Here is a 57,671-nt window from a genome sequence, read left to right on the forward strand (position 1 = left end):
AACAGTTAAATAAATTGACTGATGATGATCAGTTAAGCTAATTTAAAAACGGCTCTACAAAATGATAAATCAAGTGATCAAAGCTGATGAGAATCGGTGATCAAAGTCATGAGAATGCGCACCAACATTATACTTTTCAAGGAACACCTTATGGCGAGGTTCAATAAAGGCAAAGCTTTCAGTGACTAAATTGTGGTAAACGTTATCGTCTTGAATCCAATTTTTGTCACGAATTTCCTCATAACAATGCTCACACATAACCTTTATATCAGCAAAGGCTTCTGATTTGTCATTCCACTCGCCTTCAGTATCTAAGACTTCTTCGCATTTATTGCACCAAGCGTCCGGGCATAACTCATCTGGATTATCTGGGTCATAACCCAAGTTAAAACCTAAGCCTTCTCCGCTGGCTAAGTGCTGGCAAATAAAAGTTGCGTTAGAATTGCCGTGAGTATCGCAATTTACATTTCCATCAAAGTCACTCATGAATTCATCTCACTTTTTTGTCTTTTTCCCAATCGTCTATTAATCCAATCGGCAGATTATTTACTCCATTAGAACGATAGTGAGCTATTTCAAATCCACTGTGTTTTTTAGCTACTTCTGGTGGTAAATCATTATCAACCAATATTATCTGACAAAGTTTTCCGTTCTCTTCAAACCGCTCAGCTAAATCTAAAAGTGATTCAAACAAATTTTTATATTTATCAGGGTCAGATACACCCTCATTTTCATCTGCTTTAAGATCCGTATCTAAAGTTCCGTCTTCAGGTGTTTTTCCTAAGAACTTTCCGACAGTATCAATCATCATCAAACTAGGTAGGTTTGTGTTCGTATTTAATTTAGCTCTCATAATAGAAGCTAGATAACCAATTGAAGTAATAGTTCTTAAACCACCAGAGTTAATGTTCCTGTATTCAATATTCCTAACTATTGGTAAAAAGCTCTTTTCACTAATAGATACACCAAATTGATTATTAATTTTTACATTTTGTAAAAATAAATCTAGAGAACTTGCCAAATCAGATAAAACAGAAGACATGGAAGGAGAACTTTTTAGCATTTCCTCCAATCGTTCTTTTAATTGGGTGATATTGGATTCGATACGACCAATATGTTCAGCTATACTTCGTTGTCTATTTCTCACTTTCAAGGCGTTTACAAATTTATCCCTTCGCTCGACAAGCTTTGCACTTTCCTTTATCAATACATCTCTCTCAGCCAAAAACGGTGTAACAGCATTAGCTAGCTCTTCATCTATGTATTCTTTCGCTTTTGACTTTTCTTTGTAAAGTTCGTTTAGAGTTTGCGTAGTTTCTTCAAGTTCCTTTCTATTTTCTGCAATTAAAACAGCTAAATCTTTAGACCGTCTTACTATAGAATTTAACTCATGCTTGAGTTTATTTTCTTCTGAAATATCAAACTCTTCAGAGACATCACTCAGATTTATTGTATTATCACAAATTGGGCAGCTTGAAGTAGTATATTCTTGTTTTCCAATTGCATTTCTTGCTTGTGACGCAGCTTTGAGCTTTTGAATATCGTTTTGATAATCGTTACTTAAGCGCGAAAACCTTTCAATGTTTCTCTCTGCATGACTCTTAACATCTTCCAATCTCTTGATATCAAGATTAATAGTATCTAAGGCTTCTTTGAGTCCACCATAAAGTTCATTATTGGATACCATTTTGTTGTTAAGTTCTTTTAGCTGCCTATCTAAGTCTTCTTTTAACTCATCGATCAGCGTAATTTCTTCATCTATTGCTGATGTTTGCTCAAATTCTATTTCAGACAAGAATTTTGAAATAACCCTATACTGACTCTCCAAGTCCGATTTTTCCTTTGTCCTTGTCGATATATCAACCTCAAGATCTGAAATATTTGTGTCTAACACGTTAAATATGTACTTCAATACTTCTCTATTTTTCACTTCAACAACAGGATTGCCAATGTTAAGCATATGAGTGCTACCGACATCATCTTGGTTTAAGTACATATATTTGAATAAGTCTAAAAAGCTTAATCTAGCAGTGTCTGAATTGTCTTTTGTAGGTGCTTGTTTTAATTTAACTATTGGAAAATTAAGCTCTTCTAACAGAAAATCCGACAAGCTTTTCTTTTCATTTGTACTTCTAGAAACTGACGATACATATTTTTCCGGAAAGTTTTCTTCTAATTTGGCGTACCGACATGAATACACCTCTACATCTTTAGTCGAATTGTATAGATCTCGAATAATACAATATGGCGCTCCATTAATTTCGACTTCCAATACAGCATATTTTACAGATGAAGAAATCTCATGATCTAACTTGCTCTGTTTCCCACCTAGTAAATAATAAACAATTCTGAGAATACTGGATTTACCTGTATCAGCATCCCCATAAATTATGTTAACTCCCGGATAAAACGGAACTGTATAATTTTTTCTATGGCCAACTAACACTAGCTGCTTAAGTAATAATCCTTGCTGAGTAGTCATTTCTATCCTTGCTTCAAAACTGAATTAATATAAGTACTTATCTTGGATGAGTTTTCTGATTGCAATTTAGCTAAACTATCAATAAAACCATTAATTTTTTTGTAATATCCATCAGTAAACTCTTCCAATATCGAGAGTCCACTGTCATTTAATTCAAACAAAAACCCTTCTTTTTCATTAAATGAAGCTTGAATATACCCTTTAACCGACAAAGCTTTTAACAACTTAGTAACTTTATCTCGATTAAATAATTCATCTAGATTTGGTGCTATGGTATCAACAGTAAAATAGTCAGTTTGCTCAATTAGAAACTGTTTTTTTCCTGCTTTCGATAACACCTTATTTAGGAAAACAGGTCGAGTGACCAAAAAATAAAATGTCTGGATTTTATCAATTGTTAAAACAGCCTTTCCGCGCTTGGTTCGAGCTAATTTACCAATAATTAGCATCAGAATACCCGCATTGTAATAAAAGTCTCGTTCAGGCTGTAAAAAAGGCAGGCTACTCATAGCCTTTTTCCTTCAAGCTCTCTTTCATTGACGCAAAATTAGCATTTTTGTCCCACCAAATAGCTTCAGTTTCACTGTTAGCTAATTGGTGCAGCATTCCTTGCTTATGAATTGCATTTAAAAATGGAATTAAAGTTTTCAAAAACTCTTTATCTTCTTTCATTATTTGCTCATGAACATCAGCTAATAACAACCCTGAATTAGGAATTCCATCATGAACATATTTGGTATAACTATTTTGATAAATTTTCTTAATTTTCTTGTACAATTCAGCCAATCGTTTCTGATCTGAAGCGCTACTGAATATTTTTCGAATGTACTCAGCATTTAAGAATACTTCTTTAGCATCGCGTATTGATGTTTTATGGACGTCAGCAGCCAATAGTTTCAATACGAATAGTTCATCACTATACTCATCGTCATTGCTTAGAGACTGAATTTCAAAGTTACTTATCGCAGGATCACCATCTCGATAATCTAAAATCAGTTTTTTAACAGCCACTAAAATAGTAGAGTTTTCGTTCTCAGGTTTAGTAATACTAGAGTGATTTTCATCTACACTGATAACATCTGATACTTCTTTATCTGCGGGAACGGCACTAGTTTTGTCCACTATTTTATCGCTTGTACCATAGAAATACTTTGTTGTTGGTCTTAGAGAAGTTTTTAACCAGTAGTCATTTAATCTATGTATAAAGCCATTTAAAGGTTCCAAACCCTCTATTTGTAGATTATTACTTATTAAATTCCCGTATGTGGCTAGCTTAGCTCCTTGATGGGGGACAGCCAATGATAAGAACATTTTAACCTTTGAAATTGATTTTTCTTCCAAATCTTTAATAATTAAACTTTTAGTTACAAGCCCCCCCATACTGTGGGCAATAACAAACACGGAGTCATATTTTTCTAACCTAAATCGAAACTCAGTGCGCAGTAAATTTGAAATTTCTTCTATGCTTGAGTTACTTCTTAATTTTCCATGTGATGTGCCAAAAAGCTTTTTCAAAAGCTTGGAAGTATTGCTAACTTTAGCGAAAAGGTTTGTTAATTTGGTGAAATAGGTGAACTGTGCAATATCAAAGTTATCAGATATTTCTTTATCTTGAAGTAATAACGAAGGAAAAGAAACTTTACCGTCAAAACTCCATGTGTCAGAGCCTCCAGTGAAGCCATGTACAAACAATATAAGGTTGGAACCATTACTCTTTTCGGAAATGAACTCGATCATTTTCACTTTCCTTAGTATTTAAGTTGGTACTCCGATTCCCAACCACATAATTTTATTAAACTTATTCATAACATTATCAACTTTTTACAAGAATTGATACTGCATACCTTTGCCTAGAACAAAAAAGGTGAGCACTAAGCTCACCTTTTCAATTCATTATGAGTCACAGACTATATTCGACTCACAAACTACCGAAATAAAGTCACAGACTTTATTAGAGTACGACACCCAAAACCTTACTCTGCGTAAGTCTCTACCGCTGGGCATGAACAAATTAGGTTACGGTCGCCGTATACATCATCAATACGGGTCACTGTAGGCCAGAATTTATCTTTGGCTACGCTTGCCACTGGGAACGCAGCGTAAAAGCGGTCGTAGGCTCTGTCCCACTCGCTACCAAGTACATCAGCTTGCGTGTGTGGTGCAAATACTAATGGGTTATTTTCGATAGACCACTCACCTGAGATGATTTTGTCGATTTCGCCTTTGATTGACACCATCGCTTCAATAAAGCGGTCAATTTCTACTTTAGACTCAGATTCAGTTGGTTCAATCATCAAAGTGCCCGCTACAGGGAACGACATTGTTGGTGAGTGGAAACCGTAGTCTTGTAGACGCTTAGCCACGTCCATTTCAGTGATGCCTGACGCGTCTTTTAACGGACGCAGGTCAACAATACACTCATGTGCTACACGATTGTTTTGACCGCGATACAGAATGGGGAAGTGCTCGCTTAACTTTTCAGTTAAGTAGTTTGCACTGACAATGGCCATTTCAGTCGCTTGCTTTAAGCCTTCGCTGCCCATCATGGCAATGTAAGCCCATGAGATAGGCAAGATTGCCGCTGAGCCATAAGGCGCTGCTGAAACCGCGCCATTACCTTCGGTCGTACCTGCAACGTTAATAATACTGTGGTTAGGCATAAATGGCGCTAGGTGCGATTTAACACCGATAGGGCCAACACCTGGGCCACCGCCACCGTGTGGAATACAGAATGTTTTGTGTAAGTTAAGGTGCGATACGTCAGAGCCGATAGAGCCTGGGCTTGTTACACCAACTTGTGCGTTCATGTTTGCGCCGTCCATGTATACTTGACCACCGTGTTGATGAACAATGTCACACACTTCTTTAATACTTTGCTCATAAACACCGTGCGTTGACGGGTAAGTAACCATGATGCAAGATAGGTTTTCTGCTACGTCAGCCGCTTTAGCGCGCAAGTCTTCCATATCAATATTACCGTGCTTATCGCAGCCAACTACCACTACTTTCATGCTTGCCATTTGTGCCGACGCGGGGTTAGTACCGTGTGCAGAACTTGGGATCAAACAAATATTACGATGGCCTTCACCACGTGACTCGTGGTATTTACGAATTGCAATAAGACCCGCGTATTCACCTTGCGCACCTGAGTTAGGCTGTAGTGATACCGCGTCATAACCGGTAATATCAACTAACCAATCGTGTAGCTCGTTGATCATCACTTGATAACCTTGCGCTTGCTCAAGTGGGCAAAACGGATGTAGCTCTGCAAATTCAGGCCAAGTCACGGGGATCATCTCTGCTGTCGCGTTTAGCTTCATGGTGCATGAGCCTAACGAGATCATAGAGTGATTAAGCGCTAAATCTTTATTTTCTAAACGCTTGATGTAACGCAGCATTTCAGTCTCACTTTGGTACGAGTTGAAATTAGGGTGCGTTAAAATCTCATCATCGCGTACTAGAGCTGCTGGAATACCAGTTACACCATCGTTGCTTATTTGTACATCGAGCGCATCAACGTCTAGACCATGACCTTCGCCTAGGATGATATCAAACAACTGGGTTACATCTGCACGGGTGGTTGTTTCGTTAACTGAAATTGAGTATTCACCAGCATGGTTAGTCGCAAAGTTAACCTCTGCTGCAATCGCGCGTGCTATAACATCATCTTTATTATCAGCAACCACGGTTAAGGTATCGAACCAAGTATCATGCTTAAGGGCAACGCCTTTAGACTTAAGACCCGAGGCCAAAATACTGGCAAAGCGGTTAATACGCTGAGCAATGGTTTTTAACCCGTCTGGACCATGGTATACCGCGTAGAACGCTGCCATGTTGGCAAGTAAAACCTGCGCGGTACAAATGTTTGAGTTAGCTTTTTCACGGCGAATATGTTGCTCACGGGTTTGCATAGCCATACGTAGTGCATCATTACCTAAGCGGTCTTTTGATACACCAATAATACGTCCCGGTAATGAGCGCTTATACGCATCACGCGTAGCAAAAAATGCCGCATGAGGACCACCGTAACCCATAGGCACACCAAAACGCTGTGCAGAGCCTAGTACCACGTCAGCACCGAGTTTACCCGGCGCTTTAAGTAGCATTAAGCTCATAATATCAGCTGCCACACAGGCAATGGCTTTTTTACTTTGTACTTGGGCAATTAAATCTTGTACGTCTACTACTTCACCTGTGGTGCTTGGGTATTGAAACAATGCACCAAAAATATCGTGATTTGCAGCCTCAGCAGCAGGGCCAACCACAACGTCAAAACCAAACTGTTCAGCACGTGTTGCCACCACATCAATTGTTTGTGTGTGCACATCTTGGGCAATAAAGAAAGTGTTGGCTTTTTTCGCTTTTGATACGCGCTTTGCTAATGCCATTGCTTCAGCTGCCGCCGTTGCTTCATCAAGCAACGACGCGCTTGCTAAATCAAGGCCAGTAACATCAATAGTGAGTGTCTGGAAATTTAATAATGACTCTAAACGACCTTGCGCAATCTCTGGTTGGTAAGGAGTGTAAGCCGTGTACCAGCCTGGGTTTTCAAGTACGTTACGTAAAATAACATTAGGCACATGTGTTGGGTGGTAGCCTTGACCAATGTACGACTTGAATACTTTGTTTTTGCTAGCAACTGATTTTAGGTAGCTTAGGGTTTCAACTTCTGTACGGCTTTCGCCGATACTTAACCCTTGCTCTAAACGGATAGCCGCAGGTACAGTTTGACCGATCAGCTCTTCAACACTCGATACTCCAAGAGCGCTTAGCATATCAGTTACTTGCGCCGGGCTTGGCCCTATATGGCGACGAATAAAATCTTGCTTTTGCTCTAATTGTTCAAGAGATTTGGCGTTTGACATTAGTCCAGATTCCTATGATCCAAATTAAAAAGTGTGTTTGTCACAGCCTTGGTAGCAGCAGAGTAACAAATCAATATCACCCTATGTGGTAAGGCACACAGGGAAAAATTTTGTGCGAAACAATAAAAGCCCCATAAATGGGGCCTTTAATTAAACGTAAACTGCTTAGTCTTCGTCAATAGTATTCGCGTAACCTTCTGCATCTAGCAGGTTCTCAAGCTCTGACACGTCAGATGCTTTAACGCGGAATAACCAACCATCGCCATAAGCGTCGTTGTTTACAGTCTCAGGCGCGTCTTCTAGATCTTCGTTGACTGCAACGATAGTACCTGTGATTGGTGCATAAATATCAGATGCTGCTTTAACCGACTCAGCAACTGCACAGTCTTCACCTGCATCCACTTCATCATCAACGTCAGGTAATTCAACGAATACCATGTCGCCTAGAAGTTCTTGAGCGTGCTCAGTGATACCTACAGTGTAAGTGCCATCGCCTTCAGCGCGAACCCATTCGTGTGAAGGTGCGTACTTTAACTCGCTAGGAATGTTGCTCATCTTTTTGTTCCTTTGGTTCGGTGTTTTGAGTGCTTAATGCACCCTATTTTAATATTAAATTATTGCTTTGCCGTTACGTACGAAGCAAGGCTTCACTACTTTTACGTCAACTAACTTTTTGCGCATTTCAACTTGTGCTGTATCGCCCGTTGAGCGAGGCACTCGTGCCAATGCCACACTAAAGCCTAAAGTTGGTGAGAATGTACCAGAAGTGATCACCCCTTCGCCACCTTCTACGATAACTTTAGATCCACCGCGAAGTACACCCTTAGTTTCTAAGACTAAGCCAACCAGCTTGTCAGTGCTTTTATCAGCGCGTTGTTGCACAAGCACGTCACGACCAATAAAGTCACGATCCGCAGGCTCCCATGCAATAGTCCAAGCCATGTTTGCAGCCAGTGGCGATACAGACTCATCCATATCTAAACCATACAGATTCATGCCCGCTTCTAAACGTAGCGTATCACGTGCGCCTAGGCCAGCCGGAGCCACCCCTGCGTCTAATAATTTTTGCCAAAGGTCTGCGGCACCATCATTGTGTACCACAATTTCATAGCCGTCTTCACCTGTATAGCCCGTTGTGGCAATAAATAAATCGCCGGCTTGTACACCAAAAAATGGCTTCATACCTTCAACTTCTGCATTTTGCGCATCATCAAGAATACTTGCTGTTTTAGCTTTAGCATTTGGGCCTTGCACAGCAATCATCGCATATTCAGGGCGCTCTGTTACTTCAACCGCAAAACCTGCAGAAACATTTGCAATGTGTGCTAAATCTTTTTCACGCGTTGCTGAATTAACAACTAGGCGATAGTTTGTTTCAGTGAAGAAGTAGATGATCAAGTCGTCAATCACACCACCTTGCTCGTTAAGCATACCGGTGTAAAGTGCTTTACCCGGCTTTGTTAACTTAGCAACATCATTGGCTACAAGCTTACGCAAAAACGCTTTTGCATCGTCGCCTATAACATCAACAATGGTCATATGAGAAACATCAAACATACCAGCATCGGTGCGCACCGCGTTGTGCTCTTCAATTTGTGAACCATAATTGATTGGCATTTCCCAACCATGAAAGTCCACCATTTTCGCGCCAGCTTCAAGGTGCTTAGCATGTAACACTGTTTTAGAAGTCATATCAGTCCTTCACTTTAAAATTATCAACAAGCAACCTTGCTGAACTTTGCCTCAAACGAGGTGGGGTTAATTCAATAGCAACAAGGGCGCTCAAAAAATGAGTGCCCTTGTTGGTTTGTTCTAGTTTAGGTTAAAGCCTTGTGCTTGCAATGTCGTTTGCCATTTATTAAGCGTTGGCAATTGTGCAATTAGTTGGTAACGCTGCTCACCTTGCTCTAATACAGAGGTTACGAATACTTCACCACTTTGCCTGCCATAGCAAACAAGTTCGTCAGAGAGCCTTAAGCCCGGTGTAAGCTCAAAACTAGAAACAATCGTATCAAATGCTTGTTGGCCCGATAAAGTGGTAATGGCTAAATCATCTCGCACCACCAACTCAATGTCATAATCATCAACATGCTTGGCTACAAACTGCTTTAAAATTGCCACCGCACCACTATCTACTACAAAACGGTAAGCGGTTTCACTAAAATAATACACGCTGTAGAGTTGGCCGTCATCAAGCTTACCTTGAATGCCAAGGCCCGGTGCCATTAACTTATTAAGGTTTAAACCCATTTGTTGACTTAAAAAAGGGGTTGCTTCAAAACCGCTAAAATCTAACACGGTCAGATTGTGTGTCGCCGCCATGCTATTAATAGCAGGTGTAATGCCTTGGCGATGTTTTGCAAACATGGTCGGAGCAAATGTCATAATGACACCTTAATTAAAACTTGATTGGTGAGCAGTATATTAACCATAAAAGCCAACAACAAATTGTAATTATTTATCCATTGATAAATAATACTTATGTAATTAGCTTTGTTAAATAGTATTTATTAATATGAAGAACTTATCGATTGATGGTTTACGCACCCTAGTCACTGTAGTCGACGTAGGTGGCTTTGCAAAAGCGGGGGAGCTGCTTGGCTTGTCACAGCCTGCCGTATCGCTACAAATAAAACGCTTGGAAGAAATGCTCAATTGCAAACTGTTTAAAAAGCAGGGTCAACGGCAAGTACTAAACCAATATGGTGAATTGTTATTGCCCCTCGCTAAACAAATGCTGCAACAAAACGATGCCATAATTCAGCAGTTCACCTCTGAAAGCGTAACAGGAAAAGTACGCTTAGGTATACCCAGCGAGTTTGCGGCACGCATATTGCCATCAATTATTGGCGACTTTGTGTCTTTATATCCAGATGTATCGCTGGAGGTAAAGTCTCGACTGAGTAAACACTTGCTGTCAAGTTCAAGACAAGACCAATTTGACTTAGTACTGGCACTCAATGAGCAGTTGGACTCTGCCCATTATCCCATATTTATGCAAGATCAACTGGTATGGGTGGGCGACTTGTCAAAAGCAAGTACACAACAAGTAACACTTGTTACCGCACCTGAGGGATGCATTTATCGTCGCCGAGCAATTGAAGCACTGCAACAAGCCGGTATAAAACACCGTATTATTTATAGTAATGCCGACTTAACCGGTTTAATTGCTGCTCTCAAGGAAGGGTTGGGGATCACTGTATTAGCAAAAAGCACAGTACCCAGTGAGCTAAATTATCAAAGCCACACAGCACATTTACCCGAGCTTGGGCAAATAGGCATTTGTTTAATTAAAAACTCAGCTGAGTCAGTGCATGCAGTAGATAAATTAGCAGAGTTTATTGCTTTGCGGCTAGGCTGAATACTCGGGCTCATCATTGTTTTTCACCTTCACCAAAGTTAGACGCTTATATCACCTAGGCCCTGAAACAAGTTCAGGGTGACAAGGTATGTAGTAGTTCAGGGTGACAGTTAATGTAGTTAATGTAGTTAATGTAATTCATGTAGTTCTGGGTAACGGTAAATCTACAACAACTCGAAGCCCAAGTCTTTTCGCTGTCATCCTGACGCAGCTCAAGATCTGCTCCAAATAACTGCCTACTTGCCAACAGCCTCTTTGACGAAAAGGTGCTTAATTGGTCCAAGATTATCAACCAAACTCAAGCCAACCCCGCGTACCAACTTTTTCAAAGGATGGGCACCTTCAAACAGCTCTTTGAGGCCTTGCATCATAGCAATATGCTTTTGTGCATCAAGCTTACGAGTGCGTTCGTACTCTCTTAATACTCTATGACTAGCAAACTCTTTATTTTGTTTATCACTTAGTAAGTCAATCAAAAGGGCCGCATCTTTTAGCCCTAAGTTCATACCAAGGCCCGCAAGTGGATGAATAGTATGCGCGGCATCGCCCATTAGCACTACCTTGTTATTTAACCACTGCTTTGCATAACGCATTCTAAGTGGAAATACAGCTCTATCATCTGCCACTTCACACAATCCGCATTGACCATCAATTGCAACGTTAAGCGCTTTATTAAATTCGTTTTTTGATAACGCCATCAGCCGCGCGGCTTCATTTGGTGACGTAGACCAAACAATTGAGTGGTGATGCTCATCTGACAGCGGTAAAAACGCCAGAGGTCCTGTCGGCAAAAAAACCTGTCTCGCTGTAAACTCATGAAATAATTGCGTTTTCACAGTAGCCACAATAGCATGATGATCATAATCCCAAAAAGTCAGAGGCATTTTAAACTGCTGACGAATAGCTGAATTTGCCCCATCTGCAGCTACCAATAATTTAGCCATAATCGGCTCACCCGACTCAAGTGTTACCAGTACATCTGTATCCGTTTGGTGAATACTTTGATAACTCGTATTAAACGCCATGGTCACATTGCTAAATTGAGAAAGCTTATTAAAAAGCGCAAAGCGGATAGCGTCATTTTCAATAATATGGCCTAACTCAGGCAAGTCGAGCTCTTGGCTATTAAACGCTATTTTGCCAAAGCTATCTTGGTCTCGTACATCCATATGTGTATAAGGTGCTACACGCATCTCAATAATATCTTGCCACACAGCTAAGCGCTCAAACAAAGTTTGACTGGCTAAACTAATTGCACTGACTCGATTTGCATAAGTTTCTGCCAGTGCTCTAGGTTGTGAATTACTATCTATAACTTGCACACTGATATTAGCTTTAGCAAGGCCTAAAGCAAGTGTTAAGCCTACCGCCCCACCACCTACAATACAAACTTGAACTTGCTTCATTTAATAGTCCCTTTGAGTACATGACCCATTAACTGTTTAGCTAACGGCGCTTTTAAACGAGTAGATAGTGCCATAGCAAATAAACCACAGCTTCGCCCTAATGCGACTAAGCGCGAAGAGTTAGAAAATAAACGCACCAATGAGTCTGTAAGAGTCATTACCATATTAATATCTTGTTCACGAGATAGCTCATAGCTGCGCGTAAAATGGTAGTTACCCAATTCTTGCTTGTCTGTATTGGCTAACACCGTCACCAAGCATTGAATATCACGCAACCCCAAATTAAAACCTTGTCCTGCAATGGGGTGAATGGCATGTGCAGCATTACCAATTAGCAAGCAACGATGACTTACGACTTTATCAACACGCCCAAACATCAAAGGGTAGCTACTTCTCATTCCAACATGTGTAAATAAGCCAGCTCGATAGCCAAATGCTTGCTGTAACTGGGCTACAAATTGCTCAGGAGCCATTTGCAGGTACGGCTCTAACTGTGTGTTATTCATACACCAAACCAGCGAATATCTATCATCACTCATTGGTAATAAAGCCATAGGACCGTGCTCAGTAAAACGCTCAAACGCTTTGCCATTATGCCCACCTTGAACTTGAATATTGGCAATGAGCGCACCTTGCTCATATACAACACTGCTAAAGTCAAATTTAAGTAAAGTGCGAGTAGGAGACTGCGCCCCATCGGCTATTATCAACAATTTAGCGCTCAGCTGTTGAGCATCGCTAAGTGTTATCTCAACCTGAGCATCACACTGCTTTAGCTCAGTCACGCTAGCTGGACAAAATAAGGTAACGCCTGCGCTATTAAGCTGCTGATGTAAAAAAGCACCATACGGATTCACTTCAACCACATAACCTAATGCATCACACTGGTAGTCATCATGGTTTATTTGGGTTTTACCAAAGTGGCCCCTGTCAGACACATTGACTTGTTTTATTGCCTGCGCGTATGTCCAGCTTGACTTAAACAGCCCTAAACTTTGTAAATAAACAACCGACTGTTGGGCAAATGCTATGCTCCTATCATCAAAACTTGGATGAACGTTGTCTTTGGGCGCGAAAGCTTCAACAACCCCAACTTTGTAATCTGCATTAAGCTTGCTTATTGCCAGTGCAGCAGTAGCACCAGCCATGCCACCACCCACAATTAGGATATCGAATTGTTGCAACCTTTTCTCCTAGCGTTGCATGAGCGCTTCTATGTCTGCGATTGATTTAGGCACCGAAGCGGTAAGGTTTTCAAAGCCATCTTCAGTAATGAGTAAGTCATCTTCAATGCGAATACCTATACCTTTGAATTGTTCTGGTATTTGAGCATCTTCATCAAAATATAAACCGGGCTCAATGGTTAACACCATACCGGGTTCAAACGGCCTGTCTGCTTCGTCAAGTTTGTACTCACCCACATCATGTACATCAAGACCTAGCCAATGCCCAAGACCATGCATATAAAATGCTTTGCATGCTTGGTTATCTAGAAGTGTATCAACATCACCGGCTAAAATACCGAGTTGGATCAAACCAGTCGTCATTACCTTCATAGCTGCGTAATTTGCTTTGACCAAAGTACTACCCGGCTTTACTTGTGCAAAAGCTGCCTGCTGCGCTTTTAATACCAGTTCATACACTTGCTTTTGAGGTTCGGTGTATTTTCCTGAAACCGGAAATGTGCGGGTAATATCAGCTGCATACCCTTCTAACTCACAGCCCGAATCAATTAGTATCAAGTCGCCGTTTTTAAGCACATCACTATTTTCGGTGTAATGCAAAATATTGGCGTTATTGCCCGAACCTACAATTGTGCCATAAGCTGGGTGGCGTGCACCATTCATAGCATAATGATGATGTAATTCAGCCTCTAGTTGATACTCAGTTACTCCTGCTTTGGCAAAGCGCATTGCTCTTTTATGCCCTTCGCAACTGATTTGCGCTGCTTTGCGCATCACTGCAACTTCCGGCTCAGATTTAAATAACCTCATTTCATGAATCAACGGGCGGATATCTTTGATTATTTCTGGCGCGCGAAAACCTCTTTTAGGTGCACTACGTAGCGTATTTAGTAAACTCCATACTTTATCGTCAAAGGCACTATAAGTTCCCTGCCCAAAATACAGAACACGCTTACGATTAACTAACTCCAGCAACTTCTCATCAAGTTCGCTAAGTGGGTAAGTATTGTCAAACAAATATTGCTTTTTCGCTTGCTCATAACCCACGCGGCGACCATGCCAAATTTCCGCAATTTTGTCTTTGCTTCGACAAAATAAATGTGAGACCAGTTGCTCACTTTTGTCTTTGCAAAGTACTAGTATTGCGTCTGGTTCGTTAAAACCCGTTAAATAAAAAAAGTCACTGTCTTGGCGAAATGGAAACTCAGTATCTCGGCTACGAGTTAGCTCCACAGCAGCGGGAATGACTGCCACTGAGTTTTTATCTAGCTGTGATAAAAGGTGTGTTCTGCGCTTTAAAAACTCTTTTTGTTCAATCATTAGTGTATCGTCTTAGAAGTTGTTGCAGGGTCTTTGCCCATTTCAGCAAAACACAACATGGCCGATACACGAATATATTCAATGATCTCATGCAAGGCTTGCTGGTCCTCTTCAGTTTCATCAAAGTGACTATCAAGCTTCGTGATTTCAGTAAAGTCGCCTATCACTTCTTTAACATCATTTGATAACTTGCCATAGTCTTTTTGCTTGAGCCCAAAACCAAGCAAAAAGCCTGATACCCAAGCCACTAATGCATTAGCTTGATCAAGTAATGACTCATCTTCAGAGGGTAAAAATAGTTCAAAGTGAAATTCAGAGTCGCTAAAATGCTCAACCACATGCTTGTACATACGAGCAAAGAACTGTTTTAGCGCTTCGCTAAAGTTCTGACCTTCGTTGAATACATCGCTCAGTAACCCTAAATATTCTTTTTCTTCAATATTTAAACCACATGCCAACAAACCACTGATGGCACCATGTACTTCAGCTGGGGCAACAAAAATATCGTGTTTTTCAAGCAACAATTGTGCTTGCGTGTAGTCGTTTAATTCGCTCATCTGATCAACTTTTTTTCGCGTACAGTCACTTAATGCTAACACTGCAAGTATAGCAACTCCAAGCAATTGTATCCTATGGACTAAAATTCAAGCACTCTGATTATTAAAATAGCAGCAAAGCATAAAAACTCAGCAAACACACAACTATTTGCGTTTTATGGTTTCGACTTGCCTCGATGTTTTATATACTAAAGGAGTTCCCTAGCTCGTAGGACAGTAGATTAAGTCCCTGAGCCGATAAACTTTATTTAGGAATGTAGTTTACTTGCTACTGAGCATGCTTGGCATGTACCGAGAAGCCTACGGTGAGTTGTTGCGTTCCGCCTTGAACCTTAGGGTTCAAGGGCTGACATCCGCATCCGCGCCGCTGGGGAACATCTCTTCTTTTGATATACCTTTTAGCCACACCTATTTAACCTAAAGTTAGGATAAGAGTTTTAAAATAATAAACTCTAATTTTATTAAAACATTACTCATTATAACGAGCTAAATTACTCACTCTTTGCGTAAAAAAGTACGCCATGCAGAATAAACAGGCACAAAAAAACCCCACTTAAGTGAGGCTTTTCTTAGTCGTCTAATTAGTTGCACACAACTAGACGTTAATTCTTTAAATTATTAAAGACCTGCTCTGTCTTTAATTACAGCGATAAGAGGCGAACCACTGTGGCCATTACCTTCTGCCCACGCTATTTCAGCGCCATCAGCTAGAGTACTTTTTGGTAAGTTTTTAACGATATACTCGCCCGCATCAGCTGCGTTACTTACAATTGCATGGCGAAGCATATTGTTGCCGTTACACAAAACAGCATCAAAAATATTACGGATTTTAACACGTGAACTTTTCAGCTTTTTACGTAAGCTACTTTTGTCATCTGCTGCAATATATTCACACAGTGATATTGCTAATTGCTCGTTCGCATTTGCCTGATGGCTAAATGATAAAGAAGCCACACACAAAGAAACTGACACAAGCACAGTCGATAATTTCATTTCAAACACCCTCTAATACTTTATTCGTACCCCAAAACGAGTGTAATTGTAACAAGTTGCACAAAATTTAGCAATAAACTCATACTTTTTTGTTCAAAGTTACGAACTTATAGCTATGTGGGTTTTTTTCATCGGCATCACAAAGCTGCTCTTCCGTTACCTGCCAATGTGCAGATTTTGTGTAATCAGGAAAGCAAGTATCCCCTACAACTTCTAGGTCTATAAACGTCAGATATAAGCGGTCGCACAAAGGTAGGCACTGTTCATAGATATGCCCACCACCAATAATCATAACCTCTTGCACCTCGCTAAGAAGCGCCAATGCTGCATCTGGAGAATTTACCACTTCAATTCCCTGTGCTTGATAGTTAGCATTTCGAGTGATCACGACATTGCGTCTGCCCGGCAAAGGGCGTCCTATTGATTCAAATGTCTTTCTTCCCATAACAACAGGCTTGTGCAAAGTCACTCTTTTAAAATGCTGTAAATCTGCTGGTAAATGCCATGGCATTTGGTTATCTTGACCAATAACACGGTTGTTTGCCATCGCCGCTATCATGGAAACTATCACATCAAACCTCATTAATAATTTAGTATTAAAAAAAGGGCCAAACAGCCCTTATTTATAAACGTAAGTATACTTATCTCTCGTAGATAACTTCAACATCATAATCGTCGTCATCCCAATCTTCGTCCCAGTCATCATCACTGGCATCTTTAGTTGCTTTACGGTGGTAAGTATCCCACTTAAACTCAACTTCTTCTTGTTCGGCTTCTGCTTCAAACTTATCTTTTGGCATACTTTCAAGTAATGTCATAATGTCGTAACACAGCGCTTGCGTATTGAGTTTATTAATAGCCGAAATACGATACACCTGCTGCGCATCTAATTCATTAGCAATACGCTCACAAATTGAATCTGCTTCCTCTTGTGGCAATAGATCAATCTTATTTAAGATCAACCAGCGCGGCTTTTCTGCTAGTTTTGGACTATATTGGTGAAGTTCGTTGATAATAGAGAATGCATTATCAACTGGATCAGTTCCATCCACAGGCATAACGTCAATAATGTGTAACAATACTCTACAGCGCTCTAAATGCTTTAAGAAGCGAATACCTAATCCGGCACCTTCTGATGCGCCTTCAATCAAACCTGGAATATCAGCAATAACAAAAGACTTACTTGCTTCAGGTCTTACTACACCTAAATTTGGAATAAGCGTTGTAAACGGATAATCAGCAACTTTTGGTTTAGCAGCTGACACACTACGAATAAAAGTAGACTTACCCGCATTTGGTAGCCCTAACAAACCAACATCAGCTAACAGCATTAGTTCTAGTTTTAAGTTGCGTACTTCGCCAGGTGTACCCAATGTTTTTTGGCGTGGCGCTCGGTTTACACTTGATTTAAAACGCGCATTGCCCAGACCATGAAAGCCACCTTTAGCAACCAAGAGCTTTTGCCCATTTTGCGTTAAGTCCCCCAAAGACTCTTCGGTATCAACATCGCTTACACGTGTGCCCACTGGCACCTTCATGTATAAATCATTACCTTTTTTACCCGTACAATTTCTTGACTGGCCATTAGTACCACGTTCTGCACGGTGAAAACGCTCAAATTGATAATCAATTAGCGTATTCCAATTTTCATCAGCAATTAAATATACACTACCACCATCCCCACCATCGCCGCCATCAGGGCCACCATCAGGGACATATTTCTCACGACGAAATGACACAATGCCACTCCCGCCATCGCCCGCTTCTGCGCGAATTTCAACTTCATCGACAAACTTCATGGTTACTCTCTTTTGACTGGGGGGTTCTAATACCGAAGTATAATACCTTTACCAATAAAACATGAGTCATTATTACATCAAGTAATAAAAACCTGTTTAAGCTGATAAATTTTACTTTAGACAAACAAAAAACCCCGCCGTAGCGGGGTTTTTTAAATCTTTTACCGATTACTCAGCAACGATGCTAACGTATTTACGGTTTAAAGGACCTTTTTGCTCAAAAACAACTTTACCGTCTGATTTTGCAAAAATTGTATGGTCTTTACCGATACCTGCGTTAGTGCCAGCGTGGAACTTAGTACCACGTTGACGAACGATGATGTTACCCGCTAACACTGATTCGCCACCAAAACGTTTAACACCTAAGCGTTTACTTTCTGAATCGCGACCGTTACGAGTACTACCAGCTGCCTTCTTATGTGCCATCTTTCTGTACCTCTAAATTAAGCGCTAATGCCAGTGATTTTAACTTCAGTGAACCATTGACGATGGCCCATCTGCTTACGAGAATGCTTACGACGTCTAAACTTAACGACCTTAATCTTCTCACCGCGACCATGTGAAACAACCTCAGCTGTTATCTTGCCACCGTTTACGAACGGTGCACCGATCTCGATTTTCTCACCATCAGCAACTAGAAGTACTGAATCAAATTCAACTGCTGCACCAGTTTCAACGTCTAATTTCTCTAGACGAATTGTTTGACCTTCAGTCACACGGTGCTGTTTACCACCACTTTGGAAAACCGCGTACATAATTAACTCCGTCTGTGCGCCCTCAAATCGACGCAACTTAATATTCTTCAATAGGGCGCGAAGTTTACGCTAATGCTTAAATACAAGCAACCTTATTTTTGTAGAAAATGAATAAAAAGTGACAGCTTTGAGGGCGAATCATTATTTTTTGTTAGTCTATCCAAAAACACCACCAAACCAAAGCGCTTTTTTACACTTTTAAGACCACTTGCAAAAGCATATGAACCAATAAACATGCAGCCTAAATAATCAACAACATATCGGGTATAAGTTATTTTTTCGGCCAGATCAGGACAAAATATCGAGCTAGTTAGAATTTTGTAGTACACTCGCGCTGTATATCGTAAATTTATTTTTGGCTTGGAGCACAATGGATATCAAAACTATCCAGACGTTAATCGAACCTGACATGCTTAACGTCAATCAACTTATTCATGCGCAAATGCAATCTGAAGTTGCTTTAATTAATCAACTTGGCCTGTATATTGTTAATAGCGGCGGTAAGCGCATTCGCCCAATGCTCACTCTACTAACTGCTAAAGCGCTAGCGTGCTCTGATGACCAACATATCACTTTGGCGACCATTGTAGAATTTATCCACACAGCAACATTGCTACATGATGACGTGGTAGATGAATCTGCACTTCGTCGTGGTGAGCCAACTGCTAATGCCGAATTTGGCAACGCAGCAAGCGTATTGGTTGGCGACTTTATTTATACTCGCTCATTCCAGTTAATGGTTGGCCTTAACAATATGCAAGTTATGCAAATTCTTGCTGACGCCACTAATGTGATAGCAGAAGGTGAAGTGTTGCAATTGATGAACTGCAATGACCCTGACACGACAGAGCAAAGTTATATGCAAGTTATCTACAGCAAAACCGCCAAGCTCTTTGAAGCGGCAACAATGTTACCTGCTGTGGTGCTTAAGCAATCAGAAGCAGTACAAGAGGCTCTAAAACTTTACGGAATGCACCTAGGTACAGCGTTTCAACTGGTAGATGATGTCTTAGATTACAGTGCTAATGCGCAACAAATGGGTAAAAATTTAGGTGATGACTTAGCCGAAGGTAAACCTACATTACCACTGATATATGCAATGCAACATGGCAGCAAACAGCAAGTTGAGCAAATACGTGAAGCTATAGAAACAGGTAATGGTATGGCTTACCTTAACGATATTCTAGCTACTTTAGAACAAACTAATGCGCTGGAATTTACAATGGCAAAGGCGAAAAATGAAGCACAAAAAGCCATCGATTACTTGACTGTTTTGGCTGACTCGCCATACAAAACCGCACTCGTTACGCTCGCCGAATTATCAGTTGCACGAGATCATTAAACACTCGTGTTTGTATTAAAAACTAAAAAACCGCATTTGCGGCTTTTTAGTTTTTAACTTACTTTTTATCTGGTGGGCGATAGCCTTCAATTTCAACTTCTTTGCCTTCAAACAAAAAGCCCACCATTTGTTCTTCTAACAATGTCCGGTGCTCAGGATCCATCATATTGAGGTGCTTTTCATTAATTAGCATAGTTTGTTTGTGCTGCCACTGCTGCCAAGCTTCTTTTGAAATATTGTTGAAAATCTTCTCACCCACCTCACCAGGGTATAATTGAAAGTCCAAACCGGGTGCTTCTTTTTGTAGCTTTTGACAAAATACAGTACGTGCCATAACGTTTTCCAAATTAAATTGAAGAAGAATATAATTAACCTCAGGTTTGGATTAGAGTTTTGAAATAGTAAATATGTAATAACTCACATTACTTATCATCCAATGATGATATTTTGTTCAATATCAAGGCGCTTTTATGTAGCAATAGCTGGCTATTAAAAATAAAAGCAACGCAGATAGTGGGCAAAATAGCTTTATTGGGCAAATTCGCTTATCCAATACTGAGGTTAACTAGTCTAACTCATTGTGCTGAGGACTTTAACCAACTTTTTGGTTGGTGCAGCAAGCCCTACCTCAGGGTGCTGCTCTACATCATACCAAATAATAGGCTGTTCATGAGCAAAATCAGGAATATTGTCTAGCTTGAGTACTTGCGGGTGAATCGTTAACTCAAAATGAGTAAATATATGAACAAACGACTCTAATGACTTTATCTGGCCTTTAAATCCTTGCTGAGCAACAAACTGCTCTACGTCTTCAAATGATTGAAACTCAAAAAAACCAAACAGCCCGCCCCAAATGCCAGAGTTAGGCCTTTTTTCCATAAGTACTTTGTTATGCGTATTTACAATTAAATGATACGCCTGCTTCTTAGGCTTTTCTTTTTTTGGTTTAGAGTTAGGATAGGCTTTAACCTGCTCATGTTTAAACGCCAAGCACTGACTCATCAATGGACAAGCTTCGCAGTCAAAATTGCTACGAGAGCAAGTGCTTGAACCTAAATCCATCATCGCTTGGTTAAACTCTGTAACATTACTTGTTGGTGTAATTGCATCACTGAGTGCCCAAAGCTGGTTTTCAACTTTTTTCACACCGTACCACCCTTGCACCATAAAAAAGCGAGCTAGCACACGCTTTACATTGCCGTCTAAAATGGGGTGATGCTGACCAAGCGCCAAGGATAATATAGCACCTGCGGTAGAGCGTCCTATCCCGGGTAATGCCATCATTTGCTCAAGTGACTGTGGAAATTCTCCTTTATATTCATTGCTCACGATTTTTGCTGTTTTATGAAGATTTCGAGCCCTAGCGTAATATCCTAACCCCGTCCAATGGTGAAGTACTTCGTCCTCTGGAGCCTTAGATAACGCATCGACAGTGGGAAAGCGCGCCATAAAACGCTCAAAATATGGGATCACAGTAATTACCTGAGTCTGCTGTAGCATGACCTCAGAGACCCACACTTTATAAGGCGTTTTCTCTAATTGCCAAGGTAACGTTTTTCGACCATGTAGGTGATACCAATTAACGACCTGCTCGGCAAACCACTTTGCTTGTTCACTAGATACCTGCATTAAACACACTATTTTTAAACATTTTTATAGCTCGCCAGTGTATGGTGCTTTTAAAAACAGTCAAGCTATTGTACTTATGTCCTCGAATAGGGATAATATGCGCCCGTTTTTTACACCGAAGAATTGATTATGAATGAATCGAGTAAAACCACGCTAGCGCAAGCTGAGCAAGAAGGTAAATATATTCGTAAAGTGCGTAGCTTTGTTAAGCGTGAAGGTCGTTTAACCAAAGGTCAACAAGCTGCTATTGATAAATGCTGGCCTGCTATGGGGTTAGAGCACAGCCAAGGTATGCTCGATTTTTCTCAAATTTTTGGAAATGACAACGGTGTGGTGCTAGAGATTGGCTTTGGCATGGGGAAATCTTTAGTTGAAATGGCAAAAAATGCACCAGAGCTTAATTTTATCGGTATTGAAGTTCATCGTCCAGGTGTAGGTGCCTGCTTAATGGAAGCGGATGAACAACAAGTCACTAATCTGCGTGTATTTGAGCATGATGCCGTAGAAGTACTGGCTGATTGCATTGCCGATGGCAGCCTAACAACAATGCAGTTGTTTTTCCCTGATCCATGGCATAAAAAACGTCATCATAAGCGTCGAATCGTACAACTTGAGTTTGTAGAAAGCTTGCGTAGCAAACTAAAAATTGGTGGTGTTTTCCATATGGCTACTGATTGGGAAAACTACGCGGAGCATATGCTTGAAGTGATGCAAGCAGCGCCTGGCTATAAAAACATCTCTGAAGCTAACAATTTTGTACCGCGACCCGATAACCGCCCACTCACGAAATTTGAGCAACGCGGCCACCGTCTTGGTCATGGCGTTTGGGATCTAATGTTTAAGCGCACTCAGTAGGCCTAAACACAAATAAAACCAATTTTCTTAATACATTGATCATTCTAGTGGACTAAATAGCTCATTAACGGCGTTAAAAATTATTCATGTAGAATAATGCATATCGAAATTTTTGCCTTGTTACTAAGCCAGTTATCTGCCGCAATAGTTGACAATTTATTAAATGCAATTGGTATAAAACTGTTCAAGGGTCTTTAAAGGCTCTTAATAATGAGTAATTATGAGTAAGTTATCTAATCCAAGCCTATTACTACTTCGTAATGAAGAAGAACTCAGTGGCAGCAATATTTTAGTCATCAATACCAACCGTGATGGCTTTTTGTCACAATTAAGTCAGCTTAACCCTAATGCAACCATTAATGCATTTAGCTATAATGTTGCTGATCATAACGACTCAAGCAAATACCCAGATGTACACAGTTTTGTCGACTGCAAACTCCCCTCTTTTGAATCACTTGATTTAATTATTTACTACTATCCAAAGTCTAAGCCTGAAGCATTAATGATGCTTGATAACATCCGCTCAATCGCAAACAACAATACACGGCTATTGGTTGTGGGGGATAATAAAGGTGGTGTTAAATCAGTAGAAAAACAATTAAAACCGTTTGCGGAACAATTTTACAAATTAGACAGCGCAAAGCATTGTGTATTATATGAGTTTTCTGAACTTGAGCCGTTTGAAAGTTTCGATATAAAACGCTACCAAAACCTGTTTACAGTCAAAGTAGCTGAGCAAGAGTTTACAGCTGTAAGCTTACCGGGTGTATTCAACCATGGTAAACTTGATGTTGGCACACGACTATTACTTGAAAATATACCAGTGCCTTACAAGGGTAAAGTCTTAGATTTCGGTTGTGGTGCAGGTATCATCGCCACATTTGTTGGTACACAACAGTCAGAACTAAAACTATCTTGTTTAGATGTTAATGCACTCGCTCTTTATGCAACACAACAAACACTTACATTGAACAACTTAACAGCTGAATGTATTTTAAGTGATGGTATGAATGAAGTTAGCGGTCAGTATCACCTCATTATAAGTAATCCACCATTTCACACCGGCATTGCTACTGACTACGGTATCGCTGAGCGGTTCTTAGAGCAAGCAAAAGGCTTTTTAAAGCCCAACGCCCAAATACAAATTGTTGCTAATAACTTTTTAAAGTACCCACCTATTTTGGAACAACAATTCGGCAAGTTTACTGTCCTAGCAAAAAACACCAAATTTACTGTCTATCAAGCAAGCAAGTAATCAGTTCAGCGCCGTGAAATCGTTTTTTTAGGCGCTTGTTGGATAAAATAACATGCAAAATCAGGGATTTTTTTGTTATTTTATCTAATCTGTTTGCTACACTAGAATATAGTTCATAATATTCAACTCTTTTTAGCGCCAAATAAAGTAAATTGAGTAACTTGCGCGCCTTCGGTTGCTTCTTAAGTTACCATAAGTAGAGCAGATAAAGTATTTGGTCACTGGCTGAATAAAGGCTAATAATGACAAAACAGGCTTCAAAAACCAGTATACGGAAAGTGTTAATTAGCGCAGTAATGCTAGTTACAGCCCTATGCCTGTCGCTGTCAATTTCGATCTCAACCTATTTAGACATAAAAGAGCAGCGCCTACTGATTATCAATAAACTTGATATGATCGCTGAAATTGTTTCTTTTAATGCACAAATAACATTAATTTTTGAGGATAGAAAAACAGAAGAAAAACGCCTGAAATCATTTAAAGCCGTTGATTTAGTTAAAAATATACATATTTATGACATTGATGATGTTACCAACAAACCCGTATTTTTCACCAGTTACAATGCCTCCAAAACACCGCCAGTTCCGTTAAAAGTCAATAGCATTGAAGAGCTAAAGGTGCCTAGAATCACAGCTGACTACATAGAGCTAATTAAACCTGTTATCTATGAGGACAAAGTGGAAGGGTATGTATATATTCGTGGCGGATTAGAGCGTTTAAACGAATACATCAATACCAAAATACTTGTCGATATTTCATTAACCCTCATTGTTTTACTACTTGTTTTACTCGTTGCTAGAGGCATTCAACGTAGAATAGCTCGACCTATAGAAGAACTATCAATCTTATTACAAGATGTTTCTAAAAATCACAATTACAGCACGCGAGCATCTGGTAGTCACATAGAAGAAATTAATATTTTGGCGAGCAGCTTAAACGTCATGCTTACTCGTACGCAAAACCAAATTGAGCGGCACCAAGCCGATAAATTAGAAATTAAAAAGCTCAACCAAAGCTTAGAGGAAAAGGTTAACCAACGCACCATCGCCCTGCGTGAAGCCAATCAAGAGTTACTCAATACACTTGAGCGAATGCATCAATATCAAAATCAAATTGTCGAAAATGAAAAGATGGCCTCTTTGGGGCAGATGGTTGCAGGCGTTGCCCATGAAGTTAATACACCCATTGGCTTAGGTGTTACAGGCTCTACGCTGCTGCGAGACAAACTAGCAGATATAAAAAGCGCCTTTGAGCAAAAAAGCTTAACATCTAAGCAATTAGAGCGTTTTATTAGTGATGGGATTGAAAACTTAGACCTAATCTATCGCAATTTAAATCGTGCCGCAGACTTAATATCGAGCTTTAAGCGTGTTGCTGTAAGTCAAGATTTAGAACTCAGTTCAGATGTAAATTTAGCGGTGCTTTTAGACAATATCATTAAAGCTATGAAGCCAGAGTTGGCTATTAAAATCCCTAAAATCAATATTGATTGTGCGGACGACTTGGTGATCAGCAGTAAAGCTGGACCACTACAGCAAATTTTTGAGCAACTAATATCTAACTCTTTATTGCATGGTTTTAATGACCCACAAGGCAATGAAATATATATAAAAATCAAACAAGAAAATAACCAGTTAAATATAAATTACAGTGATAATGGCTGTGGCGTATCCAGTGTAATAAAAAAACGTATTTTTGACCCGTTTGTCACCACTCGGCGCGGAGAAGGTGGCAGTGGTTTAGGCATGCACTTAGTTTATAACCTAATAACACAAGCATTGCACGGTAACATTTCCCTTGATGAAACCTATAAAGATGGTGCTCGATTTATTTTAACTTTACCACTAGGTGAGGTTAACTAATGAGGCTGTTATTATTAATATTGTTTGCTTTTCCGATACTGTGCAACGCAAAGTCACCCGACCAAGTACGCTCTGCTTTTTTATACCAAATGGCAAAGTTTATTGAATTCCCTAATCAACAAACAAAAACATCAACTAAGTTTTGTTTTTTGAATATTGATAATGGTCCAGGTTTAATATTAACGGGTAACCGCAATTTAAAAATTAGAAGTTTACCCATAGAAATATTATTAATAGAAAAACCTCAAAATTTAAAGGAACTTTCAGGGCAATGTGATATCACATACATTGATGAAAGTAATGAAGATGATATACTTGGTGTTTGGATTAAAGCAGACCCTTTAGATACAGTGTTTGTAGGGGAAAGTATAAATTTCCTTGAAAGTGGTGGGATTGCCTCATTAGTCCAAGAGGGGAGTAAAATTCGACTGTATATAAATAAGCAACAAGTTTCTCAACATAACTTTAAAGTGTTATCAAGACTGCTTGCTGTTTCTAAGTTTCATCCTGATTAATTTTACTTGTTAACAATTAGATATACTCCTATAATCGTAAATATTCGGTTTTATTAGATAGTACCGAATTTCATGTAAATAATATATTCCGAAAAGGTTAATTAATAATGCAAACGCCAGTCATTCTGATTGTAGAGGATGAAGACGTAACTCGCCTGAACCTCGTTAGCTTATTTGAAGCAGAAGGTTACAAAGTAATTGAAGCCATTGATGGCGATGACATGCATGATAAACTGACAGCGCATGACGACGTCAATCTTGTAGTTATGGATATCAATCTTCCAGGTAAAAACGGCTTAATCTTAGCGCGTGAATTACGCCAAAAAAGAAACATTGGACTCATTTTCTTAACCGGTCGTGACAACGATGTCGACCGCATTCTAGGTTTAGAAATTGGTGCTGATGATTACATCACAAAACCTTTTAATCCTCGAGAGCTGACTATTCGTGCACGCAACTTGATCTCTCGTACAGGGTCATCTGCAGAAGAGTCTTCTATTGATACTAATGGTGTTATTACCTTCAACGGATGGGAGCTTGATGAAAACAGTCGCTGTTTAACTTCTCCTGCTGGTGATGCTAAACGCCTACCTAAGGGTGAATATAGAGCATTACGTTTGATGCTTGACTCTCCAGGTCGCATTTTTAGTCGTGAGCAATTAATTAAGCACATGACAGGCCGAGAGCTTCGTGCTAACGACAGGACGGTTGACGTTACTATTCGTCGCATTCGCAAGCATTTTGAAAGTGACAACAATACATCTGAACTGATCAGCACCATTCATGGTGAAGGCTATCGCTTTATAGGGAAAATTGATAGCTAATTGTTCTAAGGTTTCAGGGAGTTTTGCAATTATTAAATAGGGGGCTTTAGGCCCCTTATTTATTTTGTTCTGGCTGGATAAACGAACTTTCCCACTACTTGCGTTACTGTTACTTGTAATAGCCAGCTGTTAGTGCATAAAAGTGTCTTGATATTGACCGCAATATCATCATTGAGTGATAACTAATTGAGCTATTAGATGTTTACTATTTCAAAACCCTTATCCAAAACCTAAAATTATTTAGCTTTATCACTAATCACCAACAGATTAATCGCTTGCTCCAGTAACACAATCCCTTCACTAATCTTTGCTTCTAATTGTTCAATCCAATCTCTCAGTACTGCACTTTGGACCTGATGTGCTTCTAACTCCATCTTTTTAGTGTGCAGTTGTACTTGATCTAGCCCCACGGACCCTGCGGCACCTTTAAGCTTATGAGCAACCGATGCATATTCATCAATATCTTTATCACTAAGCGATTGGCGCAGCTCTGAACAATACTTAGGGTTAAGAGTTTTAAATAGCATTACACTACGTTTAAACGCTTCGCTACCCATCGAATCAATAAAGTCGGTAATTGTTTCTATATCAAGTTCATGTTGCTGCTGCTCACTAAATGTTATCGCGTCTAGATATTCTTTCGCATTCGCCTGCTGTGCATCAATACCAAATAACTCTGCCAACATTTTATCCAATCGAGTGGTATTAATTGGCTTAGCCAATGCGCCTTGAATGCTTATTCCCGCTAATTCTTGCTCCGCACTTCGAACATTCGCGGTTAGAGCAACGATTGGTAAGTCATCAAAGTGACTATCGGCGCGGATTTCTTTAGCTACTTGATCACCATTGATATCCGGTAACTGCATATCAAGCAGAATTAAATCTAGTTCATCTTCTGTGGCAACCATTGACAGCGCGTCTTCACCTGTCTCAGCCCAAATAACTTCATGACCTCGCTGTTCAAGCAAGTTAGTAGCTATTTCTGCATTTAACGGAACATCTTCCACTAATAAAATATAAAGGCTGCGACCCGCATAACTTTGTTGTTTCGGTGCTTTGCATAAATTCAAAGGAACTTCTACATCAAAACGACTACCTTGACCTTGAATACTACTTACACGAATGTGACCTTTCATTGCCAATACCAATGCCTTGGTAACAGCAAGACCAATGCCCGATCCAATGGCGTTAGTTCCGGTTAAGTCTGGAGCTTTATAATACATATCAAAAATACGTTCTTGTTGATCTGCAGGAATACCAACACCCGTGTCGCTAATACTAATATTAAGCCAAGGTCCAGATTCTCTATTCTCGCGCTTGCACTCAAGCAAAACGCTTCCTTTGTGAGTAAACTTAACTGCGTTGTTGATTAGGTTCCATAACACTTGTCGCAAACGTGTTGGGTCTAATAAAGCGTATATATCTAACATTCCCACACGATTTATTGTGAAATCTAGCCCTTTTTGATCTGCTATTAAACCAGCAAAATTTACAACGTCATTGATAAAATCAGAAACATTAATGCTATCTGTCGCAATATCTAATTGCTCTCGGTCGATTTTATCGAGATCGATAATATCATTAAAAATATTCCCTAATGTTTCTGCGCTAGAAAAAATCGTATTACACCAACTTTTTTGCTGTTGAGATAACTCCGTATCAAGCAACATTCGCGTTAGGCCAACGATGCCATTCAAAGGTGTTCGCAACTCATGACTTAAAGTAGCAATGAACTTACCTTTATCTTTATAAGCAGTTTCTAGTGCCTGTTCAGCTTCTTTACGACTAGTAATATCGCGGCCAAAAGCCAATAACCCAATATATTTACCATCATCATTAATAAATGGTAGCTTGCGCATTTCAAACCAGCGATTTTCATCGTTTACTGGGTATTCAACATCCAAGGTTACAGGTTGGTGCATCGTAGACACTTCTGTATCGGTACTGAGGACCTCCGGTAGGTAATTTTGCGGATATATTTGTTCCACCGAATGTCCTATCAGCTGCTCGCTAGATTTACCTATCACCATCTCAAACATTTTATTACAACCGGCAAACACACCGTCTTCATCACGGTAATAAAATAAATCAGGTGATGAGTCTACAATAGAGCGCAGCAACATACCTTGTTGCGCGAGTTCCTGTTGTGTTTTTTTACGTTCGGCGATTTCTTTTCGCAACTCTTCGATTGCTCTGTGTTTGGCGTGCAACGCCATCTTACGTTCATCAATTTCGTTATTAAGGCGATTAATATTATCTTTGAGCGTTTGATTTAGCAGTTTCTCTTGTTGTGTGGCTGACTCAAGATAGGTTTTAGAGTCTTCTAATTGATGTATCGAACGGATCATTATTGATATTAGTACTGGAGAGGTCACCGCTGAAAAAAAGATGATAGCCAGTACATCTACTATCTTTATTTCGCCAAGCGCAACATAGTAAAACATACAAGATAAAATAAGAGCAATTAGTAAGATAAAAAAATAGCAGATAAAGCTGGCAGGCTTTGTGCCATATTTACTGACTAAATTTGCTAATACACGGGCCCAGGGGCCAAAAGAAGATTCTGTCATAGTCACCACATACCCAATTTATCCGCACATTATACGCAAGCAATACCAAGATGCTAATTATTCATTTTATTAAAACCTGCGCAGCTCAAACTGTAATAACTTATGCACAAATTCTCTATTCTTATCATTTTAAAGCTATTCTTAAAGGGGCAACCTATTGGATTATAGTGTAATATGCCCGCTTTTAATCGTCGTGACCATGAGGGTTTAGATGCAAACCATAATGCCAGATATTGCTGATACCGCAGAAGCCTTGCAAACCGGAACTTTAGATTGGGTCGGTATGGGAAATATTGAACTACCACTACTATTTTCTAGTAAAGGGTTATCCGACATTACCGTCACTGCAAAAGCGGATGCATTTGTTAACCTACAAAACGAACAAGCTAAAGGCATCCATATGTCGCGTTTATTTTTGTCATTAGATACTCTATCTTGTGAGCAAACGCTAACGCCGAGTACGCTCAAAGCTGTTCTAGAGAGTTTTGTAACCAGTCATCAAGATTTGAGTAATGCGGCAAAAGTTGCACTTCATTTTGAGCTGCCGCTTCGCCGCTCTTCGTTGTTAAGCGGCAAACAAGGCTGGAAAAACTACCCAGTGACAATCACTGCCAGCTTAATTGACAATCAATTCTTACTAGAAATAGCTGTTGATGTAACTTATTCATCAACCTGCCCTTGCTCTGCGGCATTGGCTCGACAGCTTATTCAGCAAGCTTTTACAGAGCAGTTTGCCAAACAACAACTTAATTTTGAACAAATACATAACTGGTTAGGCAGTACCGAAGGTATTGTGGCTACACCTCACTCTCAACGTAGCATTGCCAATATCAAAGTAAAGCTTGCCTGTGATAGTCAAGAGTTTGATATCTTAGCACTTATTAATTGTGTTGAGCATGAGCTAAAAACCCCTGTACAGGCAGCTGTAAAGCGAGAGGATGAGCAAGAGTTCGCACGTTTAAATGGTCAAAACTTGATGTTTTGTGAGGATGCAGCCAGAAAACTCAAAGCACTATTTGAAGTATCGAATTATCAAGACTACTACATAAAAATTAATCATTATGAGTCTTTACATGCACATGATGCAGTCGCTTATGCAGTAAAAGGTTTACCACAAGGTTACCAAGCTTAAAGAAATTAAATAAACACTCTTAAACAGGCATGACATTTGCTTAGTAAATATAAATTGTCAAATTGTTGTTGTGGAGTGTTTTATGGAATTTGCTTTATTATCAATATTAGCGCTAGTAGTAGTGGCTTCAGTGGTCGCAGCAAAATTCACCGACGCAGGTGGTAACCCTTATCCATTTAATAAAAAAGATTCTGTTTTTAGCAACGTTGAAGCTTCGTTTCTCACTTTATTAGAGCGTGCCGTAGGTGATAGATTTAAAGTCGTTAGCCGAGTAAAGCTAGTTGATTTAATTGAATGTAAACCAGGCCTTTCAGATAAGTCGCGCAGAGCGGCGCTAATAAAGGCAAAAAATAAACAACTTGATTATGTGCTTGTAGATAAAGACACACTTAAGATAATGGCTGCAGTGGATTTAGTTAATAACGCGAATAAAGGTGGGCATAAAGCCCAACGAGATTGGTTTGTTAGTGGTGCGCTAGAATCTGCGGGGATCCCTCATATTCGTATGAAAGTTAAAGCAGGATATAAAACAGCTGAAGTACGCAGTGCTATTTTATTCAAGCTTGGCAAAAATACCAGAACTCCGACTCGTACTCGCAATCGTACTGAAAAACCGGCTGTCTTGTCGCCATCTCAGGCTAAAGCTCACTCAACGCAACTTGCCGAAATATAGTCACGCTCAAATACATCAAGCAGGCTATAAGCCTGCTTTTTCATGCCGTTAACTTAAGAATGAAACTCGCATTTGTATCTTGCTCAGGTATACTAATATGCAAGTTTTTATAGGAACTTTTAACATGAAAATTGGTATTATTGGCGCAATGGAGCCAGAGGTAGCGATACTTCGCGAAGCAATACAAAATAAACACCAGCTTACTAAGGGCGGCTTTACCTTTTATACAGGGCTGCTTGCAGGTCATACGGTAACACTGGTGCAATCAGGTATTGGTAAGGTGGCTGCTACCGTAGCAACCACCTTGTTGATTGACAACTTTGAGCCAGATTGCGTGATCAATACCGGGTCTGCTGGCGGCTTTGAACCTAGCCTAAATGTAGGTGACGTGGTGATATCTGATGAAGTAAAGCATCACGATGTTGATGTAACTGCCTTTGGCTATGAAATAGGCCAAGTTCCACAAATGCCTGCTGGTTTTAAGGCGCACCCTGCTCTTATTGAAGCTGCAAAACAAAGTGTTGCAATCCTTAGTAATACACAAACTATGACGGGGTTAATTTGTACTGGCGATTCATTTATGTGTGATCCTGTGCGTATCGATAAAACTCGCGCAGATTTTCCAACGATGTTAGCTGTGGAGATGGAAGGCGCTGCAATAGCTCAAGCGTGCCATGTTCTTAATACGCCGTTTGTGGTTATTCGCTCACTGTCTGATATCGCTGGAAAAGAATCTCCACAATCATTTGAAGAATATTTAGAGGTTGCTTCTGTAAACTCTTCAAAGCTTGTGACAGCACTACTTGAAAAGCTAATTAACGTTAAGCTTTAACGTGCTACTTGAACTTATGCAAGCCCATCAGGGCTTGCTAATATTAGTGGTAACATTGGCAACGGCTCACTTTCTGCCATTACTTAGCAGCTATCATCCGAATACTATACTATCACTTGTTTTCAAAGGTATTGCGCAACGAGTATATCAAAGTGATTCAACCGCAAGTTACCAAATACTCAGTGGCACTTTAGCATTTATCCTACCTTGTTTAACCATCGTTATTCTGTGCTATTCAATTGCCCAATTTGCCTATTACCCACAGTGGTTAGGTGGATTAATTCTTTATTTGTGTATTGAAACGCGAGTTATTACAAGAGCTAAACGCATTTCAACCTTGCTCAAACAAGAACAAAAGTCTACTGCCAGGCAATTATTGAGCAGTATAGTCGCTAGAGATGTTAATAAACTTTCGAGTGTTGGTATTGCCAAAGCATGCATTGATAGTACTTGCCTACGCACTGTTAGGCATTATTACCTTATCATTTTATTTTATATACTACTTGGACCTATTGCGGCGCTTAGTTACAAGCTACTGCTCATATGTGATCATGCATGGCGCAAAGAACTTAAACCCAACAGCCAATTTATGATACCACTCAAACACACGATTTATGCCATTGAGTGGCTTCCTCTTAGAGCATTTGTATTATTGATGGCAACACCATTACATGGCAAGAAGGTAGTACATTATCTCAAGCGATATGCTAGATATTTTTATCAAAAAAACAGTGGATGGGTCTTATCACTGTTTGCAGCTAACCTAAATGTACAACTTGGTGGCCCTTGCTTTTACCTAGGGCAACGCTTTGAAAAAATGCGATTAGGCATTGAACGACATCCCGAGCCTAGCGATATTGATGTACTAGTTAACTTACTAACGCGGATCCAAACCTTTTTCTTTTTAGTGTTAATGCTTTTCTGGCTTGCTTATACTTTGGGCATTGCTTTTTTGACCTTATAACCTGCCTTCGCAAAATACGTAATTTAATATTTTATACCCATTTTATTAAAACATTGTTCATTCTAGCGAACTAAGTAACTTAATTTAACTACGTTAAAAATGACTCATGTAAAATAGTTAGATACAAACGTTTTTGGTGGGTTACTAAGCCATGTATTTAATGCCACTGCCATTAAACTTTAACTCCCGCATAAAAAAGCCAGCTTTACAAGCTGGCCTTTAGGGCATATTTATTTTTGCAACAAGCTCTAGTTTACAGTTACCTTAGCAAATTTGCGTTTACCTACTTGGTAAATTGCTGTGCTACCTTTTTCAATTGACAATTTGCTGTCGGTTACTTTGTCTTCACCATTAAGTTTTACAGCACCTTGCTTGATCATACGCATAGCCTCAGAGGTGCTTGCAACCAACCCGGCTTCTTTAAGGAGGTTGGCAATAAATGTAGAAGGCTCATCAATAGTAATGCTAAGTTCTGGAATGTCATCAGGTAAGGCGTTCTTTTGAAAACGTTTAACAAAATCTTGGTGTGCTGCCTGAGCATCTTCCTCTGTATGAAAGCGTGCAATCATTTCTTTGGCAAACTCAATTTTAATATCACGGGGGTTACGACCATCGACAACTTGCGCCTTCAACTGTGCAATCTCTTCCAAAGACAGCGCACTAAGTAATTCATAATAGCGCCACATCAAGTCATCAGAAATAGACATAACTTTACCAAACATATCATTTGGAGCATCCGTAATACCAATATAGTTACCTAACGACTTTGACATTTTTTGAACGCCATCAGTGCCCTCTAGTAATGGCATCATTAATACCGTTTGCGGCTTTTGACCCTCATCCTTTTGCAACTCACGGCCCATAAGAAGGTTAAACCGTTGATCGGTACCACCAAGCTCAACGTCCGCCTCAAGTGCAACTGAATCCCAACCTTGTACGAGCGGATATAAAAACTCATGAATGGCAATTGATTGTCCACCTGCATAACGCTTTTTAAAATCATCACGTTCAAGCATACGAGCAACAGTTTGTCGAGCTGCAAGCTTAATCATACCCGCACTGCCCAACTTATCCATCCAAGTAGAGTTAAAGGCAACGGTTGTTTTTGCAGGGTCTAAAATTTTAAAAACCTGTTCTTTATAGGTTTCTGCATTAGCAAGTACATCTTCTTTGGTTAGTGGCTTACGAGTAGCATTTTTTCCAGTCGGGTCACCAATCAAGCCTGTAAAATCACCAATTAAGAAAATCACCTCATGGCCTAAGTCCTGAAATGTCTTTAACTTATTTATTAGAACAGTGTGACCTAAATGTAAGTCCGGTGCAGTTGGGTCAAAACCCGCCTTAATCTTCAACTTTTTACCTGACTTAAGCTTTTCTTTTAAGTCATCTTCAATAAGAATTTCTTCCGCACCGCGTTTTATCTCTGCAAATGCAGTTTCTAAGTCCACCATTCATCGCTCCAAGTATTCAGTTTATCGCTCGATTCTAGCCTATATTCGAGCTAGTTTAAATGCACAAAATACTGGTATTGCTGCTTTATTGGGTATATCCTGCAATATTATTAGTAAAAATCTTGACAGCAGAAAAGGCGCGTTATGGTTCACGTAGTGTATAAGCTCCCTAAAAAACACAAACTGCTTATTATGAGTCTCATTTCCTTAATGTTGATTGTTGCACTATGGCCTTCAGAAAAAGCAACAGCCTCTCGAGACAACGATAAAAAAGCGTTAGAAGTTGGTAAGCGTTATGAATTGCCTGTCAAGGTAAGCGAAGAAACAGAACACCTTACCGAGCTAAATGCGGTTGATACTGCCACAGATACACAAAAAGTGGAATATAACTTTATTGATCATGAAGTTAAATCAGGTGATAACTTAGCCATTATATTTAAAAGAGCCGGCTTCTCTGCACAAACTTTACACCAGCTAGTTAACACTAATGCCGAAACCCGCAAACTCACTAAAATTCATCCTGGTGAAGTGCTGAGCTTTGCTAAAGGTGAAAATGGACAACTAGCACAATTAAAATATGTTTTGTCTAAAACTGATACATTATATGTCACTTTAAGCTCAGAAGGTGCTTATGACACTGTAATTCAAAGCAAAGAAATAGAAACTGTCGCTAAATCTGCTGGCGGCCAGATAAGCTCAAGCTTTTGGACTGCTGGTATAACTTCAGGTCTGTCTGAACGCCAAATTATGAACTTTGCAGATATCTTTGGCTGGGACGTCGACTTTGCGAATGATATCCGTAAAGGTGATAGTTTCTCTATTGTGTATGAGTCTCACTTTGTTGATGGTGAAGAAATTGGCACCGGTAAAATCATTGCCGCTGAATTTATTAACCAAGATGAACGCTATAACGCAATACGTCATACAGACGGAAACTTTTATACGCCTGAAGGGCGCAGTATGAAAAAAGCATTTTTACGCGCTCCCGTTAACTTCAAATACATAAGTTCTAGTTTTAACCCTCGACGAAAGCACCCAGTTACAGGCAGAGTGACGGCGCATAGAGGTATTGACTATTCAGCACGAACAGGAACTCCCGTTGTTTCTTCAGGTAATGGGAAGGTAATTAAATCAAGCTATAACCGATTAAATGGCAATTATGTATTTATTCAACATGGTAGTAAATATGTCACTAAATACTTACACCTTAACAAGCGTATGGTTAAATCTGGCCAGAAAGTAAAGCAGGGTCAGAAAATAGGTACTGTGGGGGCAACAGGTCGAGTTACAGGTGCCCACTTGCACTATGAGTTTTTAGTTAATGGAGTTCATCGTAACCCAAGGACAGTTAAACTACCTAAATCTCAATCATTGCCAAAAGATGAGCTAGCTGTGTTTAAGCCGGTTGCACAGCAATTACTTGCCAAGCTTGAACGTACTAGAGAGCTGCAGCTGGCGATGAATAAATAACCTAAGCTCTGGATAGCTTAAATGGTTTTTGGTATTGCCCTAAAATAATAACGCTGTCTTTTAAGGCATAAAAAAACCCGCTCACAGCGGGTTTTTAGCAACTTCATTTAGCTTACTTAGCCATAAAGTCCACACCCTCTTGGATGTCTTTATTTAATGTTGCAAGCATATCTTCTTTGGCTTTTTGCTCAAATGCGCTTAACTCACCGTAAGATAAAATTTCCTCAACGCCATTCTTACCAAGGCGAACTGGGTGAGCAAAATAAGGTGCGTCGCCATTATCAACAGCAACATAAGCATAATCAACAACATTGCTATCGCCTTGTAAACCTTTTACCAATGAGAAGCAAAAACGTGCTGCTGCTGCACCCATTGAAAGCGTAGCTGAACCGCCACCCGCTTTTGCATTTACAACTTCAGTACCTGCATTTTGAATACGTGGTGTAAGCGCCGCTACTTCTTCATCAGTGAACGTAACGCCTTCAACTTGAGAAAGTAGAGGTAAAATAGTAGTACCAGAGTGACCACCGATAACAGGCACTTTAACTTCAGATACGTCAACACCTTTTAGCTCAGCCACAAAAGCTTCAGAGCGGATCACGTCAAGTGTGGTTACACCAAATACGCGTGATGCATCATAAGTACCCGCTTTTTTGAACACTTCAGCTACAATTGGCACTGTGCCATTTACTGGGTTTGTGATAACACCAACTAGCGCTTTAGGACAACTTCTAACAATACCTTCAGCCAATGTCTTGATGATACCTGCATTTACGTTAAATAAGTCAGCACGGTCCATACCAGGCTTACGTGGCATACCTGCAGGGATAAGTACAATATCAGCATCTACTAATGCTGCATCTAAGTCATCAGCACCAAAGCCTGCAACTTTAACTGCAGTTGGAATGTGAGAAAGATCAACAGCTACACCCGGAACAACTGGTGCAACATCGTATAGTGCTAGCTCAGAGCCTGCAGGCAAGCCATTTTTAAGTAAAAGTGATAAAGCTTGACCGATACCGCCAGCGGCACCTAATACAGCAACTTTCATGTGAATTCTCCATAATTTGAAGGTGGAATTTAATGTGCTGTAAAGATAATGAAAAGCGACACTAAAAACAAATTAATCCGAGTTATTTTCATGATTTTTTCGACTATAGTTGTAAAGCAACACACACTTCGCGCTTTACAGAGACCTATTTCACTTTGCTTTTAAGATAAAGCCCCTGCATGAGTGTGAAAATTTGGGTAACGAACAAGTTTTGTGTAAAATCCTACAACCGCTTTAAAAGAAATGAAACGTTATGCAGCCACAAGAAAAACAAGAAGCTTTGATCAAAGCCTTTAAAGCCCTTTTAAAAGAGGAGAACTTTGGCTCTCAAGGCGAAATAGTTGATGCTTTAAAAGAACAAGGCTTTGATAATGTAAGCCAAAGTAAAGTATCTCGTATGCTCAGTAAGTTTGGTGCAGTTCGCACACGTAATGCCAAACAAGAAATGGTTTACTGTTTACCTGCTGAAATGGGTGTACCGACAGCAAAAAGCCCTTTACGTCAACTGGTTATAGATATAATACATAACGAAATGATGATTATTATCCGCACCAGCCCCGGCGCTGCACAATTAATTGCTCGCTTGCTAGATTCCTTAGGTACAGCTGATGGAGTATTAGGAACAATTGCGGGTGACGATACAATTTTTATTGCTCCTGCTAAAATATCAGAGATTGACGAAACACTCGAGCGCGTAAAAACATTATTTGATAACGTTTAAATGCAATGAAGCGAGTAAGTACTAACTCTTACTCACTCTGACTGTTCACATAGTTTTGCCATATCACTTAAAAACTGTACCGAAGGAGCAAAAAACGCAGCTCCCATATCTGCTTGGCTATAATCTAGCAAAGGATCATAACACTGCGGATCGCCAAGCCTTGAAGTAAGCACTTGCTCAAAAGCAGAACCATTTGCAGAACAACTTAACCATAAACTCCCTTGCTCAAATACATCACCAAAAGGCATGCTTTGATCCAGTAATAAAGCCAGACCATGCGTATCTTTTAGTTCTGTTAGTATTGCGTGGTTATCGGGCTGTGCTGGCTCTATCAAGGTATTATCTAATCGTGTGCGCCCCATAATTTGCTCCTGCTCTACCAAAGGCAAACGCTGCCAAGCATCAATATCAAACTTTACTCTCATTACATGAAGGTAACTACCTTGATCGTCCATTTTTTGAGGGTTATTCACAAAAGCAACTTGGCGCTTAAAACGACCATGTGGGGTATTTGCTCCATATATAAAACCATTAAAATCCCGCCCATCTAAAAAACGAAAACCACGCACATGTGCCACTAATTCAACGCTTGGTGCCAACAGATGCAATACACTTTGCGCAAATAAGTAATTTACATCCTCTCTATCCGAGCGAATGACAAATAACAAATCAAACGGCTGTGAATGAATAACATGTTCAGAGCTTGTTACATTTGGAAAGCTTTTAAGCTGTTCGGGAATAAACTCTGGATAAATATGTGGCCAATACTGAGCACCAATGGCCACAAAACTAGACACCATAGATTCAGAAAAGCGATCACTGAGTTCATTTTGTAAGCGCTCACAGTTTGCTAGCGCAGCACGGACAGCTTCATCTTGGCCTTCTAATACATTAAAAAATAAATGTAGCCCATGTAGGTTTGCTTCAGCACAGACCCCTGATTGTGCTTGCGCCATGCCTTATCCTTTTTGTTCATCTAGTATTAAGAAAAGAAATTTACCGCATGTGCCTTAATTTTTAAAGAGACAGGTTTAGTTGTATCCAATAATTGTTCAGCAGGTGCAGGAACTTCAAGCTGTTGATCCGCCACTTTTATATGATAGACGTAATCTGTGCCAATGAACCTTTGTTGCACTATTTCAACGTCTCCTTGAGGGTCATTAATCAGTTCTAAATGCTGTGGGCGAACATAAATTTGCCCGCTTGTTTGTGACTGCGATAAAGTAATTAACGAACTCACGTCACCAAATTGAGTTGTAACACTTTGACCATTATAACGCTGCGCATCTAGATAGATACCCTGCCCTAAGAACTCAGCAACTGCTTTTGTTTTTGGTTTTTGAAATAAAGTTTTTGCACTATCTAACTGGGCAATTTTTCCCTCATGCATAATGGCGAGCTTATCAGCGAATGCAAAAGCTTCATCTTTTGAATGGCTGACAAAAATAGCTGACACCTGCTGATCTTTAATAATGCTCCGTATATCATTTATCAGCTGAAATCTTACTTGTGTATCAATATTCGAAAACGGCTCATCCAGCAATAATAAATTGGGTTTGTAAGCCAATGCTCTTGCAATAGCTACCCGTTGCTGTTGCCCACCAGATAACTCATGTGGGAAGCGTTTTTCTAGTCCTTCCAGCCTCACTAATTCAATCATTTGAGCGACACGAGTATTGCGTTCGCTGTTATTTAATTTAGATAACCCAAATGCAATATTTTGAAACACGCTTAGATGTGGAAACAAGGCATAATCTTGAAACATCATACCTATATTTCGATGTTGCGGGGCAACAAAAAACTGCTTGTTGCTCACGCACTGCCCATGGATAGCAATTCTACCACTTTGTGGTTTGATCAACCCTGCTATAGCTTTAAGCGTGGTTGTTTTTCCACAACCACTGGCACCTAAAAGGCAAACTATTTCGTTATGGGCAACCGTTAAATCTAGATCAGAGATCACCGCTTGCTGCTGATACTGATACGATACTTTTTCTAAAATGAGACTACTCATTGACTATGCTGTTCCATTGAACGGTTAACAATATAAAGTGGCACCAAGCCCACAATAACAATCAGCAATGCTGAAATTGACGCTAATTCCAGCTGTTCATCGCTCACATACTGAAATACATGCGTTGCTAATGTTTCGTAATTAAAGGGTCTTAGCAACAGTGCCGCAGGTAACTCCTTCATACACTCAATAAACACCAGTAGAGCTGCGGTTAAAATACCTCTTCGCAACATAGGAAAGTGCACTAAACTCAGTGTTTGCATGCGGTTTTTTCCCATGCTTTGACTTGCCATATCAAGTGATGGGCTTATGCGCACGTAACTGGCTTCTACCGCACCATGGGCTATCGCATAAAAACGCACTACGTAGGCAAAAATCATAGCAAAAATACTACCACTTAGAAGTAATCCGGGTTCAAAGCTAGTTTCAGAAAACCACTCATTAATCTTATTATCAAGCAAAGTTAATGGTAGCAAAACAGCGATAGCCAGAACTGTTCCGGGCAATGCATAGCCAGTACTTGCAAACTTTCCAGGTAAATACTTACTCGTATGAGTACCAATTCGTTGATGAAAAACCACGAGTAAACTTAATAATACCGCTGCTACACTCACCCAAATCGCGATTTTTAAACTTTGCCAAGCGTAGAGGAAAAACTCACTATTCCAAGCTTGCTCATAGTAATCAAATGCATAGCCTAACAACACAGCGACCGGTAACACAAAAGCAAAAAATAAAACCAGCACACAATAACTTGTGGCTAAAAACGCACGCTTACCCGTCAGCTGATATAGTGTTTCGTCATTTTGACTAGCTTGGCGCTCATGCACCACGCTATTTTTTCGACTTAGTCGCTCTAAAGCCAATGACACAAACAAAAACAGCAGCATAATGCCGGAGATTTTCGCAGCTGCTGTTAAAGAGTAATATCCTAACCAGGTATCATAAACCGCCGTTGTTAATGTACTCACAGCAAAGTAATGAACCGTTGCAAAATCAGCCATAGTCTCCATGCTGATCAAGGCTAAAGCTGCCACAACGGCACCTCGTGCCATAGGTAAACTCACTTTAAAAAAGCTTTGCATAGGGCTTAAGCCCATTAATTGGCTAGCCTGAATTAATTTAAATGACTGCTCACGTAAAGCTGTTTTAAATATTAAATAAAGGTAAGGATAAAGTACCAACGCTATCATCACCGCAGCACCTGATAAGGTACGAATATCGAAAAACCAATAATCATTAGGGGATTGCCAACCAAACCAATCTCTTAATTTAATTTGAATTGGACCTGCATAATCAAGTAAGTCAGTATAAATATACGCAATAATATAGGTGGGCATAGCCAAAGGTAACATCAAAGCCCATTCAAAAAAGCGTCGCCCAGGAAAGTTACAATAAGCCGCAAGCCACCCCAAAGGCAGCGCGATAATACAACTAAGTACTAGCACCCCTGCAATCAATAATACGGTATTGCTGACATAATCCCACAATACCGTATTCCACAAATGAGCAAAGACCTCTGAGTCACCTTGTAATGACTCAAAAATTAAAAAAGCCAACGGCGTCGATAGGCACACACCTATCGACCAAGCAGCTACATGCCATCTAGACAAACATCAACCCCTTAAGTTACAGATCGAACTTCACTTCATCAATCAGTTTAAGTGCTACTGGGCGATATTTTGCAATTTCAGATAATGGCAGTTTGTCTTCTTTAAAGCTTCCCCAAGACGCAACCAATGGTGACAACTTCACACCGGGTTTAACTGGGTATTCCATATTCACTGATGCATACATATTTTGCGCTTCATCACCGGTCATAAACTCAATGAGTTTTAAAGCATTATCTGGATTTTTTGCGTACTTGGTCATAACCACACCAGAGACATTTAAATGTGAACCACGGTTAGTTTGATTAGGAAAATTAATATGTACCGACTCAGCCCATGCTTTTTGTTTATCGTCAGTAAGCATTTTGCCAAAATAGTAACTATTGCCTAACGCTAAGTCACATAATCCTTCTTTTACTGATTTAACTTGCGCTCTATCATTACCTTGAGGCTTACGCGCCAAGTTCTCTTTTACGCCTTGCAACCATGTTTTGGTATAAGCTTCACCATGGTGAGCTATCATAGACGCCACTAGTCCTAAGTTATAAGGGTGTTTGCCAGAGCGCGTACAAATTTTGCCTTTAAACTTTGCATCAGCTAATGCCTCATAAGTTAAAGACTTAAGTTCACCCGTACGCATTTTTGATGAATAAACATTACGCACGCGTTTTGTCAAAGCAACCCAATCACCTTGCGGGTCTCGAAATTCAGCGGGAATATTACTGGCTACTTGCTTACTGTTAATTGGCTGTGTAAGCGCTAATTCTTCAAGTTGAATTAAAGAACTAAAGTTAGATGTTAGAACTAGGTCAGCACGACTGTGCTTTCCTTCACGCTTAACACGCTCTATTAAGCCTTTTTTAGAAAAAACCACATTGGTTTTAATGCCTGTTTGCGCGGTAAATTTATCTAAAATGGGTTGAATTAAAAAGGGCTGGCGAAATGAGTAAATATTTACTGCTTCATCAGCAACAACTGATGTACACGTTAACGAAGTAAAAACAACAGCGAACAGTCGCTTCATAATCAGACTCCAATTTTTAAGTTTATTCTTATTTCAGGCAATTCTAACCTGTATCAAAATATTGTACACCCGAAAGCAAAGACTATTCATCAGCATCTTTGCCCAATAACAGGACAGAGTGGAATAAAATTGTGAGATATCTCTCACCATGAACTAGGTAATCAAGGAAGCGACTGCTGTTTATTACACCAATAAAAACATAACTCTATGTAATATTTGAATTTATTTTATTTTTATGTAATTTAATGCAAATTATAAAGCTTTTGAGTGCCTACCCACACCTCGGGGTTACTCTATAATTAAATCCAAGTTCAGGAAGACATCGGTTTTAGCAAGCTGACTCAAGGGTATATACCCAACCTACTTGGAAGTAGGTGCAATGGAAAGTAAAAGGAAATACAAAGGATGCTGTATTGATTAAAGGATACATAAATAGGATGTTTATCCGAAGCAATGATGCTAAAAAGGATTAGCTTAGGAATAGCTAAAAAGTGAATGAATCACTTTTATGGATAAATGTTCAAGGAATGAGCATTAGCAGGACAAGAGCCACTGAGCTCATAAATGGATTCAAAAGGACCTTTGGTAAAGGACATACAGCAGGAAGCTGTTTTCAATGGAGGGAGCGCACGGAGCACATGGAGGAATAGGACATTAGCAGGAAGCTAGATTTCGCATAAACAGAACACCAAGCGAAACCAAGGAACAGGAAGGTATTAGGAGTTGATAATTTCAACATAGCAGGATGCTATAAAAGATTCCGTCAGCGCGGCTCATTGAGTCGCGCTTCTTTCTTTTTATCTCAACCCATAATTAACGTTTTTGCCTCTTGCCTTTTAAATATGCATCTCGAAAATCGATAAAATGCTGTGTTAACCGTTGTGCAGCCTGCGGCTCCCCATTTTGCTCTAATACTACGCAAGCCACTTCAGCTGTACCCAACTGATGTGCATGCGGTGCTACTCGCAGTTTATAATCTGATAAGGATTCGGGGGATATAGATAACACTGGGAACTCGTCCAGATATGGGCTTTTCCTAAACATCTTTTTGGCTTCTCGCCATGTACCATCTAAGAAAATATATAAAGGGATTTTATCGGTCACTCTAATAACTTGCTCAATCAGGCGCTGTGGAACTACGTTATCGGCAGGAAAAACCACGACAGGTTGATATTTGGAATTAGCTAGCAATGTTAATAAAGCTTCATCGGGTTCGGTTCTATCCCATCTAAAGGCATGATTATCAGGAATAATATCGGCTATTAACCGTCCTGTATTGGATGGCTTAAAGCTTTCGTTATGATACATTAATAAACATACAGCGCTTTGACAGTCACCCGCTACGTTAATACCATCACAAATACATTGGCTTTGTGCTAACAAGCATGACTCACAGCGGCTTAACTTTGACCCTCGGGCCTTATATTCACGCTTTGCAGCGGCTATTTGCTGCTGGCGCAACGCTAATACGGAATTGTTCACTGAACGCCCTCATTTAGATTGGCCACGTATTGTAATAAAATTCATGCTCAAAAGCAGTAAGGAAAGAAAATGAATATCACAAATTCAAAGCGCTTAAGCTTTCGTTTAATGAGTGAAAAAGATGCACAGCTGCTATTTGAGCTGGATCAAGATCCTGCTGTTATGAAATACATCAATGGCGCTAAACCAACCTCTATGCATGATATCAACAATGTATTTATTCCTCGTTTAAACTCATACACAAGCCAAGTAGATGGCTGGGGGCTGTGGCAAGTAAATATTACTGAAACAAAGCAATTCATTGGCTGGATATTAGTTCGCCCTATGGGCTTTTTTAATAACGAGCGAAATGATAAAGACTTAGAACTTGGTTGGCGCTTTAAACAATCTACTTGGGGTAAAGGCTACGCCAGTGAAGCCGCAATACACATTGCCGATACCTTAAGCGATAATCAAAATATCGAGGCTTTCAGTGCCATTGCAGCCATAGATAACCTTGCCTCCATTGGTATTATGAAAAAGCTAGGTATGCGTTCTATCAAAGAGTATACTCACCGAGATCCGTTAGGGGATATGGAAGCGGTGTTATACCGTAAAAACTTACGCTAAACTGAGCTATTCTAATGTTGCAGTAAATCAAACCAATGGCATTAAATAATTGACCAGATATTACAACTGCCAAATGGCTTAGTAACCTGACAAAATTTTCGGTATGTAGTTAATCTGCATGAGCCATTTTTACACAGTTAATGCGTCATTTAGCTCGCTAGAATGATCAATGTTTTAATAAAATTAGTACCAATATGGACAAATTTATGGATACACCAATTAACCCTGATCGCATAAACGCGCTTTTAAATAATGATAATGTGCAACGTTATAAGTATTTAATCAAAGAAGTAACGCAAACCGAACAAGTGTGGATATTAACCGACCAACATGGCTGTGTAATGCTCAATAGCGAGAGTGAAGACTGTGTTCCGGTATGGCCTAATAAAGAGTTTGCGCAGCTATGGGCAACGGGTGATTGGCAAGACTGCGAGCCACAAGCTATCAGCCTTAAAAAATGGCATGCCAAGTGGACTGATGGTTTAACCGATGATGAGCTTGCTATTGCGGTGTTTCCGATTCCAGAGCAAGATGGCTTAATCGTCAGCCCTGATGAATTTGACTACGAACTTGAGCAGTTTAGAACAAAAAAACAATAGCCCGCTTTGACTGCAACAACTGCAAGAGCACTGATCACGGTGCTCAATCATTCTCACGGCCTAAACCTTTTTTATAAGTTAAAAACAAGAAAAGCGTGTTGTTTGGCTCCCCTATATTGATATAACCCAACTGAAAATACCACAGGCTATTTCATTATTAGCCCCTATTATATTAAATAAATGCACAGATATAACGACAGATAAGTGGCTTAGTAACCAAGCAAAAATTTCGACATGTCGTTATTCTACACGAGTCATTTTTAACGCAGTTAATGAGTCATGTAGCTCGCTAGAATCATCAATTTTATGCTCTAGTCATATTCTTTATACTTGATAAAACCCGCATCACAAGTCGCTGTGCATTCAACTTATTATCGCAGTCGACATAACACCTAAACTCAGGCGCGTTACCCGAGGGCCGGAGGTGAATAATATCGCCACTTTCTAACAAAATCCTAACCCCATCAGTGTTATCAACATGTACGCGGCCCTGATATTGAATTTGTGAGTAATCGAGAAATAAATAAGGTGAATTACGAGCAAATTGAACAATTTGAGTACTTTTTTGCAACTCTACATTTTCAATTCGATCACTGTAGGTAAAGCGTTGAGGTAACTTTAACAGTAAGTTACTAAGCTTATTTTGGCCAAGCATCGCCAGTACACACAGCACAGGTAATAATGCATCTCTTGTTTCGAGTTTCATCATTACACGATGATTATCATAGATATCACTGGCCAGTAAGAAACCTCCATTGGCTTCAAACCCAGCAACGAGCGCATTGTCATCTTGTAAAGTTTTTATCGCATTTATCACGTACACTGAACCAATTTTTGTTCGTACGATTTGCTCAAAAGCTCCAGATAGCTCTAACGCAGTATTACAATTTACAGGTATAGCTAAAGCATTAATATTTAAATACTGTGCAGCCAGCAAACACAAAATATCACCAGCTAAGTATTCACCTCGCTCATCGGCAAGTAATGGTCTATCACCGTCACCATCGGTCGAAAATAACACATCAAGCTGATACTCCTTTGTCCATTTTTTAGCTTGTTGTTTGTCTAATTCGCCAATAGCTTCGGTATCAATTGCAACAAACTCTTCGCTATAACCTAAATTTACGACCTCTCCACCAAGCGCTGCAAATAAAGATGGATATATATCCCTGCCTGCACTGGTATGTTGGTAAACACCAATTCGTTTACCAGAGAGTAAATCACTAGGGAAATAAGTAACATAGCGCTTAATATATTGCTGCTGAGCATAGTAACTGACTTGAGGTAATGCTTCTAACTGTAACTGAGGTACGCATATTTGAGCATTGATTATCGCTTGTTCATCTGTCTTATCTATTTCACCGTCACATCGATAAAACTTAAGCCCATTTCTATCATGCGGAATATGGCTCCCCGTAACCATAATTGCAGGAAGCTGAAGCAACTGAGCAGCGTAAGCTAAAGCCGGTGTAGGTACTACGCCATAATATTCAACTTCATAACCATAGTGTTTAAGAGCCGCAATACAAGCTTGTGCTATCTTCACACTACTTGGTCGATTATCAATGGCGATTGCGACTCGCATCGCTGACGTTTGTTGTGCCATAAAAGCCAATGTGAATGCACCACAAACTTGTGGAGTAAATTGACTGACTAAGCCTCTCGCGCCACTGGTGCCAAAACGAACACCACTTTGCACAATAACATCATTACTATACATACTAGCTACGGCCATATTGATCATCAAAGCGCAAAATATCGTCCTCTGCCAAATACGACCCAGATTGAACCTCTATTAACTCTAAATCAACTTTCCCCGGATTTTCTAAAGCATGTACCTGAGCAATAGCAATGTACACAGATTCATTCTCGGTAACGTACGATACTTTATCACCAATAAGTACTTTCGCAGTACCTGCGACCACAACCCAGTGCTCTGCTCTGTGATGATGCATTTGCTTGGAAAGCCGTGCCCCGGGTTTAACTGTTATGCGCTTAACCAGAAACCGTTCACCACGGTCAAATGCATCATATTTCCCCCACGGGCGATATACCTCTCGGTGTTCACTTACTTCAGAACGATTCTCAAGTTGCAACTGATTAACCATCTCTTTGACTTTTTGTGTATGTGCTTTATGTGCAACAAGTAATGCATCTTTAGTATTGATAATAACCAAATCTTGCACGCCTATCGTTGTAGCCAATTTATGCTCACTCAATATCAAAGTATTCTGGGTGTCTAACGTTTTTACGTCACCTTTGACTACATTCCCATTTACATCCCTTGAAGAAATATTCCACAACGCCGAAAACTCACCAACATCACTCCAACTTGCATCTAGAGGCAGCACAACACCATATTTTGTTTGCTCCATAACTGCGTAATCAATTGAGTTACTCGGACACGCTGCAAATGCTTTGTCGTTAATTCGAATAAAGTCTAAATCTAATTTTTGCTGTTCCAAAGCATGCTGACATGCATGATAGATTTTTGGTTGGTGGTGCTTAATTTCATGTAAATAACGTGATGCTTTAAACATGAACATACCGCTATTCCAATAATATTGGCTACTATCTAAATATTTCTGTGCTAACTCTAAAGTAGGCTTTTCAACAAAACTATCAACTTTATAAGCATATCGCGCATGAGGCTTACCTTTTTTAATATAGCCATACCCCGTTTCCGCACGCGTGGGAATGATACCAAAAGTAACAAGATGATTCTTTTTAGCCAGTACCTGAGCTTGCTCTATTGCTACATGAAACGCGCGTTCATCACCAATAACATGATCTGCAGGGAGTACACATAATATTGGGTCATCACCTCGCTCAATTGCTTTGAGGGCCGCTAATGTAATGGCAGGTGCCGTATTCCTGCCGATTGGCTCCAAAAGGATCTGTGCATCATGCACTTCTATTTGCCTTAGTTGCTCAGCGGCAATAAACCTATGCTCTTCATTACAAATAATCAAAGGCCGACTATGCTCTAGGCCATTTAGGCGTAATAAAGTATCTTGAAATAGCGTGTTTTCAGAGTCACCCAAAGCAAGAAACTGTTTTGGGTACTTTTCTCGTGATAACGGCCAAAGACGTGTGCCGACTCCGCCTGCAATGATCACTGGTCGAAACATATAAACTCCACCCACGCCCTAACGCTAAATTGTGTAATACCATTTGTATTAAATAAATGACCAGATATAACGACAGATAAATGGCTTAGTAACAAAGCAAAAAATTTTGGTATGTAGATAATTGGACTCCCTCACACCCGAAGATGTGAGGTAATATATTTGTTACCACACAAAACATATTAAAAAGAGCCCATAACATCAATAATACTATCGTTGGTGCAGATTTAGCAAAAGAAGTTATCCAAGTTTGTATGCATACAAACAAAAGCGCGCGTTCTAATACAGAAATGACAACGAGGGAGTTTTTAACCTTCTAGCCAACCTTAAATCAGCGACAGTTATTTTTGAAGTCTGCAAGTACCTCAAACTATTGGAAACAAAAAGCCAATAGTTTAGGGTATGATGCCTTCTAGACACCACACCCAAAATATATTTTAAAAGTAAGTAAAATCTATATATTACTACATCTTAAATAATGATTTAGGTGAACTATTTTTATAATTATTAAACAACCAGATATTCCCATATACAGAAAGATGGTTATCATCATAGAAGTTTAGCTTTCCATCAAGCATTAACCAATCATCTTTGTTTGTACCAACTAAAGGGTCAAAAAATTCAACGCCTAAGTCTAAAGCTAACTTTTCAACAAATAAGTTTTTGCTTTTTACTTCTTCGGAGAAACCTTTATCAAACACACAATTAAGGTTATATTTCTCGCAGTTCATAGCCTTTTCAGGTTGATATTTCAAAGCTGGGGGTTGCGCCAAAACAATAACTCTAGATGTATGTTTCTTAGCTTCAGAAATTAGTTTCTGCATCTCTTTTTCTAAAATAGAATTTGAAATAGTATCCCACCTTAGTGCTATGATGATTGCATCTTTCCTCTCTATATCGCCCATAAACTCTTTATATAAGCTTTGACATTTAAAAGATGAAAAGGTAATTGAACAACCGCCTGTAGCGTATAACCCTAATTTATAATTATGAAGTTTTGCTACTCTAGATACAAAACCAAAGTAATGCTCAGCATGGCTATTACCAAATAAAACTATTCTTTTTTCGGATGGCTCTTTCCCTCCGACACAATTTAGTTTAACTAAACTGGGGCAAATATCTTTCTCTATATGGCTAAACTCCATTGCAGGATCAGAGTTTTCTGTTGAGAACCTATCAGGGTACCCTTTAGTTACAAATAGAAATGATGAAAATAAACCAATACAAAAAGTGGGAATAATAAAGTAAGAAAAAAGTACAGTCCTATTTTTTGATTTAGCTGTTCTTGCTGGTTTTTCTACTAGATAGTAGGAAATTAGAGAAAGTATAACAATAATAATTAAAGCAAATACTTGGTTAACCAGAGACAAGCTTGTATCACCTCCCACCTCTACATTAAATAGATACCGCATAAAAGCTAAAACAGGCCAATGAAATAAATATAATGAGTAAGAAAGCAGGCCAATATAAACTAAAGCACGATTAGAAAATATCTTATTGATTAATGTATCTCGACTGTTTATCAAAATCGCAACAGGAAAACACAAAAGTAATGCTATAACTCCAGGAAAAGGAATTGATTTATCAACCAAAAAGAGTAATCCAATAATTAACAAAAATGAAGAAGTAGCGACAAAATTTGATGTAAACATATTAATTAATTTTTGCCTGTGAGCAATAGCAAGCAAAGAACCAACGAGAAGTTCACCCATTCTGGTTACAATCAAATAATAGCTTAAAGAACTGAACTGCGCTGTTCGAGACATCCACTCTGCTAATCCAAAACTAGCTACCATTATTAAGGCAAGAGTTAGCAGTGTATGTTGTTTTAGGAATTTTAATAATAAGAACAGTGTGATTGGAAAAATAAAATAATACTGTTCCTCAACAGCCAAAGACCAAGTATGCAACAAAGGCCATTCAGATGAATCCGCAGAGAAATAATCACCACTTCTAAGTGCGTATTGCATATTTGAAGCAAACATCAATACACTAATTGCTGAGACTCCTAACTTATAGAAATCATAAGGAAGCATTAAGTACCAGCCAACCGCGAGTACTAGAGTCAACATAAAGAAAAGTGGCGGAAGTATACGTTTTGCTCGACGTGAATAGAATTCCCGGTAACTAAATTTATCATTTAATTTTTCTTTATAGATGATACTTGTAATTAAGTAACCAGATATAACGAAAAATATATCAACTCCTAAAAATCCGCCCGTTAAATAGGACATATCAAAATGGAAAGTTATAACAGATAATACTGCAAGAGCTCTCAGCCCGTCAATATCGGCCCTATATTGTAAAGACGACATTTACCACCTATAATCTACCTTAAAATCAAAAAAACCGCATCAAGAAAAGTTATTTTTATATTCAAATAATAAACTAAAATATTTTCTATTCGGATGAAAAAACACATAAAAAGTTAAGCCTTTAAAAAGCTATATTAATTACCAATTTTAATTATTTAAACAAATAATCACCAAACACATAATTACATTCCATTATCATAGTGATTACAATTAAAAAACCCGCCAAAGCGGGTTTTTTTAAGATTCAAGTCAAAGATTTACTTTTTCTTTACTGCTTTTTTATTTGGTAAGTCAGTGATTGACCCTTCAAATATTTCAGCTGCAAGTCCAATAGACTCATTCAATGTTGGGTGAGCATGAATGGTTAACGCTAGGTCTTCACCGTCTGCGCCCATTTCAACTGCTAGGCCAATTTCACCCAGCATTTCACCAGCATTGATACCAATCATTGCACCACCAATTACGCGGCCTGAGTCTTTATCAAAGATAAGCTTTGTTTGACCTTCGGTACGTGAAGATGCAATTGCGCGACCAGAAGCTGCCCATGGGAATACCGCAGTTTCAATAGCAAGGCCTTGCTCTTTTGCTTCTTTCTCAGTTACACCTACCCATGCAATCTCAGGGTCTGTGTAGGCAATTGACGGAATGCATTTAGGGTCAAAGTAATGCTTCTGACCAGAGATAACCTCTGCCGCAACATGACCTTCGTGAACGGCTTTGTGCGCAAGCATTGGTTGACCAACAACGTCACCAATCGCATAAATGTGGCCAACGTTCGTTTTCATTTGCTTATCAGTGTTAATAAAGCCGCGCTCATCAACATTAATGCCTGCTTTGTCAGCATCCAATAGCTTTCCGTTTGGTGTACGGCCAACAGCCACTAATACTTTGTCGTAACGTACTGGCTCTGCTGGTGCTTTCTTACCTTCAAAAGTAACGTATAAGCCATCGTCTTTTGCTTCTACTGCAGTCACTTTAGTAGAAAGCATAACGTTGAACTTGTCTTTTACATAGCGTTGATAAATCTTGATAACGTCTTTATCAGCAGCAGGTACTAGTTGATCAGCAAACTCAACAACATCAATTTGTGACCCTAGCGCACGGTAAACCGTACCCATTTCAAGACCAATGATACCACCACCTAATACAAGCAGTTTTTCAGGTACATCTTTAAGTTCAAGCGCACCAGTTGAATCAATTACACGATCATCTTCTGGGATAAAAGGTAAGTTAACTGGCTGAGAGCCGGCTGCAATAATCGCGTTATCAAAAGTAACGGTTGTCGTAGTTGAACTGTCTTCTACTGCAATGGTGTTAGCGCCTGTAAATTTACCGTAGCCATTAACTACTTTTACTTTACGCATTTTAGCCATGCCGTCTAAGCCACCCGTTAATTGACCAATCACAGACTCTTTCCAAGAACGGATTTTGTCTAAGTCAATTTGAGGCGCGCCAAATGTGACACCATGAGATGCCATATCTGCTGCATCATCAATCACTTTTGCAACATGTAACAGTGCTTTTGAAGGAATACACCCTACGTTCAAGCACACACCACCTAGGGTATTGCGAGACTCGATAAGTGTAACTTCTAAACCTAAATCCGCAGCACGGAATGCTGCTGAGTAACCACCAGGACCACCGCCTAGTACAACAACTTGAGTTTTGATTTCGTTGCTCATGTTATTACCTTAACTATTATTCGAACGGGACTGTACTCTTTTGAGTATCCGCACCCAAAATGCCTGCCACATACAAAAACACCAGTACAAGGCAGAGAGAGTTTTTTAAGTGTGCGAAAGTGTATCATCCGCACAAAAAGATGTCCCGCCTAAATACTAAGCGGGACAATAAATTACATTACTAATTGGCGAATATCGCTCAAGTAGCTAGCCAGTGTAGCCGTAAATTTCGCGGCCAATGCACCGTCAATCACTCGGTGATCATAAGAGCAGCTTAGCGGCACCATCAAGCGCGGCTCAAACTCTTTACCATTCCACTTCGGTTTCATATCAGACTTAGAAACACCTAAAATAGCCACTTCTGGCGCATTCACGATTGGCGTAAATGCTGTACCGCCAATACCACCCAAGCTTGAAATAGTAAAGCAACCGCCCTGCATATCCGCAGATGTTAATTTACCTTCACGGGCCTTTTTAGAAATTTCCATCAATTCGCGAGATAGCTCAACAATGCCTTTTTTATTCACATCTCGAACAACTGGCACAACTAAGCCATTTGGTGTGTCTACCGCAATACCGATGTGTACGTATTTTTTCAGAATTAAGCTTTCACCGTCTTCTGATAACGACGAGTTAAAGGTCGGGAAGTCTTCTAGCGCTTTAGCTGCTGCTTTCATTACGAATACTAATGGCGTGATCTTCACACCCATTTTCTTCTTCTCGGCGAGAACATTCTGCTCTTTACGAAATACCTCAAGCGCAGTAATATCTGCTTCGTCAAACTGTGTAACATGTGGAATTTGAACCCAGTTACGATGAAGGTTGGCACCAGAAAGCTTTTGAATGCGAGACAGCTTCTTCTCTTCTACTTCTCCAAACTTGCTAAAGTCAACTTTTGGCCATGGAATAAGACCCAGCTCACCACCGCCTGTGTTAGTGCCCGTTGCTTTACCTGATTCAACCTGCTTAACCAACTCTTTGACATAATTTTGTACATCTTCTTTGATCACACGGCCTTTACGACCTGTGCCTTTAACACGCGCAAGATTAACACCAAATTCGCGCGCTAAACGACGTACCACAGGAGATGCATGCGCATACGATGAGTTTGCTTCAAACTCTTCTTTTACGCTTGATTGTGGCGGTTTATTCTCAGTAGGTTTTGAAGCAGGTGCCGCAGGGCTTGCACTTGTTGCAGGCTTGTTTGATTGAGCTGGAGCACTTGCAGGTGCACTGCCCGCCACTTCAAAAACAAATACCAATGAGCCAGTTGATACTTTATCGCCAACCGCAACTTTGATTTCTTTAATAGTACCCGCAAATGGAGCCGGGACTTCCATCGCCGCCTTGTCACCCTCTACATTTAAGATAGATTGGTCGGCTTTGATGCTGTCACCAACAGCGGCCATAATCTCGGTAACTTCAACTTCATCACCACCGATATCTGGTACATGTACTTCTTTGAGCTCATTGGCAGCTGGACTTGCAGTTTGAGTTTGAGGTTGAGACTGTGCGTTTTCAGACGACTCTTCAGCCGCATTAGTAGCACCCGCTTCAAATACAAATACCAGTGAACCAGTTGATACGCTATCACCTACAGCCACTTTAATTTCTTTAACTGTACCAGCAAAAGGGGCAGGGACTTCCATCGCCGCTTTATCGCCTTCCACGTTTAAAATTGACTGATCAGCGGCTACTTTGTCACCAACTGCAACCAAAATTTCAGTCACTTCAACTTCATCGCCACCAATATCAGGTACGTGTACTTCTTTAGACTCTGTCGCGCCAGAAGTTGCTGGCGAAGCCTCTGCTTTTTCAGCTGGTGCATCTTGTTGCGCCGCACTGTGTTGAGCATCAAAAACCATAATTAAAGAACCAGTAGAGACATTGTCGCCTTCACTAATTTTAATTTCTTTTACTGTACCCGCTTGAGTTGCGGGTACTTCCATTGATGCTTTATCACCTTCGACGGTAATTAGCGATTGTTCTTCACTCACTGAATCTCCAACTTTAACTAGGATTTCAGTAACTTCAACCTCATCGGCACCAATATCTGGAACGTGAATTTCGATTGCCATTTTCAAAGCCTCTTACGCGTAAAGTGGGTTAGTTTTAGTGGTGTCGATATCAAACTTTTTGATAGCGTCACTGACTACTGACTTTTCAACTTTGCCTTGCTTAACAAGTTCAGTTAATGCAGCAACAACAACATACCCTGCATTTACTTCAAAATGACGGCGCAAGTTTTCGCGGCTATCTGAACGTCCGTAACCGTCAGTACCTAGCACCTTGTAAGACGCACTAGGCATAAAGGCACGTACTTGCTCAGCATAGTTTTTCATATAATCAGTAGCAGCAATAGCTGGCGAATCACCTAGCACCGATGTGATATATGCAACTTTTGCATCTGCGTCTGGGTTTAGCATGTTGAAACGCTCAGCATCTTGTCCATCACGCGTTAGCTCGTTAAATGAGGTTACCGAGAATACATCAGATGCAACACCATACTCTTCACTTAAGATAACAGCCGCTTTGCGTACTTCGTTTAAGATAGTACCTGAGCCTAGTAACTGAACATGCGCTTTGTCACCCGTATTACTTTCAAGCTTATAAATACCCTTGCGGATACCTTCTTCAGCACCTTCAGGCATTGCTGGCTGATGATAGTTTTCGTTCATTAGTGTTAGGTAGTAGAACACATTCTCTTGTTCAGGGCCGTACATGCGACGAATACCGTCTTGCATGATCACCGCAACTTCATAACCAAATGTTGGGTCATATGAAATACAGTTAGGCACTGTTGCTGCTTGAATATGTGAATGACCATCTTCGTGTTGTAAGCCTTCGCCGTTTAGCGTCGTACGACCCGCCGTTGCACCTAATAAGAAACCACGTGCTTGTTGATCCCCTGCCATCCATGCCATGTCGCCAACACGTTGGAAACCAAACATAGAGTAGTAAATGTAAAATGGGATCATTGGTAAGTCATTCGTGCTGTATGACGTGGCTGCTGCAACCCATGAAGACATCGCACCTAGCTCGTTGATACCTTCTTGTAATACTTGGCCTGAGGTCTCTTCTTTATAATAAGAAACAATATCACGGTCTTGCGGTGTATAGTTTTGACCATGCGGGTTGTAAATACCGATTTGACGGAATAAACCTTCCATACCAAAGGTACGTGCTTCATCTGCAATGATTGGCACGATGTTTTTACCAATACCTTTGTCTTTTAACAACACATTAAGCGCACGCACAAAAGCCATGGTCGTTGAAATATCACGCTTTTGCTCTTGCAATAATGGCGCAAACGCATCCACTTCAGGTAACGTCAGTGCTTGGGTAAAGTTAGGTAAGCGTTGTGGAGTATAACCGTGTAGCGCTTTACGGCGAGCATGAAGGTATTCATATTCTGCTGAGCCTTCTTCTACCGTTAAGTATGGTAAATCTTTAAGCTGTTCGTCAGTTACCAAGTCTTCTAAGCCTAAACGAGAGCGTAAATGCTCAACGTGTGTTAGGTCCATTTTCTTAACTTGGTGCGCTATATTTTTACCTTCTGCCGCTTCCCCCATGCCATACCCTTTTACGGTTTTAGCAAGGATCACAGTTGGACGACCTTTTTCGTCTTGCGCCGCTTTAAATGCTGCAAACAATTTTGACGGTTCGTGTCCACCACGTTTCAGGGCAAAGATTTCGTCATCGGTCATATCAGCAACTAATGCGGCTGTTTCTGGGTAACGACCAAAGAAATGCTCACGTACATACGCGCCATTCTTTGCTTTATAAGTTTGATAGTCACCATCGATAGTTTCGTTCATCAACTCAAGTAACTTACCGGTTGTGTCTTTGGCTAACAACTTGTCCCAGCCAGAGCCCCAAACTACTTTAATTACATTCCAGCCAGCACCTTTAAATAGGCCTTCAAGCTCTTGAATAATTTTACCGTTACCCATTACAGGCCCATCAAGGCGCTGCAAATTACAGTTAATGAGGTAACACAAGTTGTCTAGCTTTTCACGTGCTGCAAATGAAATGGCACCACGAGATTCCGGCTCATCCATTTCACCGTCACCCAAAAATGCATAAACACGTTGTGCCGAGGTATCTTTCATGCCACGACCATCAAGGTACTTTAAAAAACGCGCTTGATAAATAGATGCAATCGGACCTAAGCCCATTGACACGGTTGGGAACTGCCAAAACTCAGGCATCAATTTAGGGTGTGGGTATGAAGAAATACCGTTACCATCTACTTCTTGACGGAAGTTATCAAGCTGCTGCTCTGTTAAACGCCCTTCTATGAACGCACGTGCATAAATACCCGGTGAAATGTGGCCTTGGTAATAGACTAAATCGCCACCATCTACTTCGTTAGGAGCACGGAAGAAATGATTAAAACACATTTCGTAAAATGCTGCTGACGACTGATAAGACGCCATATGTCCGCCAAGTTCAAGGTCTTTCTTTGACGCACGCAACACGATCATGATGGCATTCCAACGCACGATTGAACGAATACGACGTTCAACGTTGACATCACCCGGGTAAGCAGGCTCTTTGTCTGCGGGAATAGTATTCACATAGTTAGTAGTAATGCCCGTTGGCATATCAACGCCATCTAGGCGTGCTTGCTCAAGTACTTGCTCTAACAAGAACTGCGCGCGCTCTACACCTTCTTCTTTTACTACCGACTCAAGCGCTTGTAACCACTCTTGGGTTTCTAACGCGTCTACGTCAAATTTATTGACTTCAGACATATGGAATTTTCCTTATGTTTAAAATACGAATTTATTATTTAGTTTAAATGTACCAACACGCTTATTGCTGTTTTGTACGTCTTAAGCTGCGCTCGATGCGCGAACGCTCTTTGCCAGCTTCAAGTAATGCTTCTTCAATGAACGCTAAGTGCGCGTTACTCGCTAATCGTGCTTTTTCTGGATTACCGTTAATCACGGACTCTAATAACACTTTGCGATGCTCCGCGAGCTGTTCACTGACATCCGACTTTTGCACCAAAACGGTTAAGTTTTGCAATACGTTTTGTTCTAGTAACGTCTGCATACCACGCATTAGGTGCAATAACACCACATTATGTGAAGCTTCCGCCACCGTAAAATGAAATGCATTAATCGCCGCCGCAGTTTGGGTTAACTCCCCTTGTGCTTGGGCTATTTTATCAAAGCTGCTTTGTACCTTTTCAAAATCCGTGTCGGTACCGCGCAATGCGGCATAATAAGCAGCTATGCCCTCAAGCGCATGACGAAACTCCAATAAATCAAATTGCGATTCTGGATGCTTACTGATCAAATCAAACAATGGATCAGTAAGCCCTTCTTCCAA

Annotated in this window: 49 protein-coding genes and 1 other RNA gene (1 of these 50 running past the window's edge); 16 read left to right on the top strand and 34 right to left on the bottom strand. The window is 40.0% G+C overall.

What is annotated here, in order from left to right:
* Nucleotides 1–69 precede the first annotated feature (69 nt).
* From OCI93_RS15250 to OCI93_RS15285, 8 genes are all read right to left on the bottom strand, one after another.
* Nucleotides 70–486 carry a hypothetical protein gene (locus tag OCI93_RS15250; protein ID WP_261626775.1) on the bottom strand — a complete coding sequence of 139 codons (417 nt, stop codon included), beginning with the start codon at nucleotides 484–486 and terminating at the stop codon, nucleotides 70–72.
* A gap of 4 nt (nucleotides 487–490) precedes the next feature.
* Nucleotides 491–2,482, bottom strand: a complete 1,992-nt coding sequence (locus tag OCI93_RS15255) for an AAA family ATPase (protein WP_261626776.1) — start codon at nucleotides 2,480–2,482, stop codon at nucleotides 491–493.
* Between the two features lie 2 nt (nucleotides 2,483–2,484).
* On the bottom strand, nucleotides 2,485–2,991 hold the full coding sequence (locus tag OCI93_RS15260; protein WP_261626777.1) for an ABC-three component system middle component 4: 507 nt from the start codon (nucleotides 2,989–2,991) through the stop codon (nucleotides 2,485–2,487).
* Complete coding sequence (locus OCI93_RS15265; RefSeq protein WP_261626778.1) at nucleotides 2,984–4,219, bottom strand: ABC-three component system protein; 1,236 nt, start codon at nucleotides 4,217–4,219, stop codon at nucleotides 2,984–2,986. The genes OCI93_RS15260 and OCI93_RS15265 overlap by 8 nt, the downstream gene beginning before the upstream one ends.
* A 236-nt stretch (nucleotides 4,220–4,455) precedes the next feature.
* The gene (gcvP, locus tag OCI93_RS15270; RefSeq protein ID WP_261626779.1) at nucleotides 4,456–7,347 is read right to left on the bottom strand and encodes an aminomethyl-transferring glycine dehydrogenase; all 2,892 of its coding nucleotides are present in this window, start codon (nucleotides 7,345–7,347) and stop codon (nucleotides 4,456–4,458) included.
* Nucleotides 7,348–7,512: 165 nt separating this feature from the next.
* Complete coding sequence (gcvH, locus tag OCI93_RS15275; protein WP_261592581.1) at nucleotides 7,513–7,902, bottom strand: glycine cleavage system protein GcvH; 390 nt, start codon at nucleotides 7,900–7,902, stop codon at nucleotides 7,513–7,515.
* A 54-nt stretch (nucleotides 7,903–7,956) separates the two neighbouring features.
* Nucleotides 7,957–9,039, bottom strand: a complete 1,083-nt coding sequence (gene gcvT, locus OCI93_RS15280) for a glycine cleavage system aminomethyltransferase GcvT (RefSeq protein ID WP_261592582.1) — start codon at nucleotides 9,037–9,039, stop codon at nucleotides 7,957–7,959.
* Between the two features lie 120 nt (nucleotides 9,040–9,159).
* Entirely contained in the window at nucleotides 9,160–9,732 is a 573-nt protein-coding gene (locus OCI93_RS15285) for a hypothetical protein (RefSeq protein ID WP_261592583.1), read from the bottom strand.
* A 130-nt stretch (nucleotides 9,733–9,862) separates the two neighbouring features.
* Between OCI93_RS15285 and OCI93_RS15290 the strand changes: the two genes are divergently transcribed.
* Nucleotides 9,863–10,708 carry a LysR family transcriptional regulator gene (locus OCI93_RS15290; protein ID WP_261592584.1) on the top strand — a complete coding sequence of 282 codons (846 nt, stop codon included), beginning with the start codon at nucleotides 9,863–9,865 and terminating at the stop codon, nucleotides 10,706–10,708.
* Nucleotides 10,709–10,944: 236 nt separating this feature from the next.
* Here OCI93_RS15290 and OCI93_RS15295 read toward each other — a convergent pair whose 3' ends face one another.
* Genes OCI93_RS15295 through OCI93_RS15310 form a run of 4 tightly spaced genes read right to left on the bottom strand, consistent with a single transcriptional unit; the run spans nucleotide 10,945 to nucleotide 15,175 of the window.
* On the bottom strand, nucleotides 10,945–12,114 hold the full coding sequence (locus OCI93_RS15295) for an FAD-dependent monooxygenase (protein ID WP_261626780.1): 1,170 nt from the start codon (nucleotides 12,112–12,114) through the stop codon (nucleotides 10,945–10,947).
* The gene (ubiH, locus tag OCI93_RS15300) at nucleotides 12,111–13,298 is read right to left on the bottom strand and encodes a 2-octaprenyl-6-methoxyphenyl hydroxylase (protein ID WP_261626781.1); all 1,188 of its coding nucleotides are present in this window, start codon (nucleotides 13,296–13,298) and stop codon (nucleotides 12,111–12,113) included. Before ubiH ends, OCI93_RS15295 begins: the two co-directional genes overlap by 4 nt.
* 9 nt (nucleotides 13,299–13,307) lie before the next feature.
* On the bottom strand, nucleotides 13,308–14,618 hold the full coding sequence (gene pepP / locus OCI93_RS15305; RefSeq protein ID WP_261592587.1) for a Xaa-Pro aminopeptidase: 1,311 nt from the start codon (nucleotides 14,616–14,618) through the stop codon (nucleotides 13,308–13,310).
* Nucleotides 14,618–15,175 (bottom strand): UPF0149 family protein, encoded by a 558-nt coding sequence (locus OCI93_RS15310; RefSeq protein WP_261592588.1) that lies wholly within the window; start codon nucleotides 15,173–15,175, stop codon nucleotides 14,618–14,620. The genes pepP and OCI93_RS15310 overlap by 1 nt, the downstream gene beginning before the upstream one ends.
* A gap of 195 nt (nucleotides 15,176–15,370) precedes the next feature.
* On the opposite strand from OCI93_RS15310, the gene ssrS reads away from it, so the two are divergent.
* A non-coding RNA gene (gene ssrS, locus OCI93_RS15315) (6S RNA) lies at nucleotides 15,371–15,553 on the top strand.
* Between the two features lie 240 nt (nucleotides 15,554–15,793).
* Here the strand turns inward: ssrS and OCI93_RS15320 are convergent.
* The 5 genes from OCI93_RS15320 to rplU form a co-directional block, all read right to left on the bottom strand.
* Entirely contained in the window at nucleotides 15,794–16,168 is a 375-nt protein-coding gene (locus OCI93_RS15320) for a DUF3718 domain-containing protein (RefSeq protein ID WP_261592589.1), read from the bottom strand.
* 79 nt (nucleotides 16,169–16,247) lie between these two features.
* The gene (gene folA / locus OCI93_RS15325) at nucleotides 16,248–16,739 is read right to left on the bottom strand and encodes a type 3 dihydrofolate reductase (protein WP_261626782.1); all 492 of its coding nucleotides are present in this window, start codon (nucleotides 16,737–16,739) and stop codon (nucleotides 16,248–16,250) included.
* Between the two features lie 70 nt (nucleotides 16,740–16,809).
* Nucleotides 16,810–17,967 (bottom strand): Obg family GTPase CgtA, encoded by a 1,158-nt coding sequence (gene cgtA / locus OCI93_RS15330; protein ID WP_261592591.1) that lies wholly within the window; start codon nucleotides 17,965–17,967, stop codon nucleotides 16,810–16,812.
* Nucleotides 17,968–18,135: 168 nt separating this feature from the next.
* On the bottom strand, nucleotides 18,136–18,393 hold the full coding sequence (gene rpmA / locus OCI93_RS15335; protein ID WP_261592592.1) for a 50S ribosomal protein L27: 258 nt from the start codon (nucleotides 18,391–18,393) through the stop codon (nucleotides 18,136–18,138).
* 17 nt (nucleotides 18,394–18,410) lie between these two features.
* A complete protein-coding gene (gene rplU / locus OCI93_RS15340) occupies nucleotides 18,411–18,722 on the bottom strand; it encodes a 50S ribosomal protein L21 (RefSeq protein ID WP_261592593.1) in 312 nt (103 codons plus the stop codon).
* A gap of 370 nt (nucleotides 18,723–19,092) precedes the next feature.
* On the opposite strand from rplU, the gene ispB reads away from it, so the two are divergent.
* Nucleotides 19,093–20,064 carry an octaprenyl diphosphate synthase gene (gene ispB, locus OCI93_RS15345; RefSeq protein ID WP_261592594.1) on the top strand — a complete coding sequence of 324 codons (972 nt, stop codon included), beginning with the start codon at nucleotides 19,093–19,095 and terminating at the stop codon, nucleotides 20,062–20,064.
* 58 nt (nucleotides 20,065–20,122) lie between these two features.
* Here ispB and OCI93_RS15350 read toward each other — a convergent pair whose 3' ends face one another.
* Both OCI93_RS15350 and mutY read right to left on the bottom strand, forming a co-directional pair.
* Nucleotides 20,123–20,398: an oxidative damage protection protein gene (locus tag OCI93_RS15350; protein ID WP_261592595.1), complete on the bottom strand. Its 276-nt coding sequence runs from the start codon at nucleotides 20,396–20,398 to the stop codon at nucleotides 20,123–20,125.
* A 236-nt stretch (nucleotides 20,399–20,634) separates the two neighbouring features.
* Complete coding sequence (gene mutY / locus OCI93_RS15355) at nucleotides 20,635–21,693, bottom strand: A/G-specific adenine glycosylase (protein ID WP_261626783.1); 1,059 nt, start codon at nucleotides 21,691–21,693, stop codon at nucleotides 20,635–20,637.
* Between the two features lie 129 nt (nucleotides 21,694–21,822).
* Here mutY and trmB point away from each other — a divergent pair, with 129 nt between their 5' ends.
* From trmB to arcA, 5 genes are all read left to right on the top strand, one after another.
* Nucleotides 21,823–22,548 carry a tRNA (guanosine(46)-N7)-methyltransferase TrmB gene (gene trmB, locus OCI93_RS15360; protein ID WP_261592597.1) on the top strand — a complete coding sequence of 242 codons (726 nt, stop codon included), beginning with the start codon at nucleotides 21,823–21,825 and terminating at the stop codon, nucleotides 22,546–22,548.
* A gap of 220 nt (nucleotides 22,549–22,768) precedes the next feature.
* Nucleotides 22,769–23,803, top strand: coding sequence for a methyltransferase (locus OCI93_RS15365; protein WP_261626784.1), 1,035 nt, complete (start codon nucleotides 22,769–22,771; stop codon nucleotides 23,801–23,803).
* 242 nt (nucleotides 23,804–24,045) lie between these two features.
* Complete coding sequence (locus tag OCI93_RS15370; protein WP_261626785.1) at nucleotides 24,046–25,665, top strand: sensor histidine kinase; 1,620 nt, start codon at nucleotides 24,046–24,048, stop codon at nucleotides 25,663–25,665.
* Nucleotides 25,665–26,180, top strand: a complete 516-nt coding sequence (locus OCI93_RS15375) for a YfiR family protein (protein WP_261592600.1) — start codon at nucleotides 25,665–25,667, stop codon at nucleotides 26,178–26,180. Before OCI93_RS15370 ends, OCI93_RS15375 begins: the two co-directional genes overlap by 1 nt.
* A 107-nt stretch (nucleotides 26,181–26,287) precedes the next feature.
* Nucleotides 26,288–27,004 (top strand): two-component system response regulator ArcA, encoded by a 717-nt coding sequence (arcA, locus tag OCI93_RS15380; RefSeq protein ID WP_261592601.1) that lies wholly within the window; start codon nucleotides 26,288–26,290, stop codon nucleotides 27,002–27,004.
* A 236-nt stretch (nucleotides 27,005–27,240) separates the two neighbouring features.
* Here arcA and arcB read toward each other — a convergent pair whose 3' ends face one another.
* On the bottom strand, nucleotides 27,241–29,574 hold the full coding sequence (arcB, locus tag OCI93_RS15385) for an aerobic respiration two-component sensor histidine kinase ArcB (RefSeq protein WP_261592602.1): 2,334 nt from the start codon (nucleotides 29,572–29,574) through the stop codon (nucleotides 27,241–27,243).
* Nucleotides 29,575–29,785: 211 nt separating this feature from the next.
* Between arcB and folE2 the strand changes: the two genes are divergently transcribed.
* The 4 genes from folE2 (at nucleotide 29,786) to OCI93_RS15405 (ending at nucleotide 33,175) form a co-directional block, all read left to right on the top strand.
* Nucleotides 29,786–30,706, top strand: coding sequence for a GTP cyclohydrolase FolE2 (folE2, locus tag OCI93_RS15390; RefSeq protein ID WP_261592603.1), 921 nt, complete (start codon nucleotides 29,786–29,788; stop codon nucleotides 30,704–30,706).
* Nucleotides 30,707–30,788: 82 nt separating this feature from the next.
* Nucleotides 30,789–31,379, top strand: coding sequence for a DUF2726 domain-containing protein (locus tag OCI93_RS15395; protein ID WP_261592604.1), 591 nt, complete (start codon nucleotides 30,789–30,791; stop codon nucleotides 31,377–31,379).
* Nucleotides 31,380–31,503: 124 nt separating this feature from the next.
* Nucleotides 31,504–32,211 carry a 5'-methylthioadenosine/S-adenosylhomocysteine nucleosidase gene (gene mtnN, locus OCI93_RS15400; protein WP_261592605.1) on the top strand — a complete coding sequence of 236 codons (708 nt, stop codon included), beginning with the start codon at nucleotides 31,504–31,506 and terminating at the stop codon, nucleotides 32,209–32,211.
* Between the two features lies 1 nt (nucleotide 32,212).
* The gene (locus tag OCI93_RS15405; RefSeq protein ID WP_261592606.1) at nucleotides 32,213–33,175 is read left to right on the top strand and encodes a cobalamin biosynthesis protein CobD/CbiB; all 963 of its coding nucleotides are present in this window, start codon (nucleotides 32,213–32,215) and stop codon (nucleotides 33,173–33,175) included.
* A 248-nt stretch (nucleotides 33,176–33,423) separates the two neighbouring features.
* Here OCI93_RS15405 and tyrS read toward each other — a convergent pair whose 3' ends face one another.
* Nucleotides 33,424–34,623 carry a tyrosine--tRNA ligase gene (gene tyrS, locus OCI93_RS15410; protein WP_261592668.1) on the bottom strand — a complete coding sequence of 400 codons (1,200 nt, stop codon included), beginning with the start codon at nucleotides 34,621–34,623 and terminating at the stop codon, nucleotides 33,424–33,426.
* Nucleotides 34,624–34,770: 147 nt separating this feature from the next.
* Between tyrS and OCI93_RS15415 the strand changes: the two genes are divergently transcribed.
* The gene (locus tag OCI93_RS15415) at nucleotides 34,771–36,096 is read left to right on the top strand and encodes a peptidoglycan DD-metalloendopeptidase family protein (protein ID WP_261592607.1); all 1,326 of its coding nucleotides are present in this window, start codon (nucleotides 34,771–34,773) and stop codon (nucleotides 36,094–36,096) included.
* Nucleotides 36,097–36,208: 112 nt separating this feature from the next.
* Here the strand turns inward: OCI93_RS15415 and mdh are convergent, their stop codons facing one another.
* Complete coding sequence (mdh, locus tag OCI93_RS15420; RefSeq protein ID WP_261592608.1) at nucleotides 36,209–37,147, bottom strand: malate dehydrogenase; 939 nt, start codon at nucleotides 37,145–37,147, stop codon at nucleotides 36,209–36,211.
* A gap of 253 nt (nucleotides 37,148–37,400) precedes the next feature.
* On the opposite strand from mdh, the gene argR reads away from it, so the two are divergent.
* Nucleotides 37,401–37,868 carry a transcriptional regulator ArgR gene (gene argR, locus OCI93_RS15425; protein ID WP_261592609.1) on the top strand — a complete coding sequence of 156 codons (468 nt, stop codon included), beginning with the start codon at nucleotides 37,401–37,403 and terminating at the stop codon, nucleotides 37,866–37,868.
* A 32-nt stretch (nucleotides 37,869–37,900) separates the two neighbouring features.
* Here argR and OCI93_RS15430 read toward each other — a convergent pair whose 3' ends face one another.
* The 5 genes from OCI93_RS15430 to OCI93_RS15450 all read right to left on the bottom strand — a co-directional run bounded on the left by OCI93_RS15430 (nucleotide 37,901) and on the right by OCI93_RS15450 (nucleotide 43,998).
* A complete protein-coding gene (locus tag OCI93_RS15430; protein WP_261592610.1) occupies nucleotides 37,901–38,824 on the bottom strand; it encodes a Dyp-type peroxidase in 924 nt (307 codons plus the stop codon).
* 26 nt (nucleotides 38,825–38,850) lie between these two features.
* A complete protein-coding gene (locus OCI93_RS15435) occupies nucleotides 38,851–39,882 on the bottom strand; it encodes an ABC transporter ATP-binding protein (RefSeq protein WP_261626786.1) in 1,032 nt (343 codons plus the stop codon).
* Entirely contained in the window at nucleotides 39,879–41,495 is a 1,617-nt protein-coding gene (locus tag OCI93_RS15440; RefSeq protein ID WP_261592612.1) for an ABC transporter permease, read from the bottom strand. The genes OCI93_RS15435 and OCI93_RS15440 overlap by 4 nt, the downstream gene beginning before the upstream one ends.
* Before the next feature lie 16 nt (nucleotides 41,496–41,511).
* On the bottom strand, nucleotides 41,512–42,516 hold the full coding sequence (locus OCI93_RS15445) for a Fe(3+) ABC transporter substrate-binding protein (protein WP_261626787.1): 1,005 nt from the start codon (nucleotides 42,514–42,516) through the stop codon (nucleotides 41,512–41,514).
* Between the two features lie 813 nt (nucleotides 42,517–43,329).
* Nucleotides 43,330–43,998, bottom strand: coding sequence for a tRNA-uridine aminocarboxypropyltransferase (locus tag OCI93_RS15450; RefSeq protein ID WP_261592614.1), 669 nt, complete (start codon nucleotides 43,996–43,998; stop codon nucleotides 43,330–43,332).
* A gap of 69 nt (nucleotides 43,999–44,067) precedes the next feature.
* Here OCI93_RS15450 and OCI93_RS15455 point away from each other — a divergent pair, with 69 nt between their 5' ends.
* Both OCI93_RS15455 and OCI93_RS15460 read left to right on the top strand, forming a co-directional pair.
* On the top strand, nucleotides 44,068–44,607 hold the full coding sequence (locus OCI93_RS15455; RefSeq protein WP_261592615.1) for a GNAT family N-acetyltransferase: 540 nt from the start codon (nucleotides 44,068–44,070) through the stop codon (nucleotides 44,605–44,607).
* A 206-nt stretch (nucleotides 44,608–44,813) separates the two neighbouring features.
* Nucleotides 44,814–45,206, top strand: coding sequence for a DUF2750 domain-containing protein (locus tag OCI93_RS15460; protein WP_261592616.1), 393 nt, complete (start codon nucleotides 44,814–44,816; stop codon nucleotides 45,204–45,206).
* 304 nt (nucleotides 45,207–45,510) lie between these two features.
* Here OCI93_RS15460 and OCI93_RS15465 read toward each other — a convergent pair whose 3' ends face one another.
* From OCI93_RS15465 to pdhR, 7 genes are all read right to left on the bottom strand, one after another.
* A complete protein-coding gene (locus OCI93_RS15465; protein WP_261626788.1) occupies nucleotides 45,511–46,941 on the bottom strand; it encodes a phosphomannomutase in 1,431 nt (476 codons plus the stop codon).
* Nucleotides 46,928–48,337 (bottom strand): mannose-1-phosphate guanylyltransferase/mannose-6-phosphate isomerase, encoded by a 1,410-nt coding sequence (locus tag OCI93_RS15470; protein WP_261592618.1) that lies wholly within the window; start codon nucleotides 48,335–48,337, stop codon nucleotides 46,928–46,930. The genes OCI93_RS15465 and OCI93_RS15470 overlap by 14 nt, the downstream gene beginning before the upstream one ends.
* A gap of 461 nt (nucleotides 48,338–48,798) precedes the next feature.
* Nucleotides 48,799–50,649, bottom strand: coding sequence for an acyltransferase family protein (locus OCI93_RS15475; RefSeq protein ID WP_261626789.1), 1,851 nt, complete (start codon nucleotides 50,647–50,649; stop codon nucleotides 48,799–48,801).
* A gap of 257 nt (nucleotides 50,650–50,906) precedes the next feature.
* Nucleotides 50,907–52,331, bottom strand: a complete 1,425-nt coding sequence (gene lpdA / locus OCI93_RS15480; RefSeq protein ID WP_261626790.1) for a dihydrolipoyl dehydrogenase — start codon at nucleotides 52,329–52,331, stop codon at nucleotides 50,907–50,909.
* 173 nt (nucleotides 52,332–52,504) lie between these two features.
* Nucleotides 52,505–54,409 carry a pyruvate dehydrogenase complex dihydrolipoyllysine-residue acetyltransferase gene (aceF, locus tag OCI93_RS15485; RefSeq protein ID WP_261626791.1) on the bottom strand — a complete coding sequence of 635 codons (1,905 nt, stop codon included), beginning with the start codon at nucleotides 54,407–54,409 and terminating at the stop codon, nucleotides 52,505–52,507.
* 12 nt (nucleotides 54,410–54,421) lie between these two features.
* Nucleotides 54,422–57,088 carry a pyruvate dehydrogenase (acetyl-transferring), homodimeric type gene (gene aceE, locus OCI93_RS15490; protein ID WP_261592622.1) on the bottom strand — a complete coding sequence of 889 codons (2,667 nt, stop codon included), beginning with the start codon at nucleotides 57,086–57,088 and terminating at the stop codon, nucleotides 54,422–54,424.
* A gap of 61 nt (nucleotides 57,089–57,149) precedes the next feature.
* A protein-coding gene (gene pdhR, locus OCI93_RS15495; RefSeq protein ID WP_261592623.1) for a pyruvate dehydrogenase complex transcriptional repressor PdhR crosses the window boundary here: on the bottom strand, nucleotides 57,150–57,671 show its 3' portion. 228 nt of this gene lie beyond the right edge of the window; 522 of the gene's 750 nt are visible here — the last part of the coding sequence; the start codon falls outside the window, past its right edge; its stop codon occupies nucleotides 57,150–57,152.

Origin of the sequence: Pseudoalteromonas holothuriae, from assembly GCF_945859825.1 — a bacterium.
In the GTDB taxonomy this organism is placed as follows: Bacteria; Pseudomonadota; Gammaproteobacteria; order Enterobacterales; family Alteromonadaceae; genus Pseudoalteromonas; species Pseudoalteromonas holothuriae.

Excerpts from the sequence above, each read along its gene's own strand:
- OCI93_RS15470 (WP_261592618.1), bottom strand. The coding sequence starts at position 48,337 with ATGTTTCGACCAGTGATCATTGCAGGCGGAGTCGGCACACGTCTTTGG.
- OCI93_RS15320 (WP_261592589.1), bottom strand. The coding sequence starts at position 16,168 with ATGAAATTATCGACTGTGCTTGTGTCAGTTTCTTTGTGTGTGGCTTCT.
- OCI93_RS15435 (WP_261626786.1), bottom strand. The coding sequence starts at position 39,882 with ATGAGTAGTCTCATTTTAGAAAAAGTATCGTATCAGTATCAGCAGCAA.
- ispB (WP_261592594.1), top strand. The coding sequence starts at position 19,093 with ATGGATATCAAAACTATCCAGACGTTAATCGAACCTGACATGCTTAAC.
- OCI93_RS15265 (WP_261626778.1), bottom strand. The coding sequence starts at position 4,219 with ATGATCGAGTTCATTTCCGAAAAGAGTAATGGTTCCAACCTTATATTG.
- cgtA (WP_261592591.1), bottom strand. The coding sequence starts at position 17,967 with ATGAAGTTTGTCGATGAAGTTGAAATTCGCGCAGAAGCGGGCGATGGC.
- OCI93_RS15395 (WP_261592604.1), top strand. The coding sequence starts at position 30,789 with ATGGAATTTGCTTTATTATCAATATTAGCGCTAGTAGTAGTGGCTTCA.
- OCI93_RS15465 (WP_261626788.1), bottom strand. The coding sequence starts at position 46,941 with ATGGCCGTAGCTAGTATGTATAGTAATGATGTTATTGTGCAAAGTGGT.
- OCI93_RS15415 (WP_261592607.1), top strand. The coding sequence starts at position 34,771 with ATGGTTCACGTAGTGTATAAGCTCCCTAAAAAACACAAACTGCTTATT.
- rpmA (WP_261592592.1), bottom strand. The coding sequence starts at position 18,393 with ATGGCACATAAGAAGGCAGCTGGTAGTACTCGTAACGGTCGCGATTCA.
- OCI93_RS15285 (WP_261592583.1), bottom strand. The coding sequence starts at position 9,732 with ATGACATTTGCTCCGACCATGTTTGCAAAACATCGCCAAGGCATTACA.
- OCI93_RS15475 (WP_261626789.1), bottom strand. The coding sequence starts at position 50,649 with ATGTCGTCTTTACAATATAGGGCCGATATTGACGGGCTGAGAGCTCTT.
- gcvP (WP_261626779.1), bottom strand. The coding sequence starts at position 7,347 with ATGTCAAACGCCAAATCTCTTGAACAATTAGAGCAAAAGCAAGATTTT.
- OCI93_RS15460 (WP_261592616.1), top strand. The coding sequence starts at position 44,814 with ATGGATACACCAATTAACCCTGATCGCATAAACGCGCTTTTAAATAAT.
- OCI93_RS15430 (WP_261592610.1), bottom strand. The coding sequence starts at position 38,824 with ATGGCGCAAGCACAATCAGGGGTCTGTGCTGAAGCAAACCTACATGGG.
- argR (WP_261592609.1), top strand. The coding sequence starts at position 37,401 with ATGCAGCCACAAGAAAAACAAGAAGCTTTGATCAAAGCCTTTAAAGCC.
- gcvH (WP_261592581.1), bottom strand. The coding sequence starts at position 7,902 with ATGAGCAACATTCCTAGCGAGTTAAAGTACGCACCTTCACACGAATGG.
- OCI93_RS15370 (WP_261626785.1), top strand. The coding sequence starts at position 24,046 with ATGACAAAACAGGCTTCAAAAACCAGTATACGGAAAGTGTTAATTAGC.
- mutY (WP_261626783.1), bottom strand. The coding sequence starts at position 21,693 with ATGCAGGTATCTAGTGAACAAGCAAAGTGGTTTGCCGAGCAGGTCGTT.
- aceF (WP_261626791.1), bottom strand. The coding sequence starts at position 54,409 with ATGGCAATCGAAATTCACGTTCCAGATATTGGTGCCGATGAGGTTGAA.
- OCI93_RS15365 (WP_261626784.1), top strand. The coding sequence starts at position 22,769 with ATGAGTAAGTTATCTAATCCAAGCCTATTACTACTTCGTAATGAAGAA.
- OCI93_RS15445 (WP_261626787.1), bottom strand. The coding sequence starts at position 42,516 with ATGAAGCGACTGTTCGCTGTTGTTTTTACTTCGTTAACGTGTACATCA.
- OCI93_RS15260 (WP_261626777.1), bottom strand. The coding sequence starts at position 2,991 with ATGAGTAGCCTGCCTTTTTTACAGCCTGAACGAGACTTTTATTACAAT.
- trmB (WP_261592597.1), top strand. The coding sequence starts at position 21,823 with ATGAATGAATCGAGTAAAACCACGCTAGCGCAAGCTGAGCAAGAAGGT.
- pepP (WP_261592587.1), bottom strand. The coding sequence starts at position 14,618 with ATGATTGAACAAAAAGAGTTTTTAAAGCGCAGAACACACCTTTTATCA.
- mdh (WP_261592608.1), bottom strand. The coding sequence starts at position 37,147 with ATGAAAGTTGCTGTATTAGGTGCCGCTGGCGGTATCGGTCAAGCTTTA.
- OCI93_RS15310 (WP_261592588.1), bottom strand. The coding sequence starts at position 15,175 with ATGAGCGAATTAAACGACTACACGCAAGCACAATTGTTGCTTGAAAAA.
- mtnN (WP_261592605.1), top strand. The coding sequence starts at position 31,504 with ATGAAAATTGGTATTATTGGCGCAATGGAGCCAGAGGTAGCGATACTT.
- folE2 (WP_261592603.1), top strand. The coding sequence starts at position 29,786 with ATGCAAACCATAATGCCAGATATTGCTGATACCGCAGAAGCCTTGCAA.
- OCI93_RS15255 (WP_261626776.1), bottom strand. The coding sequence starts at position 2,482 with ATGACTACTCAGCAAGGATTATTACTTAAGCAGCTAGTGTTAGTTGGC.
- OCI93_RS15350 (WP_261592595.1), bottom strand. The coding sequence starts at position 20,398 with ATGGCACGTACTGTATTTTGTCAAAAGCTACAAAAAGAAGCACCCGGT.
- arcB (WP_261592602.1), bottom strand. The coding sequence starts at position 29,574 with ATGACAGAATCTTCTTTTGGCCCCTGGGCCCGTGTATTAGCAAATTTA.
- lpdA (WP_261626790.1), bottom strand. The coding sequence starts at position 52,331 with ATGAGCAACGAAATCAAAACTCAAGTTGTTGTACTAGGCGGTGGTCCT.
- arcA (WP_261592601.1), top strand. The coding sequence starts at position 26,288 with ATGCAAACGCCAGTCATTCTGATTGTAGAGGATGAAGACGTAACTCGC.
- aceE (WP_261592622.1), bottom strand. The coding sequence starts at position 57,088 with ATGTCTGAAGTCAATAAATTTGACGTAGACGCGTTAGAAACCCAAGAG.
- OCI93_RS15455 (WP_261592615.1), top strand. The coding sequence starts at position 44,068 with ATGAATATCACAAATTCAAAGCGCTTAAGCTTTCGTTTAATGAGTGAA.
- OCI93_RS15250 (WP_261626775.1), bottom strand. The coding sequence starts at position 486 with ATGAGTGACTTTGATGGAAATGTAAATTGCGATACTCACGGCAATTCT.
- gcvT (WP_261592582.1), bottom strand. The coding sequence starts at position 9,039 with ATGACTTCTAAAACAGTGTTACATGCTAAGCACCTTGAAGCTGGCGCG.
- OCI93_RS15295 (WP_261626780.1), bottom strand. The coding sequence starts at position 12,114 with ATGAAGCAAGTTCAAGTTTGTATTGTAGGTGGTGGGGCGGTAGGCTTA.
- rplU (WP_261592593.1), bottom strand. The coding sequence starts at position 18,722 with ATGTACGCGGTTTTCCAAAGTGGTGGTAAACAGCACCGTGTGACTGAA.
- OCI93_RS15290 (WP_261592584.1), top strand. The coding sequence starts at position 9,863 with ATGAAGAACTTATCGATTGATGGTTTACGCACCCTAGTCACTGTAGTC.
- OCI93_RS15375 (WP_261592600.1), top strand. The coding sequence starts at position 25,665 with ATGAGGCTGTTATTATTAATATTGTTTGCTTTTCCGATACTGTGCAAC.